We start from the raw sequence: 57,671 nt of genomic DNA on the forward strand, positions 1-57,671 counted from the left end.
AGTAGTCGGCCTCCCGAGCGAGCCATTCGGAGACGAGGTCGCCCGTCCGCCGGGCCACCTCCGCCATCTCGTCGATGACCGCCTGCCGATCGGCGTGCGTGGCGACGCCCCGCGACAGGATCTCCTGCGCGCTGAGCCCGCGCAGGAGGGACCGGTCGTCGCCCCTGTCCCTGGCCTCCCGTACGGCCTCCGCCGCGAGCGCGACGCTGTCCCCGACCGGCCGGGTGAAGGAGCCGGTGACGGCGGCGGCGGCGAGAAGCTGGGGGCGCCACGGCGAGTCCGCCCCGGCATGCGCGCGCAGGGCCCTCTCGATACGCCCGGCGAGCGCGTCTCCCGCCACCCACTCCTCGTACATCGCCCAGGCCAGCGGATCGGAGAAGCCGAGCACGGCGCGGGCCAGCCGCTCGTCGTCGCCCAGCGACTCGGCGATCTCGGCGGCCTCGTCCAGGGAGGCGCGTACCCGGATGCTCATTCCGGCCGCCGACTGCGCCTCGGCCAGGTCGAGCAGCAGGTCGCACTTCAGCGCGAGATCGGTGACCGGCAGCTGCCCGGTCAGCAGGACGGCGTGGCGCAGGTGCTCGGCGGCGTCCTCGTACGCGAACTGGGCCGTGGCGTGCGCCGCCGCCTGACGCGCGTACTCGATGGCCTTGCCCGCCATCCCGGCGATGACCAGGCCCTCCCGGTAGTGGTGCGCGAGCTCCGCCAGGTGGGTGCCCCGCCGTTCGAGCACGGCGGCCACGCGGGCGTGCAGGCGCCGGCGGCGAAGCGGCGCGAGCCCGTCCCTGAGCACGTCGCGGACGATGTCGTGGGCGAAGCGGTAGACCAGCCCGCGTTCGGTCAGCAGGCGTGCCTGGACGGCCGCGTCCAGCACGTCGAGCACCTGGTCGTGGGGCGTGTCGACCACGTCGAGCAGGACCCCGACCTCGGCCTCACGACCCAACAGCGCCGCGGCGGAGAGCACGTCGGGTGTGCCCGGCGGCATCGCCGCCATCCTGCCGCGCAGCACGTCCGCGATCGCACCCGGCGCGTCCTCGCCGAGATGGACCACCTCGCCCAGGAAGAAGGGGTTGCCGCCGGTCTTCCTGGCCACGTCGGCGGCCCTGCCCGCGTCGACTCCGGCGCGTTCGAGGTATTCGGCGATGGCGTCCTCCCGCAGGCCCCCGAGGGTGACGCGTTCGACATGCGGAAGCCGTATGAGGGTGGACAGGGCTCTGGCCAGCGGCTCCGCCACCTCGGTGTCACGATAGGTGGCCACCACGGTCAGTTCCGGGCACGACCGGGTGGCGGCGAGGAACTCCAGCAGGCGAAGCGACGAGGCGTCGGCCCACTGAAGGTCGTCAAGGATGATCAGCACCGCCCCGTGGCCGCCGACCAGCCGGGCGAACGCCTCGTACAAGGCGAACTCGCCGGTCGCTCCGGTGATCTCGGCCAGTTCTCCGCTCCTGCCGGTCAGCTCACGTACGGCCTGCGCCCACGGCCAGTACGGCGGGGCGCCGGTGCCGTCCCAGCAGCGCCCGAAGACGACCGTGCGGACGTGTCGCGCGGCGTCCTCGGCGAGGCTGGTCTTGCCGATGCCCGGCTCTCCCGCGATGAGGACGATCCGGTGGCCGCCGGAGGTGATGGCCCGGCGCAGCACGTCCGCCTCCGCCGCCCGCCCGATCAGCCGCGTCGGCGGCACGGCCCCGGTGCGCGCGGTGCCGGACTCCGTCCCCGCCACCTGCTCCGCCGAGCCGTTCGCCCCCGGCCGTGTCGCGTCGATCGCCGGAGCGACGGACGTGGAATCCGGGATGAGCGTGGGGCCCCGCATCGCCGCAGGGTCCGGCATGAGCGCGGGGTCCTGCGAGAGGATCCGCCGTTCCAGTTCCCGCGAGCGGGGGTCGGGGTCGAGACCGAGCTCGTCGACGAGCATCCGGCGCCCGTCGGCGAGCAGGGCGAGCGCGTCCACCTGCCGTCCCGCCTGATAGAGGGCGTGCGCCGTGATCCTGCGCAGCCGTTCGCGCAGTGGTTGGTCGGACAGCAGCCGGGCCAGTCCCGGCGCGAGTTCCGGCCCCATGCCGAGAACGAGTTCGGCCTCGGACGCGTCCTCGATGACCGTGAGCCTGAGCTCGGTCAGATGGTTGATGTCGTCTCGCGCCCAGGGTTCTTCCTCGAAGCCGGAGAGAGGGGCACCGCGCCATTCGGCGAGCGCGCGCCGCAGCTCTCCGGCTCCCTCGGCGTACTCGCCTGTGCTGAGCAGCCGCCGTCCCGTGGTGATCCGCTCCTTGGCCCTGCCCAGGTCGTACGCGCCGTCGGGCATGGCGAGCGCGTATCCGCCCGGCCTGCTGACCAGCACGGACGGGCTGTCCCTGCGCGGACGGCCGGGTTCGAAGACACGGCGCAGCTTGGAGATGTACGCCTGGACCGTGTTGACGGCCCGCGGAGGCGGCTCCTCGGGCCACAGCGCGCCGATGATCCCGGCGACGTTGACCGGCCGGGGTGCGGCCAGCATGCAGAGTGCGAGCACGGCCCGCTGCTGGGACGGGCCCGTGTCGAGAACCATCCCGTCGTCCCCGATAACGGACACCGGGCCGAGCAGCCGGAACTCCACTCAGTCACTCCCCTGGTCGTACTGCGCCCGACTTTATCCAGATATCACCGGATCCCGCGGCGCCGGGCGGCCGGTGAGTGGACGGTGGCAGGCCGGTGGTCGGGTGATGGCCGGGCCCGTGACGGCGGACCGAGCGGGTGATGGTCGAGCCGCGTCGGGAAAGCGCCCAGAGTGGACATCCCGGGCCAGATGCCCCGTCAGGAGCGGGGCATGCCCGCGGAGTCCTCGTTCTGTCGGAGCCGCTCGGCATGATCTGGGTGCATGACATGGTGGCAGGATTTCGAGAACGAGGCGCCCGAATTCGCCGCGCGGGTGCGCGCACGGTTCGAGAGCGCGAAACACTGCACGCTGGCGACGCTCCGCAAGGACGGCTCTCCTCGGATCAGCGGCACCGAAGTCGGCTTCTCCGGTGGTGATCTGCGGCTCGGCAGCATGCCCGGATCACTGAAGGCCCTCGATCTCCGCCGTGATCCGCGCTTGGCGCTCCACGGCCCCATGAGCGACATGCCTGAGGAGAATCCCAGCGCCTATCCGGGCGATGTCAAGATCGCCGGAATCGCGCACGAACTGGGTGATCCGGCGCAGTTGACGGAGTCCCACTTCTTCCGAATCGAGATCACCGAGGTGGTGCTGGTCCGGGTCGCCGAGACCAATGACCATCTGGTGATCGAGAGCTGGCATCCCGGTCGCGGCCACGAAACACGGACGCGTCGCTGAGATCACACCGGCCGCGCCGGGGCCACGCCGGGGCCACGCCGGACGCGCTGTTTAAGATCACGCAGACCGCGCTGGGGCCACGCCGGACGCACTGTTTGAGATCACACCGGCCTTCCTGGGGGTCACGCCAGACGCGGAAGCGGATGCGCGTAGTTGGTTCTCCGTTTCATTTGGATGTGGATGGTCGGTGTTCAAGCGCTCGGTTCGTTTTTGGTGGATCACCGCGATCCTCGTCTCCGCACTGCCGTACGCTCTGCCGGCTCTGGGAGGCACCGGCATCGGCCTGTGCCCGATTCAGGGAGGCGAGGAGCGGTACGTGGGCTTCGATCTGCCGATCTTCGGGCTGGTGTACGCGGGCATCGGGTCGGTTCTGCCGCTGCTGCTGCTCGTGTCGGCTCTGGCCACGCTCAAGGCGAGTCCTGCCATGCACCGCATCCTGGCCTGGCTGGGGGCGGGCAGCGCTCTGATCGCGGTTGCCGCCTACGCGCTTCACTCCGCGCTGTTCATTACCTATTGCCCGTCCAACGTGGCCGGGCCGTGGCTCCCGCCGCTGCTCTTCGTCGCAGTCGCCGGGTGCCTCGTCATCGCGGACCTGGCCAGGCGTCGAGGCATGCCCGCAAATGATGCCTGAGCACCGCCTCTGAGAACGGCCCGAGCCTGTCGTGGAGCCGGCGTGGGAGGCAGGGGTACGCCGCATCGTCGTGCTGTCGCCCGTCACTGTCAGCCGATGACGGTCATCGCGTGATCGTTCGTTCGGGGTCTCGTCTGAGGACGAGTTTGGTGGTCTTGGCGGTGTAGGCGGCGGGGCGTCGTCCCAGTCGGCGAGCAGGGTGGTGACGTGTTCGGCGGGGAAGGCGGTGCGTCGGAGGAAGTGCAGCGTCGTCCCCGTCCCACCCGATGTCGGCGACGCATTCGTGGCCGATCGTGAACGGCCCACGGAAAGGCACGTCTCCGCAGATCGACCGGACGACCGGGTCGACGAGTCCGAGCCTCATCCCGGCCTGCAGCGCGCGGGACACCGGCCGATGGAGCGGAAGGATGTCCCCGTCACAGCGGCCGGCCAGGAACGGGCGGACGATCGCGTCACCGGGTCCGGTCAGGACGGGGGCGTCGCGTTCCCGCCAGGAGAGCGTGCCACTGCGCAGGAAGACCAGTTCCCTCACGCGGCGCCCTTCGCTGGCGCAGCCAGATCCGCGTAGCGGATCTGGCTGCGCCGGCCGCGCGCCGCCCCCGCCGAGCGACCGGGTCCAGGTCGAGCTCTCCTCCTTCGCCCCTGCCGCGCTGATCCTTGACGGTGCCTACGGAGACACGGCCGGGATGGTCCGGCCCGAACGCAGGAACTACCGGGCAGAATCCCGACATGTCGGGCCAGGCATCCGTCGGTAGGATGGGAGATGTCCCGGTGCCGCGCGCGGCCGTCTAAGCCATACGTTCGTGCCCGGCATATACATGTGCTAACTTGGGGCCTGTTGCAGTTGTGGTACCCATAAACTCTGTGTGCACCTGACGGGATGTGACCTTCAGGTGCATTTTTGTTTTCTCTGGGATCTCCGGATGGGTTCATCACAGCGACGCCGGGTCCGTGCAGTGCGGTTTCCGGCTCTGCACCTGTTCAAAGGGAGATCGACATGGCAACTGGAACCGTGAAGTGGTTCAACTCGGAAAAGGGCTTCGGCTTCATCGAGCAGGACGGCGGCGGCCCCGACGTCTTCGCTCACTACTCCAACATCGCCGCCCAGGGCTACCGGGAGCTGCAGGAGGGCCAGAAGGTGTCCTTCGACATCACGCAGGGCCAGAAGGGCCCGCAGGCCGAGAACATCGTTCCCGCCTGAACCATGGCGCCCGCCACGAGCCGGGCCCTCACCTTCAACGGTCGAGGGACCCGGCTCGTGGTGTCTGTGGTCCGGGGTCGCGCATCCCCACACTCCCCCACGGTCGAGAAGCAGCGCTCTGACCACCGGAGGGACGGGTGCCGAATCACCGGGACCGCCGGCCCTTCTTCCTGAACCTCCGGTGAGGGAGATTTCGGATCCGGCGACCCGGCGCCTACCCGGTCACTTCAGCTTGGCGAGGTACGCCTTCATTTCCTTGATCTCGGCGGCCTGCGTGGTGACGATCGTGTCGGCCAGGGCCGTGGCCTCCGCGAACGCGCCCGACGCCCGCTCCTCCTCGGCCATCTTGATCGCGCCCTGGTGATGCTTGATCATCATCGTGACGAAGAGGCGGTCGAACGCGGACCCGTCGGCCTTGGCGAGCTTGCCGATCTCGGCCTCGGACAACATTCCCGGCATCGCGTGGTCGCGCGGGTGGGGCTCCTCACCCCAGCCGTCCAGCCATCCCTTGATGGTCCGGATCTCCGGATCCTGCGCCTCGACGATCTTCGCGGCGAGATCCCTGATCCACTGGTCGCCGGCCTGGGTCCGGGCGAGCCCCGCCATGTCGATGGCCTGGAGGTGGTGGGGGATCATCATCTTCGCGAAGGAGACGTCCGCGTCGTTGTGTCCCGGCGCCTCGGTGGCCTCCGGGGAGGCGGAAGGCTCCTCCGGAGTGGTGGGCGTCTCCGACGGAGCGGCGGACGCGGTGCCGGCTTCGGAGGCGGACGCGGTCACGGGGGCCGAGGGTGAAGGACCCGCGGAATCCGTGCCGGAGGTGGAACACCCGGCGAGCAAGGTCAGCACGACCGTACCCGTGGCGACGGGCAGGACGATCCGGCTAAAGCTGGTCACTCAGGAGAAACCTTTCTCAGCGGGGCCACTATGTGGAGGACCGAAAGATGGGCAAGTGTCCATCCGTGATCCCTTTGTCAAGGACCCTACCGCGACCAGCGATCAGCGCTTCGTCACTCAGTTCGATCATGGCGGTCAAATTTCCGGTTAACCCGCTTTGGCCTCGGGATTCACCGGAACACGTTCGCTTAGTCCACGACAGAATCCCTCATTAACCGCCATAGGGAGTAGGTGGACACCTAACCTCTGACCATACCGAACGTGTGCGGAATACTCCGAAAGGTTTCATCCCGACGAAACCTCTGTTGACACGCACGAAACAGTGATACGTTCCGTTGGGAGCGCTCCCAAGCCGTAACACTTCGGGCCGAGGAGACCGGAATGGCCGATCTTCCCACCCTCGCAGAGGTAGCCGCCGCAGCCGGCGTCTCCCCGGCGACCGCGTCCCGGGTCCTGACCGGCTCGGTCCGCGTGACGACGTCCACCCGCCGCCAGGTGCATGATGCCATGTCCCGCCTCGGCTACGTACGGCGTCGCGCGCCTCGTGGTTCCGGGGGCAGGCGTACCGACCAGATCATCGCAGCAGTCGTCTGCGAACAGACACCGCGGCTCTTCAGCGAGCCCTTCTACGCACGACTGCTCGCGGGCTGCGAGGAGGTGCTCGCCGCGCATGGTGTACCGATGGTCGTGATGACCGCCACGCCCGCGACCTCGGCGATCGCCGCCCCGCCGCTCGTCGCGGGAGCCGTCGACGGAGTGCTCCTCGTGAGCGCGAGAGCACGCCATCCCCTCGCGGTCACCCTCGCGGCGTCCGGCATCCCCGTACGCTGCGCGGGCCGTCCCCCGGACGGCGTCGAGCTGCCGTACGTCGACATGGACAACAGGGATGGCGGCCGGCAGGCGGCGGAACACCTGCTGCTGAGCAACCGCCGGGCCATCGCCACCATCGCCGGCCCGCCCACGCTGCCCGCGGCCAGAGATCGCCTGGAGGGATTCCGCCAGACGCTCCGCGACGCCGGCATCTTCGACATGCCGGTGGCGTACGGCGACTTCAGCCACGCCTCCGGCGCGCACGCGATGCAGTGGCTGCTGCAACGGGCACCACATCTCGACGCCGTCTTCGCGGCGTCCGACGTGATGGCGGCCGGGGCGATGCAGACGCTGCGCCGTTCCGGCAGGAAGGTGCCCGACGACGTCGCCGTGGTCGGGTTCGACGACGCGCCGATCGCCCGGCACACGTCCCCGACCCTGACCACCGTCCGCCAGCCCGTCGAGGAACTCGCCTCGCTCGCCGCCAAACTGCTCCTCGTCTCGGTGGCCGAGGAAGGGGCATCCGAGGGCAATCCGGTACTGCCCACGGAACTGGTGGTTCGTGAATCGTCCTGAGCTCCGTGAGGGCGACGTCCTGACCCGTCGTTATCAGTTACAGGAGCGGATAGCGACGGGCGGGATGTCGGTCATCTGGCGCGCCTTCGACCAGTCCCTGCAGCGCACTGTCGCGATCAAGGTGCTGGACGGCACGCTCGACGGAGATCATCCCGGCCGCGAGCTGATCCGCCGCGAGGCCAGGGCGACCGCACGGTTGATCCACCCCGACGCCATCGAGGTCTACGACTACGGCGAGACCGTGACGAACGGCGGCAGGCTCGCCGCGTACGTGGTCATGCGCCTGCTGGAGGGGCGCTCACTGGCCGACCGGATCGTGGAGGGACCGCTGCCGTGGGCGGAGGCGGCCGCCATCGCCACCCGGCTCGCACGGGTACTCGCCGCGGCGCACGAGCGCGGCATCGTGCACCGCGACGTCACGCCGGAGAACGTGCTGCTCACCCCGGACGGTGCCAAGCTGCTCGACTTCGGCATCGCCGCGTTCACCGGCGAGGCCGACGACCACCTCGTGGCCGACTTCGGCACGCCGCCCTACGTCGCGCCCGAGCGGTTGCGCGGCATGACCGCCGATCCGGCGGTCGACGTGTACGCCCTGGGCGTGCTGCTGTTCGAAATGATCACCGGGGCTCCGCCGTACCCGGAGACGACCTGGGAGGGCATCGAGGCGGCCCGGCGCGAGAACCCGCCCCCGATCCCCGACGTGGCCGGCCTCCCCGCCGAGGTGGCCGAGCTCTGCCACCGCTGCCTCTCCCCCGATCCCCAGGTACGGCCCAGCGCCCGCGAGATGGCCGACCTGCTGACGCCGTCGCAGGGTCCGCGTGGGCGGCAGTGGCGGGGTTGGGGGGCCGCGACCGGCGCGGTGGCCATCGGTGTCCTGGTGTGGTCGCAGTACGGCGGGACGCCCGGTGGCGTGACCGCCCGGCCGCCGTCGAGCGCGTCGATCCAGGCCGCGTCGCCGTCCGGCGCTCCCGGCACCGCGGCGCCCGCGGCGGAGGATCAGGTGGAGCGCCCGCACGCCACGCCGGTCCCGGATCCGTCGGAACAGCCTGTCGCCGATCCGGTCGGTGACGCGTCGGACGATCCCGCGGGTGATTCGGCCGGCGAGCCCGTGGCCCACCCGTCGCGGGAACCCGGGACCGAGCCGAGCGGGAAACCCAGCCCCGGGGCCCGCGGGAAACCGAGGCCGACCCCGGAGGATCCTCGCCCGCAGCCCGCCCGTACGCGCCAGGCGGACACGACGTCAGGCGGCGACCCCAGCGTGTCCACACTGCCGCTCGCGACGCCGAAACCGGTGTCCCTGGACAGGGCGCTCTCCCGCTTCGACCTGATCCTGGTCGACGGCCTCTCCGGGAACGAGATCAGCGCGGACGCGGCGCTGGACCTCAAACAGGTGCTGCACAACTCCATCGACGGCCACAACCTCGAAGGCATAGCGAACGTCCGGACCAAGCTCCGCGACCGGCTGCGCGAGGGCAAGCTGACGATCGCGCTCATGCGAAAGCTCGGCACCGCCCTCGACGACGTCCACGTCGCCCTGACCCGATCCCTCGGCACGTGATCACCGCCGCGAAGGCGCCACGAGCCCGCCCCGCCGGAGGCGGGACAAGGGGTGGCGCGGCGGTGACCTGAGCGGGAGCGAGCCCGCCCCACCGGAGGCGGGACGGGCTCGGCGCAGTGGAATCGCGGCGGGGGTCAGGGCAGCCAGTAGTTGCCGGTGACGACGATCATCACCTGGAGCTGGATGCTGGTCGAGTAGTAGTCGTTCGACGTGAACGAGGTGTTGAGCATCTTCGTCCACAGGGCGTCGAGCCATGCCTGGCTGCCCGAGTCGGTCATCGCGGCCACCGCGAACGGAGCGAAGAAGGCGGGTTCGCTGCCGCTGCTGATCTGCGAACCGCTGAGCGAGTACCCGACCGCGACGTTGTTCGCGTTGCCGCCGGTCTTGCTCTTGATCCACGTGTTGATCTTCCGCGCCGAGGCGAGGGAGGCGCTGTCGCCGCTGGTCACGGCGTCGGTGCCGATACGCCACGGGTCACGGCAGGCGTTCCACCAGTACTTGCCGTCGTTCGCGTCCTCCAGCACCTCGCCGGGCGCCGGCTTGGGGGTGGTGTTGGTGTTGACCACGAAGTCCGCGAGCAGTCCGGTGCTCGACGCGTAGTTAGCCTGCTGTGAAGTGATCAGATTCTGGTGGGCCGTCCTGATCGTGTCCCACGCGGTGTCGCCGGTGGCCTTCTTGAACGCGCGGAAGTGGTCGATCAGCCAGTCGGACGAGCGCGAGGTGTAGTACAGCGAGTCGCCGGAGCTGCTCCAGTCGCCCAGCAGCATCAGCTTGGTCGTCGGGTTCACCTCGCTCTGCTTGATCGCGTTGATGTGCTTGACCGCCAGGTCCTTGTAGTTGTACGTCCCGGTGCTGCCCCACTGCTTGTCGGCCAGCAGCAGGCCGAGGGCGACGTCCAGGTCCCCGTCCGTGGCCGAGTCGGAGCCGTTGACACTCTTACAGGAGGTGTCCTGCTCGGCGGCGAGGAGGTTGGCGTTGTTCACCGACGGGTGGGCCAGCATGTACTTGACCATCCCGTCGAAGATGGTCTTCGCGTTCGGGTCGGCCCCGGCCATGGTGGCGACGATGACCATGCCGTAGCCCTGCGCCTCGGCGACGTACGGGTGGTCGGCGTCCGGCGAGATCACCTCGTACCAGCCGTTGCCGCAGTTCTGCCTGACGAAGGCGGCCTTCCACTTGGTGTAGTAGTCGATCACCTTCTGGTCGAGCGTCGCCTGCGTCCCCGTGGGCCGCAGCATCCCGGCGGCGTACGCGAACTGGTGGCTGCCGAACGGCACGGCGGGGCCGCCGCCGCTGCCGCCGTCCTGGCTGACGACGGTGAGCTTGTCCACGTTCGGCCCGCCGCCGGTGCTGGTGGCGGTGGCCCTGATCGTGTTGGAGCCGGCGTTGAGGGCGACCGTGACCGAGGTGTCGGCCCAGGTGGCCCAGTCGCCGGTGCCGTTGAACGCCTTGCCGGTCGACACCGTGGTCCCGTTGACCGCGATGTCCATCGGCCGGTTGGCGGTCGTGCCGTTGGCGTACCGGAACGTCAGCGTCGCCGATCCCGCCGCCGCGGCGGAGACCGACCACTGCACGTAGCCGCCGGTCACGTTGACGTAGTCCACGAACCCCGACCCGGTGTAGCCGGTGTGGTTGGTCGCCACCGACGCCTGCGACAGCGTCGCGTCCTCGGCCTGGTAGACGGTGGTGGCCGCCGCCGCCGGATGGACCGCGGCCAGGGGCAGCAGCAGTCCGGCGGCGATGATCAGTGATCTCATGCGCATGTCATCTCACCCTGTGTACTGGACGAAAATCTTGGTGTAGGCGTATGCGGACTGGGAGACGCCGCTGCAGGAGTCGGCGTCGGAGCCGGACCCGCAGGCCCGGTCCCGGTTGATCGACCAGAACGTCAGCCGGCCGATGTGGTGCTGCTGCGCGTACGACAACATGGTCTGGAAGTCGGCCGTCGTGACCGTCTCGTCCGCCTCGTCGGTCTTGCCGTTCATCGAGGAGAGCCCGATGCGGGTGTAGGCGACCGCGTCGCTGTAGCCGTACGCGCTCTTGACCTTGGCCTTCAGGCCCTCCATGGCGCTGACCGTCGCGGCGCCCATCGTGCCGGTGTGGCCGCCGAAGTCGAACGGCATGATCGTCCAGACGTCGTTGTCCAGCCCGGCCGCCGCGCCGCGGTTGATGAGGTCGGCTCCGGTCGAGTCGGGCCCGCTCGGCGTGGTGCCCATCGTGATGATCGTCTTTATTCCGGGGTTGTTCGTCTTGACGATCTTGAGGGCGTCCACGACGCGCTGCCGCACGCTCGCGGTGGAGAACTCGGTGTCCTCGATGTCGATGTCGATGACCTTCAGGTTGTACGCGTTGATCACCTTCTGGTACGCGCCCGCGAGTGCGGAGGCGCTGGAGCACTTCTCCCCGAGCTTGTTGCCGCTCCAGCCGCCGAACGAGATGACGACGTCGCCGCCGGCGGCGCGGATGGAGTTGATCGCCGCCTGGTCGGACCCTCCGGTGAGGGCGCGGTCACCGTCCCACTTGGGGTTGCAGGTGCCGTCGGAGAGCATGAAGGCGAGGGTGAACCACTTGACGCCGGTCGCGGTCATGACGCTGGTGGGCGACTGCGGGTTGCCCCACCCGAGGTACTCGTACGGAGCGACCGCCATGGAGGGGCCGCCCGGGTCCGGCGTGACGACGGTGAGCTTGTCGACGTTCGGGCCGCCGGTCGTCGTCGTGGCGGTGGCGCGGATCGTGTTGGCGCCGGCGGTGAGGGTGACCGGGACGGAGGCGTCGGCCCAGGTGTCCCAGTTCGCCGTGGCCGGGTAGGACGTCGACCCCACCGAGGTCCCGTTGACCGTGATGGTCATCGGGCGGTCGGCGGTCGTGCCGTTGGCGTACCTGAAGGTCAGCGTCGCCGGCCCGGCGGAGGCCGCGTCGACCGTCCACTGGATGTAGCCGCCGGTGGTGTTGACGTAGTCGACGAACCCGGTGCCGGTGTACCCGGTGTGGTTGGTCGCCACCGACGCCTGCGACAGCGTCGCGTTCTCCGCCTGGTACACGGCCGACGCCGCCTGCGCGGGCGACGCCATGGAGCCGAGTGCCCCGGCCAGGGCGACGCCGAGGACGCATGCGAATAACTTGCGCACGTGACACTCCTGCTGGTTGGGGGGTGACCCGGGCCCCGTACGCGTTCCGTACGGGACCGGGGCCGGTTGTCAGCTGATGGTGATCCGGAAGATCTTGTCCGCGCCGTTGGCGGCGCCGCCGTTGTTGTCGGCGTTGGTGGTGGTCAGCCAGAGCTGGTCGGCTCCGGGAACCTTGACCACGGTGCGCAGCCGGCCGTACGCGCCGACGTAGTAGGCGGTCGGGGTGCCGACGTTCTCCGTGTCACCGGTGATCGGGATCCGCCAGAGCCGCTCTCCGCGCAGCGCGGCCATGTAGATGACGTTGCGGACGATCGCGATGCCGCTCGGCGACGCCGTGCTCACCGACCAGGTCTTCTTCGGGTTGGTCGTGCCGGAGACGCTGCACGTGCCCTCGCAGGTCGGCCAGCCGTAGTTGCCGCCCGGCTTGATCAGGTTGAGCTCGTCGACCGAGCTGTTGCCGAACTCGGCCTCCCACAGCCTGCCGTTGCGGTCGAAGGCCAGGCCCTGCGGGTTGCGGTGGCCGTAGCTGTAGACGAGCGTCCCGAAGGGGTTTCCCGGAGCGGGGGTGCCGTCGGTTTTCATCCGCAGGATCTTGCCGTTGAGCGAGGTCGTGTCCTGGGCGAGGCTCGACGTCTGCGCGTCGCCGGTGCTCGCGTAGAGGTAGCCGTCGGGGCCGAAGGCCAGCCGGCCGCCGTTGTGGTACTTGTTCTTCTTGATCCCCTGGACCAGGATCGTGTAGCCGCTCAGCGAGGTGCCGTTGTAGGTCATCCGGACGATCCGGTTGCCCTCGGACGCGGTGTGGAAGAAGTACACATAGTGGTTGGACGCCCAGTTCGGGTCGACCGCCACACCGAGCAGGCCGCCCTCGCCGCCGGTCGTCTGCACGTTCGGCACGGTGCCGACCTGGGTCCTCGCCCCGGCCAGGGTGACCTTGAAGACCTTGAACTGGCCGGAGGTCACCTTGTCGTCCCGCTCGGTGGCGAGCGCCGTCTGCCCGTCGGGCATCCAGTGGAGGCCCCACGGGATCGTCCAGCCGGAGGAGACGGTGGTGACGGCGGACGGCACGCCGCCGTCCGCGGCGCCGCAGGCCAGGGTCGTGAAGCTCACCGCGTTACTCGCGGTGGAGGCGTTGCCCGCCGCGTCCAGGGCGACCACGGTGAGCGAGTACGGCGTGTCGCAGGCCAGGCCGGTGACGGTGGTGGAGGTGGCCGGCGGGTTGCCGGTGACGGTCTTGTACACCGAGGTCCCGCTGCGCACCTCGTACGAGGTGACTCCGACATCGTCCGTGGACGCGGTCCAGGCGAGGTCGGCGCTGGTGGCGGTGACGTTCGACCGGGTCAGCCCGGCGGGCGCGGTGGGCGGCTGCGTGTCGGTGCTCGCCAGGGTGGTGCAGGCCACCGTCTGGCTGCCGATCGACACGTTGCCGGCCGCGTCCCTGCCGAACACGGACAGGCGGTACTGCGTGTTCGGGGTGAGGCCGGTCAGGCTCGTCGAGGTCTGGCTGCCCGGCGCCTCGGCCAGCTTGTTGCCGTCGTTGTAGATGTCGTACGCGACGACGCCGACGTTGTCGGTGGAGGCGCCCCAGCTCAGGGTCAGTCCGGTGGTGCCGATGCCGCCGCAGGTCGGGGTGCCGGGCGTGGTGGGCGGCTGGATGTCGCCGCCGGACGTGGCCGCGACGGTGAGCTTGTCCACGTTCGGTCCGCCGCCCGCCGTGGTGGCCGTGGCGCGGATCGTGTTCGCGCCCGCGTTCAGGTTCGCGGTGACGGTGTCGTCGGCCCAGGTGTCCCAGTTCGCCGTGGCGGGATACGACCTCGCCCCCGCGGAGGTCCCGTTGACCGTGATGTCCATCGGCCGGTCGGTGGTCGTGCCGTTGGCGTACCGGAACGTCAGCGTCGCCGGCCCGGCGGAGGCCACCTCGACCGTCCACTGGATGTAGCCGCCGACGGCGTTCACGTAGTCGACGAACCCGGTGCCGGTGTACCCGGTGTGGTTGGTCGCCACCGACGCCTGCGACAGCGTCGCGTCCTCGGCCTGGTGGACCGATGAAGGAACGGCGACCGTCACGTCCAGATAGTCCAGGTTGGGGTTGCCACCCGCCGATGTCGCGGTCACCCGCAGCGTGTTGGCGCCGGCGTTCACGTTGGCCGTCACGGTGGAGTTCGCCCAGGTGTCCCAGTCGGTGGTCGCGCCGAACGACCGGTTGGCCGACACCGCGGCGCCGTTCACCGCGACGTCGGCCGTGCGTGCGGCGCCCGTCCCGTTGGAGTACCGCAGCACCAGCGTCGCGGTACCCGCCGCGGACGCGTTGAAGGTGAACTGGGTGTAGCTGCCGGCGACGTTGTCGCCGTTGACGAACCCGGTCCCGGAGTATCCGGTGTGGTTCGCCTCCACGGCCCCCTGCGAGATCGAGGCGTTCTCCGCCTCGTAGCGGGTCGCGGCGGAGGCGGGCCACGAGACGACGAGCTGTAAGCCGGCCACAGTGGCCAGCGAGGCTAAGAGGATCAACGGACGACGGAGGCTTCGGGGGAACACCGTGACGGCCCTCTCCGCCGGACCACGCGCCCCGGCTCCCCCGAGCGGACGCGGGCCCAGCTGATCATGACGGGACACACAAAGGTTAGGAAAGGTTCCTAACTTTGTGACTGCTATGGGAACAGCGCGGACCGTTCGCAGTCAAGGCCCAAATTTGTCGCGCCTTGACTGACCAGGTCAGGGCATACCACGCTTTGACACGCTCTTGCACACGATCAGTGACCTGGGATAAGTCGTAGCGCTATGAGTGGATTCAAGAAATTCCTGATGCGAGGGAACCTCGTCGAGCTAGCGGTCGCCGTCGTCGTCGGCGCCACCTTCAGCGGCCTCATCCAGGCCCTCGTCGCCGACCTCATCACGCCGCTGATCGGCGCGGTGACCGGCGGGAAACAGCCCGACTTCTCCGCGTACTCGTTCACGATCAACGGGAGCGAGTTCAAATACGGCGACTTCGTCAACCATGTGCTGACGTTCCTCATCATCGCCGCGGTGATCTACTGGCTGGTCGTCATGCCGATGAACCGGCTGATCAGCCTGTTCGACCGGAACAAGGAGACCACCGAGAAGGAATGCCCCGAGTGCCTGAGCACGATCCCCGTCAGGGCCCGCAGGTGCGCCTTCTGCACCGCCGAGCTCACCCCCGCCCCCGAGTCCTCCCCCGCCTGATCGCGCGTACGGCCGCCGCACCGGCAGCACCGGTGCGGCAGCGTCCTTCCCCGTCCTCCGCCATACTTTTCCGTCCCCCCAGCCCGTCTCCCGTCGTCCCTTGTCGTCCTTCGGCGTCCCCAGCCGTCCTTTCGGTGGCCGGGGTCGTCGCTCGGGACGGCGTACGAGGCCGTGTCCGGTTTGACTTGGAGCGCACTCCAAGGGCGAACCTGGAGACATGACGATCCAGGAGGCCGCACGCAGATGCGGGCTGAGCGCGGACACGCTGCGCTACTACGAGCGGATCGGGCTCATCCACGCCGTGGGCAGGAACGGCAGCGGGCACCGCGACTACGCGGAGCACGACCTGGAGTGGCTCGACTTCCTCACCAAGTTGCGCTCCACCGGTATGTCGATCGCGGACATGTGCCGCTACGCCGAACTGCGCCGTGCGGGCGCGCACACCGCCGGCGAGCGGCGCCTGATGCTGGAACGGCATCGCGAGAAGGTCGCGGCCAGGATCGCCGAGCTCACCCAGGACCTGTCGGCCCTGGACTACAAGATCAAAGCTTATCGGGAGACGACATGATCAAGCGCACGCTCGGAAACAGCGGCCTGGAGGTCTCGGCCCTCGGCCTCGGTTGCATGGGCATGTCCGAGTTCTACGGCCCGGCCGATGAGATGGAGTCGATCGCCGTCATCCACCGCGCGCTCGACCTGGGCATGAACTTCCTGGACACGGCCAACATGTACGGCAGCGGCCACAACGAGCAGCTCGTCGGCCGGGCCGTCAAGGACCGCAGGGACGAGGTCGTGCTGGCCACCAAGTTCGGCATCAGGCGCGAGGGTGGCGTCCGCTCCGTCGACAACACCCCGGAGTACATCAGGGCCGCCTGTGACGCCTCCCTCCAGCGGCTCGGCGTCGACCACATCGACCTCTACTACATGCACCGCCGCAACACCGACGTGCCGATCGAGGAGTCCGTCGGCGCGATGTCCGAACTCGTACGGCAGGGCAAGGTCAGGCACCTCGGCCTGTCCGAGGTGAGCGCGGAGACCCTGCGCGCGGCGAACGGCGTCCACCCGATCGCCGCCCTGCAGAGCGAGTACTCGCTGTTCACCCGCGGTCTGGAAGCGGAGATCCTTCCCACCGCCCGCGAGCTGGGCGTCGGGCTGGTCGCCTACTCCCCGATCAGCCGCGGCATCCTCACCGGCACCGTCCCACCGGCCGAGCAGCTTCCCGACGACGACTTCCGCAAGTGGGCACCGCGCAACCAGGGCGAGAACGCCGCGCACAACGCCGCCCTGGTCACCGAGGTCAGGAAGATCGCCGAGTCGGCCGGGATCACCCCGGCCCAGCTCTCCCTGGCCTGGCTGCTCGCACAGGGCGAGGACATCGTGCCGATTCCGGGCACCAAGCGGCTGAGCTACCTGGAGGAGAACGCCGCGGCCGCCGGCATTCCGCTGACGTCGGCCCAGTTGGCCGCGCTGGAGTCTGCCGTACCCGCTGACGCGGTGCGCGGCGCGCGCTACCCGGACATGAGCCGCATCGAGTCCTGAGCGCGTCGGCGTTCACGCCGACTCGCGGGCGCTTCCGGCGGGCGTGAATCATGGTCGCTGCATACCGTGTCGACTCGCACCGTGTCGACTCGCAGCATGCCGACTCGCATTCGTTGATTCATGTCGCGCCGGAAGCACTCGCTTGTTCCAGGCCGTCACGGGGATGTCGCCGGTCGTGCTCCACCCCGCCGTACGGCCATGATCGGTACGGCTAGACCAGCCAGGCGGTGGTGTCGGCGGGGAGCAGGTCACCGTCGAGGGGGCCGCTGGCGAGCAGGACGGACTCGTGCGGCGGCAGCCGTACGGGATCGGGGCCGAGGTTGACGACGCAGGTCACGCCGGAGTCGCGGGTGAAGGCCAGCACGCCGTCGCCCGAGGGAAGCCACGTCAGCGTGCCGTCGCCGAGCCGCTCGCGGCGCACGCGCAACGCGGCCCGGTAGAGCGACAACATCGACCCGGGATCGGCCTGCTGCGCCTCGACCGTGAGGTCCTTCCATCCGGCGGGCTGCGGCAGCCACGGCTCGCCGGTGCTGTACCCGAACGGTGGCTCGGCGCCCGACCACGGCAGTGGGACCCGGCAGCCGTCCCTGCCGGGAACGGTGTGCCCCGAGCGATGCCACATCGGGTCCTCGCGCAGGTCACCGGGGATGTCCTCGACCTCGGGCAGCCCCAGCTCCTCGCCCTGGTAGACGTAGACGCCGCCGGGCAACGCCATGGCGAGCAGCGCCGCCGCCCGCGCCCTGCGCCGGCCGAGTTCGAGGTCGGACGGAGCGCCGTCCTTGCGGTCGCCGTTGTCCCACGAGGTGTCGGCCCTGCCGTACCGGGTGACGGGGCGGGCGACGTCGTGGTTCGACAACACCCACGTCGCGGGCGCGCCCAGCGGCACGTGCGTGGCGAGGGTCATGTCGATCGCCCGGCGCAGCGCGCCGGCCTCCCACGCGGAGGACATGAAGTCGAAGTTGAATGCGGTGTGCAGCTCGTCGGGCCGCAGGTACCTGGCGAAGCGTTCCTGGTCGGGAAGCCACACCTCTCCGATGAGGATCCGCGCCGAGTAGGTGTCGCAGACCCGGCGCCACTCCCGGTAGATCTCGTGCACCCCGTCGTGGTCGGTGTACGACTCCTCGACGCTGTCGAGATCCTTGACGAGCACGGCGGCCGAGTCGATGCGGATGCCGTCCACTCCCCGGTCGAACCAGAAGCGCAGGACGTCGAGGAACTCCTCCCGTACGGCGGGGCTGGTCCAGTTGAAGTCGGGCTGCTCCGGCGCGAAGAGGTGCAGATACCACTCCCCGTCGGGGACCCGGGTCCACGCCGGACCACCGAAGATCGACTGCCAGCCGTTGGGCGGAGCGTCGCCGTTCCCCCGGCGGAACCAGAACCGCTCCCGGGCCTCCGAACCGGGACCGGCGGCCAGCGCCTCCTGGAACCAGGCGTGATGGTCAGAACCGTGGTTCGGCACCACGTCGACGATGATCCGGATGCCCAGGGCATGGGCCTCCTCGATCAGTTTCTCCGCCTCGGCCAGCGTGCCGAAGACCGGTTCGATGTTCCGATAGTCGGCGACGTCGTACCCGCCGTCCGCCATCGGCGAGGGATACCAGGGGTTGAGCCAGATCGCGTTCACGCCCAGATCGGCGAGGTACGGCAGGCGTCCCCGCAATCCGGCCAGGTCACCGGTGCCGTCGCCGTTCCCGTCGGCGAAGCTGCGCAGGTACACCTGGTAGATCGCGGCGCCACGCCACCATTCTTCGGATTGTGGAGTCGTCCCCCGAGAGGCACTGCCGGACATGCTGAATACAACTCCTCACACAGAGAGATACCTGGCCGACGCGCGAGGGCGCGTCAGCCCTTGAGGCTTCCGGCGGTGAGACCGGCCATGATGCTGCGCTGGAAGAAGAGGAAGACCACGATGGCCGGGATGCTCGCGATGACGAGCGCGGCCATGAGCACGTTCTGCGGCATCTGCGCCGATAGGGAGGCGATGCCGACGCTGATCGGCATCTTGTCGGAGTCCGGCTGCACGAGCAGCGGCCAGACGAAGTCCTTCCAGACGTTCATCACCGACAGGATGGACACCACGCCGATGATCGGCCGGGACACCGGCAGCACGATCGACCACAGGATCCGCGCGGGAGTGGCGCCGTCCATCTCGGCGGCCTCCAGCAGTTCCCGGGGGATCGAGTCGAAGAACCGCTTGAGCAGGAAGATGAAGAACCCGTTGGCGGCGGCGGGCAGCCAGATCGCCCAGGGCGTGTTCAGCAGGTTCCAGCCCAGGATCGGCAGATCCTTGACCGTCAGATACGCGGGCAGCAGGATCACCATCGGCGGGATCATCAGCGTGGTCAGCATGAGGCCGAGGACCGCCTTGCCGAGCACCGGCCGCAGCTTCGACAGGGCGTAGGCCGCCGACACGTCGACGGCCAGCGTGAACAGCCAGGCGCCGGCCGCGTAGACGACCGTGTTGCGAAGGAACAGCCCCAGGTCGAGCTGGTCCCACGCCTCCTTGTACACGTCGAAGTTGATCGACTCGGGGAAGAGCGACGGCGGGATCTGGGCCAGATCCTCCGGTGACTTCAACGCCCCGGTGACCATCCAGTACAACGGGAACAGGAAGATCACGGTGAAGCTCACCACGACGGTGACGAGGACGATCCAGTAGATCACCCGCCCGCGGGTGGTGTTCAGCGTGTGCGGCGAGATCAGGCCGCGGAATTCGCGTTCCGGCTTCCTGCCCGACCGGCGGGATCGGCGTGCCGCCTTCCTCTGGCCGGAGGCCGGCGGCGGGACGAGCCGAGCCGGTCGGCCCGACCGGACACCAGTGCCTGACGACTGAGCTGTGCTGTTCGACATCGGTGCCACTCCCTCCTAGTTCTGGTTGTCCCGCGAGACGCGCAGGTAGACGGCCGAGAACACCATCAACACGATCATGAGCATGAACCCCAGCGCGCCGCCGCCGCCGAAGTTCCCGAAGCTGAAGGCGTACTGGTACATGAGGTAGGCGACGGTGACCGTCGCGTTCTCCGGCCCGCCTCCGGTGAGCAGGTACGGCTCGATGAACACCTGCATGGTCGCGACGATCTGGAGCAGCAGCATCACCAGCAAAATGAGCTTGGTCTGCGGGATCGTGACGTGCCACACCCGCCGGAACAGTCCGGCGCCGTCCAGCTCCGCCGCCTCGTACAGGTCACTGGGGATGCTCTGCAGCGCCGCGAGATAGATCAGCGTGCCGGTGCCGAGGTTCATCCAGGTGGAGACGATGACCAGGGAGATCAGCGCGGTGTCCGTGGAGTCCAGCCAGCTCAGGCCGGGCAGGTGCACCAGGTCCAGGATCTGGTTGAACAGCCCGGGGCCCGGGTCGTAGAACCACTTGAACAGCAGGACCGCGACGGCCGGAGGCAACATCACCGGCAGGTAGACGACGAACCTGAGGTACGCCTTGGCGTGCCGCAGCTCGTTGAGCACCAGGGCGATCACGAACGGAACGGCATACCCGACGATCAGCGCCAGCAGGGTGAACATGGCGGTGTTGATCCAGGCCGGACCGAACGCCGAGTCCTCCATCACGGTGCGGAAGTTGTCGAGCCCGACCCATTCCGGCGAGGAGACGAAGTTCGTCTTCTGGAAGCTGAGCAGGAACTCCCGGACCATCGGGTACCAGGAGAAGAACGCGAAGCAGATCAGCGCCCCGCTGAGGAACCCGTACGCCGTCAGGTTGCGGCGCACGCCACGCCGCACCGCCCCCGGCGTGCGGCGCCGTGATCCCCTCACGGTCATTGTGGTCATGGGTTGAACTCCTGATCTCGACGTGACCGGCGGGGTGCCGGCTGTGTGGGCCGGCACCCCGGAGGCAGGAAGTGTCCTGTGGATCTTCGCCGTGGCGAGGAGCGGTCAGAGGGACCCGACGCCGCCGCGAGGCGCCATCTGGGCGACCGCGGTAGGCCGGGAAGGCCCACGGGACACGACCTGATCTCAGCTGGACTTCGCCAGGATGTTGTTGACCTTCTTCTCCGCGTCGGAGAGCAGCTGGTCGATGTTGGCGTCCTGCCTGGTCAGCACCGCGGACATCGCCGTGTCCAGCACCGCGTAGATCTCCTGGGCCTTGGGCGGCTCCAGCTTGAACTGGACGTTCGCGGCACCGTCGACGTAGGGCTGGAAGTGATCCACCGGAACCGTCGCGAACTGCCTGCGCTGCTCGTTGATCTTCGCTCCGGGCGCGGCCGAGCCGTACAGGTCCGTCTCAGGAAGGCCCACCGGCAGGCCGTCGGCCTTGGCCCGCTCATAGTTGAACTGGCCCTGGCCGGGCGTCAGGAACCTGTACTCCAGCCACTGCAGGCCGGCCTTGATCTGCTCGGGCGTGGCCTTCGGATTGAACATGTAGCCGTCGCCACCGCTGAGCGACGACGTCGCCTCCGGCAGCGAGGTCACGCCGTAGTCGTCGAACTTGCCCTTGAAGTCGTTGTTGACGGCCTTCACGACGTCGGGGGCGCCGATCATCATGCCGAGCTTGCCGCTGCCCATCATCCGCATGAGGTCTTCCCAGCGGAGCAACTGCTTGGTGCCCATGCTGTTGTCGGTCCAGCGCATCTGCTTCAGGTTCTCGAGGACGGCCTTGCCCTCGGGGCTGTTGAAGGCCGCCTGCTTGCCGTCGGCGGTGACCACCTCGCCGCCGCGGCCGTACAGGGAGGAGGTGAAGTGCCAGCCTCCGGTGTTGCCGGCGCTGTACTCGCCGTACCCGACGTAACCGGCGCCCAGCGCGGCGATCTTCTTGGCCGCCTCCTGCACCTCGGCCCAGGTCTTGGGCGGGTTGTCAGGGTTTAGACCCGCCTGGGTGAAGAGCTTGCGGTTGTAGACGAGCCCCGTCGAGTAGTTGGTCCTCGGGATGCCGTAGATCTTCTCGCCGCTCTTGAAGACGCCGAGGACGTCGGGACGCATGTCCTTCAGTGTGGTGACGGTGTCGACGTACGGCGAGATGTCGGCCGCCTGACCGTTGGCGATGATCTTCTGGACGTCGGTGTAGTAGACGTAGAAGAGGTCCTCCATCTCCCCGCCGGCCAGCTTGGCCTGGAACGTCTCGGGGACGATGCAGGGGAAGGCGTCCTTGCTTTCGATCGTGATGTTCGGGTGCAGCTTCTGGAACGCCGCGACGTCGGCGTCCCACTGGCTGCGCTCCTTCGGGTTGCTCTTCGGCGGCTGACAGCCGACCGTGATCGTCACGGGGGCGTCGGCGGCGGGAGCCGCGGAGCCCTGCGACGACGCGGCCTTCGGGGTGTCGCCGGCGTCGCTTCCGCACGCGGCGACGCTGAGGGTGATGCCTGCGGCCAGCAGTATCGAGAGGTTGCGGGTTTTCATGAATGTTCCTTCCTGGAACGGCGCGCCACGACCCGAGCCGGACAGTTGCGAGAAACATACAGAGGCATACAGAACCCAGCAAGACTCATGCGTTCATGATGCAAAAAAGTGACAGTGCACCTCACGCCATCGTCGGGAAACATCCGTCCAGGGCATACGGCACGGCTTGGGACGAGGCCGAAGCTCAGCAACGCGGCACGGGGCGCGGCGGGAGAACGGCCTGGGCCCCGGCGACCCGGAACCAGAGGGGTCCGGCCCGAGAGGCCAACCCCTGGAGGGCTGCGCGAAAGGCTGATCAGGAAGGGCGGCCCGAGAGGCTAACCCGGGAGGGCGGCCTCGCGGGGCGCGGGCGCGCTGGAGGAACGCACCACGAGCTCGGGCTCGAAGAGCAGCTCGTCCGCCGGGACGGCGACGGCGTCTATCTGCGCCACGAGCAGGTCGACGGCGGCGCGGCCCATCGCGTCGATCGGCTGCCGCACGGTCGTGAGCGGCGGATCCGTGCAGTTCATCAGGGCCGAGTCGTCATATCCCACGACGGAGACGTCCTCGGGGACCGACAGCCCGGCCCGCCGGGCGGCGCGGACCGCCCCGAGGGCGAGCACGTCGCTGGCGCAGATGATGCCCGTGATCCCACGGCGTACCAGACGGGCCGCCGACGCGTGACCTCCCTCGATGGAGAACATGGCGTGCTCGATGTCCTCGGGGGCCACGTCCAGGCCGTTCGCGGCGGCGAAGGCACGGAACGCGGCCAGCTTGCGCCGCGAGGGGACGTGATCAGGCGAACCGAGCAACATGCCGATGCGGCGGTGCCCCAGGGCCAGCAGGTGGCCGAGCGCCATCTCGGCCGCCGCCACGTCGTCGCACGAGACCTGGGGGAAGCGCAGGTGGTCGACCGCGGCGTTGACCAGCACGATCGGGAGCCTGCGCTCCAGCACCCGCGCGTAGTGCTCGTGCGATGCGTTGCCCTGGGCGTACTGCCCGCCGGCGAAGACGATGCCGGAGACGTGCTGCTGGAAGAGCAGATCGACGTAGTCGGCCTCGGACACGCCGCCGACGGTGCGGGTGCACAGGACCGAGGTGAACCCCTGCTGCGCCAGCGCACCCCCGACCACCTCGGCGAACGCCGGGAAGATCGGGTTCTGCAACTCCGGGAGGACCAGGCCGACGAGGCGGCCGCGGTCGCCGCGCAGTTGCGTCGGCCGCTCGTAACCGAGCACGTCGAGCGCGGTCAGGACCGCCTCCCGCGTGGCGTCGGAGACGCCCGGCTTGCCGTTGAGGACGCGGCTCACCGTCGCCTCGCTGACGCCGACCTTCTTGGCCACTTCCGCAAGCCGTCGTGTCATGGGCGCAAGCATACGACAAATCGCGTAAATACTTGCAACCGCTTGCGCTGCCCGGCCGCTCGGCTCGTACGGCATGGCCGGGAGGGGGGCCTGCGGCGGTCCCCCTACGCGCCCGGACAGCCGGGCACGCGGTCACGGCGGACACGCACGAGAGGGAGCGCGGGAACCGGGAGCCGGGAGAGGGGCGAGTACGCGGACGGCGTGAGCGCGCGAAGCAGCGATCCGGGCGGAGAGTGGTGGCCGACGTCTGGGCGCCGACCGCACACGTGAGAGCAGGCGCGAACCGGGGGCGAACCGGGCGCGGACCCGGAGCGTTCCCGGCATGACAAGCGCCACGAGCATCGCGGTCCGTCACATGCGCGCGATATTGCGAATAGTCGTCGAAATATTGCGAAGTACTGTAGACGACCTTATGGTGTGGGTGACCTTGGAGGTGCGCCGGTTCCAGCGTCCACGGCGCCTCTCCCGGATCTCCGAGCAGAAAGGGCTTTGATCCAAAGAAACAGCGGGTCCAGGGAACGACCAGGTCAGCGGGGGCGGGCCGTCGACGAGCGGACCACGAGCTCGGGCTCGAAGAGCAGCTCGCCGGCGGCGACGGCGGTCCCGTCGATCTGGCTGACCAGCAGCTCGACCACGGCCCGGCCCATCGCCTCGATCGGCTGCCGGATGGTCGTGAGCGGCGGGTCCACACAGTTCATCAGCGCCGAGTCGTCGTACCCGATGACGGACAGGTCGTCCGGCACCCGCAGGCCGCGCCGCCGCGCCGCGCGGACCACGCCGAGAGCCAGCGGGTCGCTGCCGCAGACGATGCCGGTGACCTCGCGGCCGAGCAGCTTGAGCGCGGCGGCGTGGCCGCCCTCCAGCGAGTGCATCGTGTGCTCGACCAACTCGCCGCCGGACGCCCGGAACGCCTCCAGCTTGCGTACGGACGGCATGTGGTCCGGCGGACCGACGACCAGGCCGATGCGCTCGTGCCCGAGGGCCCTCAGGTGGCCGACCGACTGCTCCACGGCGATCGTGTCGTCACAGGAGACGCGGGGGAACTCCCAGTGGTCGGCCGCCGCGTTCACCAGGACCGTGGGCAGGCGGCGGTCGATCAGCCTGAGGTAGTGCTCGTGCACCATCCCCGCCTGCGTGTACAGGCCACCCGCGAACACCACGCCGGACACCTGCTGCTGCAGCAGGAGATCCACGTAGTCCGCTTCGGAGATCCCTCCGACCGTACGGGTGCACAGGACGGGCGTGAACCCCTGTTGGGCGAGCGATCCGCCGACGACCTCGGCGAACGCGGGGAAGATGGGGTTCTGCAGCTCCGGGAGCACGAGGCCGACCAAGCGGGCGCGCTCGCCGCGCAACTGGGTGGGCCGCTCGTATCCGAGCACGTCGAGCGCGGTCAGGACCGCCTCCCGCGTGGCGTCGGAGACTCCTGCCTTGCCATTGAGGACACGACTCACCGTCGCCTCGCTCACCCCCACTTTTTTGGCAACTTCGGCAAGTCGTCGCGTCATGGGCGCAAGCATAGGACGGGCAAAGCCGATACTTTACGATCTTCGCGTTTGTAAGCGCGTTGTAAGGGATCCGCAAGGGGGCGTTCCTAATGTCGCTCCTCGTCAAAGATCACTAGGAAGGCACGTAATGAGCATCGTCAGGAACTCCCTCGCCGTCGTCGCGGCGTCTACCCTTCTCGCCCTGACCTCGGCCTGCGGCGGCGCCGACAAGGTGGCCACCTGCACGGAGGCGACCAAGGCGATGACCGACTACCAGACCGCCGCGGCCGCGGCCGGCGCGAACTTCGACAATCTCAACAAGGCGACCGCGGACTTCTCCTCCAAGCTCAAGGAACTCGCGGGCAAGGCCGACGGCGACCTGCAGAGCGCCCTGCAGAAGGTCGGCGACTCCTTCGCCGAGCTCAAGATCGACCCGTCGGACCCCGCCGCGGCGACCAAGGTGACCGAGTTCGCCAAGAAGGCGTCCGAGGGCGCCCAGTCGTTCGCCGCCGCCTGCGCCTGACGTTCCGGGCCCAGAACGCCGGACCGGACACTTCCGGGTTCGACGCCGGGCCGGACACTCCGGGGTTGGACATCCCGAGAAGCCGCCGCGCCCCCGTGGTGCGGCGGCTTCGCCATGCCGGGCCCCGCGCTACGCCGCCAGAGCCCCGCGCGTGCGGCCGGCGCGACACCGGGACCACCGACACCGGACCACCGACACCGGGACCACCGACACCGGGACCACCGGCGCCGGGAGCCGTGGAGCACGGGTCAGTACTCCAGGCCCCAGTCGTGCGGCCCGACCAGGTAGGCGCCCCGTCGCCGCAGCAGCCACCCGTCGGCGACCAGGACGTCCAGGCTGTGCCGTACGAACTCCTCGGGGAGATCGGCCAGCCGCGCGATCTCGGCGACGGTGGCCGCGCGCCGGTCGACGTTCAGTGCGGCCACCGTCTCGTACACGCGCATGTCGTCGTCGTGCACGCTCTGGACGTCGGCGAGCGGCCGGACGGCGCCGGTGTCCTGGCCGGAGACGTCACCGGCCAGCTCACGCGGCGTCCTTCTCGTGGCGATCTTCCCCATGGTGGTCACCTCTCGCGGGCTCCACTGCGCAGGCGCCCAGGGTCCACGTCCCGTTCGGGATAACGCTTGAGGTACTCCCCCTCCAGTTCCCGCGTGCGGGACGTGTGGCGCTCCAGCGCGTCGTCTGATCCGTGCAACAGGGCGTCGGTCCGGGTCTCGTGGAGATGCCGCATCTCGCGGAAGAGATCCTCGTCGTCGAGATCCCGGGGGTCGACACCCATCATTCCGGTCGTCATCACATCTCCCTCAGACCTCGGTCGGCTTGTCCCAGCGCTCATCCGGCATGCCGTCGGAGGCGCGGGCGTTCGCCGGATCGGTTTCCGACGGTGTGTGCTCCTCGGCGAAATCCGGCTCGTAGTCGATCTCGGTGTCCCGCCAGAACCCGTTCACGAGGTGCTGCTCACGGTCGTTTTCGCGTCGCATGCCGCCCCCCTGCCCGGCGTGGCGGCACCCATGCGTACAGCGCGGATCCGTGTCCTCGCGCACCGGCGCCGCCCGCGCTCCCCCGATCGCTGAACGAGCCTTCTCAGCAAACCCCGTCACCGGGTGACAAATAACTGGATTGGGTATCAACCGCTTGATGCGTACATGGGCTCGCATCATCGCTCAAACGGGGGAATTATGGCTGAAACACCCAAGAAGAAGGCCGCGAAGTCGACGGGCAAGGCCAAGAAGTCGGCTATCAAGCAGGCACGGTCGGCCAAGCAGTCCAAGAAGTCGACGGGTTCGACGGGCTCCATGGAACAGCGGCCGACGACCGAGAACGAATAGCTCACCGAAGGGCCGGGCACCTCATCCGGGCCCGGCCCCGGACGCGCCACGCCGTGGGCGTCCCGGCGCGACTCCGGCGCGAACCCCCCGGCCGCCCGGCGACGCCGCCGCCGACGTCCCAGCGTGACCATCCCGGACACCGGGCGAGGCGTCATGTCTGGATATTTCCGCTTTCCTACGATCTTCCGCGACGTGATCGTCTTCGCGTGCGAAGACGATCTGTGGATGGTGCACGCGGACGGTGGCCGGGCCTTCCGCCTCACGGCGGGTGTGGCGGAGGCGGCGTATCCCCGGTTCTCCCCCGACGGGACCCGGATCGCCTTCGTCGGCCGGGAGGAGGGACCGGAGGAGGTCTACGTCATGCCGTCGGACGGAGGGGCGACGCGACGGGTCACCTTCCACGGCGCCACGTCCGTCGTGACCGGCTGGGACCCCGCCGACGCGATCGTGTACGCGAGCGACGAGTGCCAGCCGTTCGACGGATACCGCTGGCTGCACCGCGTCCATCCCGGCCACGTCCCCGAGCGCCTGCCGTACGGCCCGGCCGGCACGATCTCGTACGGGATGCCGCTGCCGGGGCAGGCGCGGTACGGCATGGTGCTGGGCCGCAACACGGCCGATCCCGCGCGCTGGAAGCGCTACCGGGGCGGGACGGTCGGCGACCTGTGGGTGGACCTGTCCGGGAGGGGCGCCTTCCAGCGGCTCATCCGGCTCCCCGGGAACCTCGCGTCACCGTGCTGGGTCGGCGACCGGATCTACTTCCTCTCCGATCACGAGGGGATCGGCAACGTCTACTCCTGCACACCCGAGGGCGAGGACCTGCGGCGGCACACCGATCATGACGACTACTACGCGCGCAACCTGTCCTCCGACGGGCGTCGGCTGGTCTATCACGCCCATGCCGCCGTCTACCTGCTCGATCCCGCCACGGGCGAGTCCCGGCAGGTCGAGGTGCAGCTCGGCAGCTCGCGCACCCAGCGGAACCGCAGGTTCGTCCCGGCCGCCGAGTACCTGGACACCGCGACGCTCAGCCCCGACGGCAGCGGGCTGGCCGTCACCGCCCGGGGCAAGGCGTTCTCCTTCGCGAACTGGGAGGGCCCGGTCCGCCGGCACGGCGAGCAGGACGGCGTCCGGTACCGCTTCCTGACCTGGCTGAACGACAGGCGGCGGCTGATCGCGGCGGCCAGCGACGACGGCGACCGCGAGGTGCTGGTCATCCTCACAGCGGACGGGAAGACGGAACCGGTCCGGCTCGACTCCGCCGACACCGGACGGGTGAGCGGCCTCGTGGTCTGCCCCACCGGCGACCGGGTGGCGGTCACCAACCACCGCAACGAGCTGCTCGTCGTCGATCTCGACGACGAGCCCGGCGTACGCGTGACCGAGGTGGAGGCGAGCCTGTTCGGGGCGATCGAGGATCCCGAGTGGTCGCCGGACGGATCATGGCTGGCCTACGCCTGCCCCGTCTCCCCCCAGGCGACCGCGATCAAGCTGTTCCACGTCGAAACCGGCGAGACGTTCCCGGCGACGATCCCCCTGCTGGTCGACCACCGGCCCTCGTTCGACCCCGACGGGCGCTACCTCTACTTCATCGGGCAGCGGGCGTTCAGCCCCGTCTACGACGAGCTCCAGTTCGATCTCGGCTTCCCGCTCGGCACCCGCCCGTACGCGATCACGCTGCGGCCCGACGTGCACTCGCCCTTCGTGCCCGAGCCCCGGCCGCTCGGCGAGACCCCGGCGGAGACGGGCGGTGAGACCCCGGCGGAGACGGGCGGTGAGACCGGGGAGGGCTCCGAGCCGCTGGTCATCGAGACCTCGGGCCTGACCGACCGGATCATCTCCTTCCCTGTCCCCGAGGGCCGCTACAACCGGATCGCGGGACTCCACGGCAAGGTGATCTACACGACGTCCCCGATGCTCGGCGGCCCGGCCGTCCTGCGCTGCTACGACTTCGCCAAGCAGAAGGCGGAGGTCCTCGTCACCGGGCTGACCGACTTCCGGCTCGGCCGTGACCGGACCACGCTGCTCTACCGGGCGGGCGACCGGCTGCGGGTCGTCAAGGCGGGCGAGGAGACGCCGGACGACGACACGCCGAGCCGTACGAGCGGGTGGATCGACCTGAACCGGGCCAAGGTGTCGGTGGCCCCGGACGCGGAGTGGCGGCAGATGTTCCGCGAGGCGTGGCGGTTGCAGCGGGAGCACTTCTGGGACGAGGACATGGCCGGGATCGACTGGGAGGCGGTCTATGACCGCTATCTCCCCCTCGTGGACCGGGTGACCACCCGTGGCGAGTTCTCCGACCTGCTGTGGGAGCTGCTCGGCGAGCTCGGCACCTCGCACGCGTACGAGACCGGAGGCGAGTACCGCGAGCGGCCGCACTACTGGCAGGGGAAGCTCGGGGTCGACTGGGCCTACCGCGACGGCCGATACGTCATCGCGCGGATCGTGTGCGGCGACCGCTGGGACCCCGACACGACCTCGTCGCTCAACCGTCCCGGCGTCGACGTACGGCCGGGCGACGCGGTCATCGCGATCAACGGGCAGCCGCTCGGCGCGCAGACCACTCCGAACCAGCTCCTGGTCAACCTCGCCGACGAGGAGGTGGAGCTGACCGTCGAGCGCGACGGCGAGACCCGCACCGTGATCGTGCGGGCCCTCGCGGACGAGACGCCCGGCCGGTATCGCGACTGGGTCGCCGCCAACCGGCTCCTCGTGCACGAACGGACCCGGGGCAGGATCGGCTACATCCACATCCCGGACATGGGCCCGCACGGCTTCGCCGAGTTCCACCGGGGATTCCTGGCCGAGTACGACCGCGAGGGCCTGATCATCGACGTCCGTTTCAACGGCGGCGGCAACGTCTCCGCGCTGCTGCTGGAGAAGCTCTCCCGCAGGCGGCTCGGCTACGACTTCCCGCGCTGGGGCGTGCCCGAGCCGTACCCGCCGGAGTCGCCGCGCGGGCCGCTGGTCGCGGTGACGAACGAGTGGGCGGGATCGGACGGCGACATCTTCTGCCACACGTTCAAGCTGCTCAAGCTCGGGACGTTGGTGGGCAAGCGGACCTGGGGCGGGGTCGTCGGCATCTGGCCGCGGCACCACCTGGCGGACGGCACGGTGACCACGCAGCCGGAGTTCTCCTTCGCGTTCGACGACGTCGGCTGGCGGATCGAGAACTACGGCACGGACCCGGACATCGAGGTGGACATCACTCCCCAGGAGTACGCGCTGGGCGTGGACAGCCAGCTGGAGGTGGCCATCGACGTCGCGCTCGAACGCCTCGCCATGTCGCCGCCGCACACCGCGAATCCGGCCGACCGTCCCCGGCCGGTGACGCCGACGTTGCCGCCCCGCGCATGACATTTGTCCTATAAAAGCCAGGATCAGTCGCAGGGAGAGGCAGATGGGCTGATCTGGCAGAGTAATGGACGTGCAAACCCCCTCCTTGCGCCCTCCTCTGCATCGCGTGAGCCGTACCGCGATCCGGTACTGGACCGTTCGTGCGTCTCTGGGCTGGCTGATCGTCATCGGCGCCCAGATCGCCTGGATGGTGCTCGCCGACGGCGACCACCGCGCCGTCCGGATCCCGGCGCTGGCCGTCACCGCCGTGTTCGCGGCCGCGCATCTGATCGTCATGCCCCAGTGGCGGTACCGGGTGCATCGGTGGGAGACCACGCCGGAGGCGGTGTACACGCTGTCGGGGTGGTTCAAGCAGGAATGGCGCATCGCCCCCGTCTCGCGCATCCAGACGGTGGACAGCGAGCGGGGGCCGCTGGAGCAGCTCTTCGGGTTGGCCAACGTCACCGTGACCACGGCCTCGGCGGCCGGCCCCCTCAAGATCAGCGGCCTCGACCGCGGTACGGCCGACCGGATCGTGCACGAACTCACCGCGAGCGCGCAGGCCACCGCGGGTGACGCCACGTGAACGGCCCGGCCGATCTGCCCCCGGGTGACGTGCCCGCCGACGTACCCCCGGCTGACGCGTCACCGACCGGTACGTCGGGCGGCACGTCACCGGGCGCCACGTCGGGCGGCGCGTCACCGGCCGACGAGTGGCGGCGGCTCAACTCGCGGATGCTGTTCGTGCACCCGTTCCAGGTGGCCGTACGGGCCGTGCCCGCGCTGCTCGGGCTGCTCGTGGCCGGGTCGAGCAGGGGCGGAAGCGGCCACCTGTGGAGCCTCGGCGGCCTGGTGGTGATGATCGTTCTCGGCACGCTCCAGTGGTTCACCACCACATTCCGGATCACCGACGAGCACGTCCAGGTGCGCAAGGGACTGTTCCGCAGGCAGGTGATGACGGTTCCCCGTGACCGGGTTCGCACCGTGGACGTCACCTCGCACATCCTCCACCGCGTTCTCGGCCTGGCCCGGGTCGAGATCGGCACCGGCCGCTCGGACCAGAAGGGCGGCGGGGCCTTGAAGCTCGACGCGCTCGGCACGGCCGAGGCCGCCCACCTGCGGGAGGAGCTGCTGCACCGCCAGCTCGCCCCGAACTCCCCGACCGGCGCCGCGGCCCCGGGAGCCGACCCGTCAGGTGCGGGTGGCGACGCCGCCGGTGCGGGGGACGGCTGGGTGGGTGCAGGGGGCGGTGCCGGCGGTACGCTCCCGGTTCCGGTACCGCTCCCAGGCAGCGGCCCGATCACCGGTGTCCGCCCGGTCGCCGCTGTCCGCCCGGTCACGGCGGCCTTCGCGCCGGAACAGGAGACGGAGCTCGCTCGCCTCCAGCCCCGGTGGATCAGGTACGCCCCGTTCACGCTGTCGGGCATCGTCGCGGTCGGCGTCATCGCCGGATTCCTGTCCCGGCTGACCAACGAGGGCGGCGTGGACCTCCGCAAGATCGCGGCACTCCGCGAGGGCTGGGAGTGGTTCACCCGCGTCCCGGTGTGGACCGGGGTCGCCGCGGCCGTCCTCGCCCTGGTCGTCTTCGTGGCGGTCGCCTCGACGTTCGGCTACATCCTGTCGTTCTGGGGCTTCCGGCTCACCCGGCACACCGGCGGGACACTGCACGTCACCCGTGGCCTCATCACGACCCGGGCGACCACCATCGAGGAGAGGCGGTTGCGCGGCGTCGAGGTCAGCGAGCCGCTGCTGCTGCGTGCCGTACGGGGAGCCCGGTTGATCGCGGTGACGACCGGCCTGCGGGTCGGCCGTGGAGCGCAGCGCGGCGGTTCGATGCTCCTGCCGCCCGCCCCCGTCGCCGAGGTGGAGGCGCTCGCCGAACGCGTGCTCACCCCCGGCACGCCGGATGGGCCGGATACGCGGGATACGCGGGATACGCGGGATACGCGGGATACGCGGGATACGCGGGATACGCGGGATAGACCGGATACCCCGGACGGCACGTCGCCCGTCGTCGCGCCGCTCGTCGCGCACGGTGCCACCGCGATGCGCCGCCGGTTCACCCGCGCCCTCGGCGCGAACGCCCTCGCCGTGGTGGCCCTGCTGGCGCTGTGGGAGTGGGCGGGCCTGCCGGAGTGGACCTGGATCACGGCCCTCGGGTTCATCCCGTTCGCGGCGCTGCTCGCGGCCGACCGCTACCGGAACCTCGGGCACGCGATGACCACGGAGTACCTGGTCACCCGCTGGGGATCGCTGGTGCGCAGGCGGGTCGTCCTGGAATGTGACGGGATCATCGGCTGGAACGTCACGCGGTCGTTCTTCCAGCGCCGGGCGGGACTGGCCACGCTGACCGCGACCACGGCAGCCGGACGGCAAGGCTACCGTGTGTCGGACGTGGCGATGGGTGAGGCGCTCGGCATCGCGGCGGCGGGCATCCCCGGCCTGCTCGACCCGTTCCTCACCGTCCCCGGACAGCACGCTTCAGAACCGGAGGGATCACAGTGACCCGCTACGGCCAGATGTTCGGCCCCGACATCACCTTCCTCGGCGTCGACCGTTGCGACCTGAACGATCCCGGTTCGTACGCGGGAGCCGACGTGGTCATCCTGGGCGCGCCCTTCGACGGCGGCACCTCGCACCGGCCCGGAGCCCGGTTCGGCCCCAATGCCATCCGGCAGACCTGCTACCTGCCCCACGACGGTTCACGGCCCAGCCTCGCGATGCGCGTCGACGCGCTCCAGGACGTACGCGTCCTGGACGCGGGCGACGTCGAGACGTACGCCGGGGACATCGAGGGCAGCCTGCGCGCCATCGAGGACGCCGTCGCCCGGATCTCGGCCTCCGGGGCGATCCCGATCGTCCTCGGCGGCGACCACACCATCGCGCTTCCCGACGCGACGGGTGTGGCACGCCACCACGGTTTCGGCCGGATCTCCATGCTGCACTTCGACGCGCACGCCGACACCGGGCACATGGAGTTCGGCCACCTGCACGGTCACGGACAGCCGATGCGCCGGCTCATCGAGTCGGGCGCGATCCGGGGCGACCGGTTCCTGCAGATCGGCCTGCGCGGCTACTGGCCGGGGCCCGACATCCTCGACTGGATGGCGGACCAGCGGATGCGCTCGTACGAGATGACCGAGATCGTGCACAGAGGTCTCGACACATGCCTCACCGAGGCGTACGACATCGCGCTCGACGAATGTGACGGCGTCTACCTGTCGGTCGACGTCGACGTGTGCGACCCGGGCCACGCCCCCGGCACCGGAACGCCCGAGCCCGGCGGGCTGACCTCCAGGCAGCTGCTCGACGCGGTACGGCGGACCTGCTACGAACTGCCCGTCGTCGGGGTGGAGATCGTCGAGGTGGCTCCGCCGTACGACCATGCGGACATCACGGCGTACCTGGGCAACCGCGTGGTGCTCGAAGCGTTGTCCGGCATCGCGCGCCGCCGCAGGGACGCCGCCGAGGGCACCCGCTGGGACCCCTCCCAGCCCCTGCTCGACGGCCGCCGACCGGAGTGATCACGGTCGTGTCCCGTGCGTCACGGGGCACGACCCGGACGTACGGGCCGCTCGACCCGCCCCGGCGGCCGCGCACGAGGAGAGACCGTTCCCCCGGAGCGGCCGCGCTCAAGGAGATCTGATGAAGCGTTTCACCCCGGTCGCCGTCTCCCTGGCCGTCCCGCTGGCGGCCGCGCAGCTCATCGCGGGCTGCGCGGCGCCCGCCTCGACGTCTCAGGCGGCTCGGTCCGGCGGGGGTGACGCGGCTTCCCCTGCATCTCAGGCGACCGCTCAGCCCTCTCCCGCCTCCCCGGCGGCCGCTCAGCCCTCCCCCGCGTCCCCCGCGTCCCCTGTGTCCCCGGCGACCGGCACCTCGGCGTCGCCTCCCACGGATACCACGGATACCGCGGGGGCCGCCGGGGCGGCCAGGGCCGCGAGCCGGGCTCCCTCCACGACCCCGCGACCGGTACGGGTGCCCTCCGGCGTGACGGCGGGCTACGTCGTGTTCGACCGGCAGGCGGGCAAGGTGATCGCGAACCGTCAGGTCCATCACCGGTTCAGATCCGCCTCCGTCGTCAAGATCCTCATCGCGATCGACTATCTCGAACGGCGGAAGGGCGCGATCCCGGCCGGCGACGCCGCGTTGCTCAAGCCCATGCTGCGCGGGAGCGACGACGACGCGGCGACCGCGCTGTGGCGGCGCGGCGGCCAGGGGAAGATCGTCCAGCGGATGGTCAAGAAAATCGGCCTGACGGACACGGCACCGCCGCCCGCCGCCAAACCGGGTTTCTGGGGCTATACGGCCATCAGTGCCCTCGACATCGCCCGGGTCTACCAGTACCTCCTCGCCAAGGCCGAGCCAGGCGTACGCGACGTCGTGATGGGCCACCTCCGCCAGGCGCAGCAGTGCGCGACCGATGGGTTCGACCAGTACTTCGGCATTCCCCGTGGCGTGCCCCGCCGCTGGGCCGTCAAGCAGGGCTGGTCGGGATACGGCTCGGTGCCGCCGGTGAAGTGCGTCCGCGCCACGACCACGTCATCCGATCTCACCCGCGACCTCACGGCCGCCACCACAGTCACCACAGCCGGCTTCACCAAGGTCGGCACCGCCGTGGCCGGCCGCACGCACAACAACCCGGTGGACTTCGGCCGTCCGGTGCTCCACACGACCGGTGTGATCGGTGACCGGTTCATCATGGTGGTGCTGACCACCCAACCGGCGGGCGCGTCCTTCGGCTCGTCCTCGACCCGGCTGACGGCCCTGGCCAGAGACCTCTACCGCAGCGTGCTCTGAGGGCGGCCCGCGGCTTCGCGCCGCATCGAGGGACGACCGGCCGGGACGCTGTGCGGTACGGGCCCGGGATGCGGCACCCTTGTCCGGTGGGAAACGACGGCGTGACAGGGAGCAGGCTGGCCGGGCGGGTGGCCCAGACGGCGAAGGAGGCGCTGGCCCTGCGGGGGCACGTGACCGCGGTCGACGTGATCACGGGCTTGCGCTGGTCGTACCTCAGGAACATCGACACCTGGCGGCAGGGGCGCACCGACAGCCTTGAGCGGGTGACCGCCGTGGACGCGGCGAAGATGGCCGACGCCATGGCGATCCTCCGTGAGTGGGCGCTGGCTCGCGGGTTGACCCCGGGCGAGTCCGCTTACGTGTCGGGTGGCCGGGACCGGCGCCCGCTCCGGTTCACCATCGACGGCGACGAGGAACTGGAGCGTGTGTTCCGGGTCCACTGGTTCTCGCCTGAGCTGAGCGAGGCCAGGCGCAGACAGCTCACCGAGAAGGAGACCCGCCCGCCGGACCTCACCGTCGTCGTGCCCCTCGAACCGTGGGCCTGCGCGGGCTGCGGGGAGACGGGGCCGCACCACATCATGGAGGACGACCAGCCGCACTGCCTGACCTGCGCGGACATGGACCATCTCGTCTTCCTGCCGGCCGGGAACGCCGCGCTGAGCCGCCGGGCCAAGAAGGAGAGCGTGCTGTCGGCGGTGGTCGTCCAGTACAACCGCCGGCGGAAGCGGTTCGAGCGCCGGGGCATCCTCGTCGAGGACGAGGCCCTGGCCCGAGCCGAGGAGCAGTGCCTGGCCGACGAGGAGGTACGGCTCCGCCGCCGTGAAAGGGACCGGCTGCGGCGCGAGGTGGGCGATGTCGAGTTCCAGGCGGCGCTGGCCGAGGAGATCCGGCGGTTGTTCCCCGGCTGTCCGGAGGAACGCGCCGAGGCCATAGCGCTGCACGCGGGACTGCGCGGCAGCGGGCGGGTGGGCCGGACGGCGGCGGCCCGCGTGTTCGACGAGCGGGCCGTCACGCTGGCCGTCGTCGCCTCCGTACGCCACCTGGACACGGACTACGACCGCCTGCTCATGGCGGGCGTGCCCCGCAGGGAGGCACGGGACCGCATCCGCGACCGGATCGACCAGGTGCTCACCCGCTGGCGCGACTGAAGGCGAGCTCGACCGCCATCGCGATCGGACCCGGCAACGCGGTGAACGACCTACTCGATACCACCGTCACGATCGGACTCGGTGGCACGGTGGATGGCCTGCTCGATACCGCCCACACGGTCGGCCAGGAGGCCGATGGCGCCGACGGCCCGGACCACCGGGTTGTCCTCCTCACCGCCGAGGGCCTGGGCCCGGAGGTATCCGGCCTTCACCTCGGCCCAGCGCCGTTGCTGCTCGGTCGTCATCCTGCCGCGCAGTTCGGTCAGTTTGAGCAGGTTCGCCTCGGCTTCGGAGGTCAGCGTCTGGGCCTCGCCCACGTAATGGTCGTCGATCAACGCCTCGATCTCGGCGTCGTTCATGACGGGGACGATCCGCTCGGCCAGCTTGTTCATGTTCCGATAGGACCCCTGCAGCCGGAACGGCGGTTCCGTACGCGAACTGTCGGCCTGGGCCGCCGAGGCGATGTACGCCTGGTTGGCGGCGAGCACGACCTGCTGGACCCGTGACAACCTGCGCAGGACCGCCACGATCTGGTCGAGTTCCACCTTCGGGTACGGATGCGTGAGCTGGTCGGCCCGCACGTCCGCGTCGCCGCGTGCCAGCCGTACGAGCAGTTCCACGTCCGCCCGGTCACGCGTGGACAGCGGCGCGAGGACGGGGTTCGAGGTGAGGGCGTTCTCGATGTAGCTCAGGGAGAACAGGTCGTCCCTGCCCGACAGCACGTCACCGAGGTTCCACACGTCGGCCCGGTTGGCCAGCATGTCCGGAACGCGGAACCGCCGCCCCGACTCGGTGTACGGGTTGCCCGCCATACACACCGCGAAGCGCTTGCCACGCAGGTCGTACGTACGGGTCCCGCCGTTCCACACGCCCTCCATCCGGCGTTGCGCGTCGCAGAGGGAGATGAACTTCTGGAGCAGCTCGGGCGAGGTGTGCTGGATGTCGTCGAGATAGAGCAGCACGTTGTTCCCGCATTCGAGCGCGAACGACACCTTCTCGATTTCCTGCCGCGCGGTGGCGTTCGGCGCGTCGGCCGGGTCGAGCGAGGTGACGGCGTGCCCCAGCGCCGGGCCGTTGATCTTGACGAACACCAGGCCGAGCCGGCTCGCGACGTACTCCATCAGGGTGGTCTTGCCGTACCCCGGCGGCGAGATCAGCAGCAACAGTCCCATCTGGTCGGTGCGCTTGCCCTCCCCCGCCGCGCCGAGCTGCTTGGCCAGGTTGTCTCCCACCAGCGGCAGGTACACCTCGTCGAGCAGCCGGTTGCGCACGAACGCGCTCATCACCTTCGGCCGGTACTCCTCCAGCCGAAGCCGTGCCCGTTCGCGGTCGAGCAACTCGCCGCGCTGCCTCTGGTAGGCCCGGTAGGCGGGCACCCGCTCGGTGCGGAACCTCCTGGTGCGCGCCAGCACCTCGTCCAACCGCAGCGTGAGGCTCCTCCCGGCCAGCCGGGGATGCGCGCCGAGCAGCCCGTCCACGGTGACCGTGAGGGCCGCCGACGGCTCATGTCGCGGCAGGTCGCAGAGCTGGACGGCCACGGCCTCGGCGAGGTCTCCCGCTCTCACGTCCGCCGCCGCGAACGTCACCGCGCGCCCCGTCCGTACGGCACCGCCCGTGACGGGCGCGGCCGGGGAGCCGGCCAGGGCGGAACGCGGCGAGAGATCGGGAGACGTCCCGAGAAAGGCGGTCAGCCAGGCCACGACGAGCTGGTGCCTGGCGGCCAGATCGTCGCCCAGCGCCCGAATTTCGTCGTCGAAGTCCTCGGCCGAACCGCCGAGCGCCTCGCGGAACCGCTCCAGCAGGAGCCGGGCGAGCGGCCCGGTGGTGAACCCCAGATGAGCGCCGGCCGCGGAACCCGCGTGTCCGCCGACCGCGGAACCCGGCCGGTCACTGGTCGCGGAGGTGGGTGAACCAGACGCGGAACCTGGCCGAGGCGCCGAGCCGGGGTGTGATCCGGCCAGTTCCTCGAAGAGATAGTCGCCGGCGAGCTCCGCGTCCTCCAGCCGCAGTCCCCGGTCGCGCAGGAATGCCGCCGTCGCCGATCCGAGTTCGGTGCGGAGCGCTCCGATCGCCCCATCACGGCCCACCTCGACACGGCCCACCTCGACACCGCCGCCACCGCCACCGCCGTCGCCTTCGGCGGTCGTGCGGGCGTCCGGTGTGGCCGTGCGGTACCCGAACAGGGAGCGCGCCCGCGCGAGGGAGCGGGCGCGCGTGGTCCACGCCTCCCGCTGGGCTTCGTCCGTACCGAACGTCCAGAAGAGCTGGGCCGCGGCCCGGGCGGCGGGCGGGAAGCGCAGCAGCCCGGCGCCCGCGTGCAGGGGGAGCAGCGCGCCGAGGATCGCCGCGGCGTCGTGGTCGTGAACGCCGCGCTCGTACCCCTCGTCGTAGCGCGTCTCCGCGACGCGGCGAACGATGTCGAGCAGGCCGCCGTCGGCGAGAGCGGCGTGCAGCGCGTCCAGCGTCAGGCCGTCCCCAGAGGACGACTCCGCCAGGTCGAGGATCGACGTGGCGAGATGCTCGGCCCGGTAGACCTCGGGCGACTCGGAGACGAGAACCTGGTCCCAGAAGGTCCTGGTCCGGTGGAACGACTCCTCCTCGACGGGAGACCGGTAGTCGGTCCCGGTGATCGCGAACGCCATCCGCCCCTCCATCGGGACCAGCGTGAGATCGATCTGCTGGGTGTTGACCGCGAACCGGTGGCGGCCGAGCCTGATCGTCTCACCGCCGTCCGCGTACAGGTCGAGGCGGTCGCGCAGCGCCCGTCCCGCGTCGAGGCGGGCCGCCTTGACGCGCCCGTCGAGCTCGTCCGCGCGTACCTGGTCGCCGAGGGACCGCAGTTCCTCCGCGACCGAGCGCAGCTTGGCCACCATCGGATCCGAGGCGAAGTAGGTGTTCACCTCGTCGATCGAGCCCAGGCTCGCCGCCCGCCTGTGCACGCTCTCCAGGATGCGACCGGCCGAGGTGACCAGCCGTTCGGCTCGGCGTGCCCGCACGTCCAGCAACGTCTGCCTGCGCGAGGAGAACGCCTCGTAGACGTCTCCACGCCTGGCCGAGAGCTTCTCCACGAAGTCGTCGAAGTCCCCGAACCGGGACTCCAGGTCCTCCAGCCGGAGCAGCAGCCTCCCCATCTGCTCGTCACAGCTCTCAGGCGTGTCGGCGAGCGCGAGCGCGGCGGTGACGGCCTGGCCGAGGAGGGCGAACTCCGCGGCGAACTCGGCTCTGCCCTCGGCCGCGAGCAGCTCACGCCGCCGCGCGGCGAGCGTCGCCCGCGCCCGGTTGATCCCGGCGAGCACCTCGGCGACGCGCTCCAGGATGCCGGTACGGACCGTCGCGTCGGCGATGTCGAGCCCGCCGACGACCTCGGTGAGGACCTCCAGGCCCTCGGTCTGTCCGGCCAGACGCTCGCCGACGGGTCCGGCCTCCGCGACGGTGCCGATCATCTGGGCGTCGGCGACGAGCCGGTCCACCTCGGCGTGGTATCCGGTGAACGCGTCGGCTCCCTGGAGGAAGTCGACCGCCCTCCGCGCGGCCGCACCGATCTCGGCCTCGAACTCTGCGGCCAGCGCGTCCACCCGCTGGACGTCGACGTAGCGGACCTCCCGCAGGGTCGCGAGGCGGCCCTGCTCGCGCCGGAGCTCGGCCAGCTGCCCGACCCATTCGCCGGCGGCCCTCGGCGCCTCACCCCGCACCTGCCGTACCAGGACGGCGATCCGCTCCGCGGCCTCGTCCAGCGCCGCCGCGGCCTGGCCGGTGAGCGACTCGACCCGCTCGAACTCGTCGAGCACCTGCTCGGCGGTCCCCCGGACGGCTCCCACCGCGGACCGCAGATCGTGCTCGTCCAGCCAGTGGTACTGGTCGGTGATCCGTACGCAGGCGGCGATGAGCCCCTCGAACACCGGCACCGACGGCGCCATCGCGTCGGCCATCCGGACGACGGACAGGCAGTCGGAGATCCCCCGCACCAGGTCGGCGTTGCCGATCCGCTCCAGCGGTCCCGTGCCCACCGGCCGGCCCGCCGCGTAGACGTCCGACACGTACGGCGTCTGCCAGATCTGCATGAGGTGGACCCGGGTCGGCTCCTCGGGAACCGCCCGGCCCTGCTCGCCCGAGACCGGCGCCGGCATCCGGAAGTACACGAGCGTGCCGTCCTCGAAGAGCGAGTACCCGTGGCACGTGATCGGGTTGCTCACCTCCTTGCGGATCACGTTGTACGGCAGCAGCAGCGACCGGCCCTCGGCCCGCGCGTGGAAGACGTACAGCACGTCCTCCCCGTTGGGGGAGCGGATGACGCGCTCGAACTCCAGGTCGGCGACGTCGAGGTCGAACGTCTTCACGACGCCGGTGGTCAGGTGGTATCCGCCGGGGAAGATGATCCCCTGGTCCTCGGGAAGCCGCTGGCAGGCCTGCCCGATGCCGTCGAGGCGCTCCACGTTCCTGGTCCTGGTGTTGAACACCAGGTACCGCCATTCCTTCTCGTTGTACGGCCGTACGCGCAGCAGGATCAGCGGCCCGACCCTGGCGTGGTGGACGTCCGCGTCGGCCAGGCTCTGCAGCGGTTCCGCGACGGGCTCCCGGTAGATGCCCTCACCGGTCTCGGTGTTGTTCTCGATCTTGATGGTGAGGTCGCCGCCGACGGTCTCGACGAACAGCTCGTCGGCGATCGAGATGTGCGGGTGCCGGCCGAGAACGTGATCGTCCCGCGTGGTCTCGATCCACTCGAAGTCGTGCGACGGCGGGAACACGTGGTCGCGTTCGCCGCGATTATCCAGGTACTGGATCGTGCCGTCGTTCTCGACGCTCCACCGCAGGACCCGGACGTCCTGCGGTCCGGTCTGGAAGACGGCCAGCAGCCGCCCCTCCAGCTTCCGGAGCTGCAGCAGCCTGGTGTCGCTGTAGTAGCGGTACAGCTCGCCGAAGTCCCGTTCGAACTGCGGATCGTCGAACAACCCCGGGACCTCGTCGAACCGGAAGGTGTCACCTTCGCGGGTGAACCGGTGGAACGAGAACACGTCGCGGACGGTCGTCGCCGACTTCAGCCCGATGAACACGTTGTAGCCGAACAGCATGACCTCGCCCAGCGAGACGATGTCACGCGGCACGCAGTTGTTCTCGGTACGGACGCGGGCCGTGCCGAGCAGGCGGAAATCGGCGCCGCCGAAGACCTTCAGGCGCTGCGCGTTCAACTCCTCGGCCCGGTGGAGCAGCTCCCTGGCCTGCTCGGTAAGCCGGGCCCGCAGCACCTCGTACGTACTGGAGTCGAGCTCGGGCGGCGTACCCGCGACCTCGGCGGCCGAGCCGGCCGCGGGCCCGGTCACGGATGCCACCCGCCCGGCCGCCGCGTCGGTCGCGGGTCCGGTCGCCGCGTGTCCGGTCGGAGGTACGGGTCCGGTCGCAGGTACGGGTCCGGTCACGGGTCCGGCCGCCGTATCGGTCGCGGGTCCGGTCACGGATTCAGTCACAACGGGGTCGGTCACAGGGTTCCTCGGTGCCTCGTCTCAGCGTTCCGTCCCACCGCGCCTCACGCGCCTCGCGTCAGTGTTCGACCGAGTTGAGCGCCGCCACCGGCCGCTCCGCGACGCCGAGGCGCTGGGCCGTACTCAGCAGGTCCTGGAGCTTGTCCGTGTCCGGACCGCCCGCATTGATCAGCTTGAGCAGCAGCGCCGACAGCGTGAGATTCCGTACGTCGGCGGTGTCCAGCGAGCCGACGAGTCGCGCCAGGTCGGCGGGCAGGCTCGCCGACCCGTCCAGGTACGGTCCGGCCAGCGCCCGCGTCACGGCGGAGTTCTCGACGAAGCCGTCCACGCTCCTGCCCGCCGTGATCGCGTTCATCAGCCGGTCGAAGAAGACGGTGTCGCCGCCGACGATGTCGATGTCGGCCTTCTCCAGACCGGCCGCCAGCACGGTCGCCTGCGCGTCCGCGATCTCCCTCTGGACGTCGATGTTCCTGAGACGGATCTCCTTCTCGGCCTCCAGCCGGAGCCGGTACTCCTCGTGCCCGCGGCTCGCCTCGTCCAGGGCCGCCATGGCCTCGGCCTTCTCCTTGAGACCCTCCGCCTCCGCCTTCAACTTCTCGCCCACGGCGGCGGCAGCGGCGACGGCCTTCGCCTGCTCGCCCTCGGCCTCCGCCTTGAGCCGCTCCCCCACGGCCAGCGCGGCGGCCAGCCCCTTCTCGCGCTCCACGACGGCCTCGGCGCGGCCGACCTTCTCGATCGCCTCGGCGTCCCGCTCGCGTACCTGGACCTCGGCGAGGCCGACGGCGGCCGCCTCGGCCCGCAGTCCCTCGGCGAGGCGGATCTTGGCCTGGCTGTCGAGATCGGCCGCCTTCTGGCGAGCCTCGGCCAGGACGAGCTCCTCGCGCGCCTTGAACGCGGCGGCCTGCTCGGCGGCCTCGGCGGCCTTGATGTCCTTGACCAGGTTCTCCTGCGCCTCGGCCTCGGCCTGGATGATCAGCGCCTGGCGGACTCGCTCGGCCTCCTCCACGACGCGCAGGCGCTTGATGCTCTCCTCCTGCTCGGCGACCGTCTTCTCCACGGCGATCCGCTCCCGCGTCACCTCGGCGATCGCCCGCTTCTCGCCCTCGAGTTCCTTGTCCTTGGCGATGCGCGACAGCTCGGTCTCCCGCTCGCGCGCGATGACCTCCAGCAGGCGGTCCTTCTCGATCCGCTCGTTCTCGATGGCGATGACCCGCTCGCGGTTCTTCGTCGCCACCGCGATCTCCCGCTCGCGGTTCTGGCGCTGGATGCCGAGCTGCTCCTCGGTCCGGATGTTGGCCCCTTCGGACTTGAGCCGCTCCTCCGCCTGCACGCGGGCGGTCTCGGCCTCCTCCCGTGCCCGTACGGTGTCGACCTCGCGCCGCTGCTTGGCCTCGGCGTCGGCCTGCCGCCGCTCCAGTTCGAGGATCGCCTCCCGCGCGTCCACGTTCTGGCGGGTGATCTCCTTCTCCTCGTTGCGCTGGTACTCGTTGGTACGGACGTGCTCGATCGCCGTCAGCTCGGTGATCTTGCGGATGCCCTGGGCGTCGAGGATGTTGGCGGGATCGAGCTGAGCCAGCGGCGTCTGCTCCAGGAAGTCGATGGCGGCGTCCTCCAGGCTGTAGCCGTTGAGGTCGGTGCCGATCACCTGGATGATCTGGTCGCGGAACTCGTCACGCTTGGTGTAGAGATCGACGAAGTCGAGCTGCTTTCCGACGGTCTTGAGCGCCTCGGAGAACTTGGCGTTGAACAGCTCCTGCAGCGTCGCCTCGTCGCTGGCGCGCACCGTGCCGATGGCCTGGGCCACCTTGATGACGTCCTCGACGGTCTTGTTCACCCGCACGAAGAACGTGATCCGGATGTCGGCCCGGATGTTGTCGCGGCAGATCAGCCCTTCGTGGCCGGTCCGCGTGATCTCGATGGTCTTCACCGAGATGTCCATCACCTCGGCCTTGTGCAGAACGGGCAGTACGACGGCACCGGTGAAGGTCACGTCGACGCGCCGCATCTTGGAGACGATCAACGCCATGCCCTGCTCGACCTTGCGGTAAAGGCGGCTGACGATGACGACCGCGCTGATGACGACAAGGAGGAGAACGGCGAGAAGCACGCCCGTCCCGGTGCTGATCACGTCCATCGGAGATCCCCTGCTAGTGAAGGTCGTACGGCATGACCCAGAAGAACTCGCCCTCGGGGTCGTAATCGAAGATGAGAGCGGAGCTGCCGGCGCGGAGATCCTCGTCTCCGGTCTGGCGCACCTGGACGAGGGCAGAAGAGCCGTCGTCGGCGGTGACCTCGGCCTGGCCGAAGTCGGTCCCCACCCGCCCGGTGCGTATGACGCACATCCGGCCGACGAAATCGGCCCTGGACGGCGGCGCCGCGGCGGGGAACATCGCGCGGCTCGCCCGCGCCACCAGCCCGGCGCACAACCACCCGGCGAGCAGCGCGACCACGAGAACGGCGGCCCGTGCCGGCGTGCCCTCGACGAGCACCACACCGACCAGGCTGACGAACCAGGCCACCACGAGCAGCAGCGAAAGCGCGACCGCGCCCGGCACTCCGCGCAGGCCGAGGCTGGTCAGGAAGTCATCCGACAGCTCCATGCCGAGGCCGCCGAGCAGAACGAGAACCCAGTAGACGATGACGACGACCAGCATGAAGCTGAACAGCACCGTCGGGAACTCCAGCACCGCATCGACGAAGCGCCCCATTGACTCCCACCGTTTATCTCGCCCCCTGAGACACATGCAGTATGGCGTAAAGTCGCAATAAAAGTCAGCATAAAGTCGATGCGAATAATGGGCACTTTCTGGGGTTTTGAGGCGTTGTTACAACGGATCTCCAGAGGTCCCCGTGTGCCCCGGCCGCGAGTCACCGGCCCGCGAGCTCGTCGCCGATGAGGCACGCTCGATGCCTTGACTCACCACCCGAGATCACTCCGCTGCTCCTTTGGGGCTCGCCTTGCCCCGGACCCTGGACGAGGACGGCCAGGCGCCCGAAGTGCCCGCGGCTCCGGACCAGTCCCGGCTCAGCGGCGGGCACTCGCCAGCAATGCGGCGTGCGGAAGGACCAGCCGACCGTCCGCACCGAGGAATTCCTGGGACAGCACGTCGAAGTGCCGCCTGATCTCCACGCGGGTCTCTTCGGGCTGGCTCAGCAGGAGTTGGCCGATGAAGGCCACCCCGGCGGCGGCCCCGCTCCACCACTCCTCGGCGCCGGCCCGATGCTCCCAGCGCAGCGTTTCGCACGTCGCCTCGCGCAGTCTCGCCGAGGCCAGCAGTCCGGCCATGCCCTCGGGGTCGCGTGGGAAATCATCCTCGGCAGCGAGCGGAGGCAGATGTGCCGGCCGGGTTGCCCCTGCGGCCTCCACCGCCCGCCCGAGCAGTGCCTGGCCGGGAGGCGCGGGCACTGCCCAGATCGTCAGCGCGATCCGCCCTCCGGGCCGGACCACCCGGCGGAGTTCCGCCAAGGCGTCCTTTGGCCGTCCAACGTGATTGATCACGAAGTTGCCGACCACCGCGTCGAACACACCGTCCTCAAAGGGAAGGTCAGGCAGTACAGCCGACAGGACCTCGGCGGAGGGGACAGCCCGTCCCGCCAACTCCACCATGCTCGGCTCGGCATCGACCGCGGTCACCTTCGCGCCCCGCTCGCACGCCGCCGCGGCCACCGTCCCCGTCCCAGTCCCAACATCGAGGACCCGGACGCCCTCCCGGACCGCCGCGGCGTCAAGCAACTGCGGCACGGGATGCGCACAGAGCTTCGCGAAGCTCCCCGCGAACGCGGCCGCTCGACCGGCCCATGCCCTGCGCTCATACTCATCGAAGGCCGTCACCTACGCTGATTTCCCTCCCGGACCAGCCGCAGTGATCAAGAACGTGGCCGGGTCAGGACCCTGGCGCACGGAACAGTTAGGCGGTCACGAGAGCTGCGGCCTGAGACTCATCGCTTCACGATCATCCCACGGCCCCTTTTGTACGTACCTTGGCCATGGACCGCTCGACCGGCCATAAAGCGCTACCCGCTCGAAGAGGCGTGCGAACCGTGACGCCGATATCCACCCCTGGCCGATCTCCAGGTCGGCCACCAGTTCGACGTAGATGTCCGCCGCACCCACAGCCGATTCACGGACATGAATAAATAGGTCAATTGACCAGATACCTCCATCGAATCGCCTGTGGATAACTCGTCAGGCTCGCGGTTGTCCTATGCAATGATTCGCGTAGGCGTTCGAAACTCGATCGGGAGGTGGCGTGAACGGAGCATTCGGGTCTTTCGAGTTTTCCACGGAAAATCGGTCACGCCGTCCTCGTAAAGGACCGTTTGATGCGGAGTGGTGGGCACAGGTGGCGGCGCTCAGAGCGGCCCGCGCATCGCGGGGCAGTTCGGCGACCGCTCTCGATGAGGCATTCGACGACGCTCTCGCTGCCTTCGAACGCGCCTCCAACAATGGCGGCGCCTCCGACAATGCACGCATCGAACCCCAGGACAACGCCCGCGACAACGTCTGTGGAAATGCTCGCGACAGCGCTCAGGGGCGAGATCGGACGCCGCGGCGAGACCAGGGTCAGGGGCGAGATTTGGGTCAGGGGCGAGACCAGGACCAAGAGTCGGTTCAGGAGCCGGGCCAGCGGCGGGATCGCAATCAGGACCCGGATCGGGGTCGGGCTTCGTGGCCGGTGGTGGCGGCGGTGGCTGAGGCGGCCTCCGCGCTGGCGGCGGCGATGCTGCCTGAGTCGGCGGGGGTGTGTCTGGCCGAGGCGCAGGATCTGCTGTACGCGCGGGATCGGTTGACGTCGGCGATCGCGGCGCGGGTGGAACGGGTGCACGCCGCTGGTGAGGCCCGGGCGTACGGACATGCGTCGACGAGGTCATGGTTGCGGGGCGCGGCAGGGATGACGACGTCGGCGGCGGGCCGCTTGCTCGGATTGGCTGTGGAGTTGGCGCGGCTGCCGGCTGTGCGTGAGCGGTTCGCTGCGGGGAGCCTTTCCGAGGGGCAGGTGACCGCGATCTGCGCTGCCACGGGGCGGTTGTCTGATGAGCAAGCGGCTTTGGCGGAGCCGATTTTGGTGGGGTTGGCGGATCGGGCGACTCCTGCGGAGGTGGCTCGGGCAGGTCGTTACCTGCATGAGGTGCTCAACCCTGACGGCGCTGAGGATGACGCTGATGCCGATTATGAGCGGCGGTTTCTGCTGGTTCGGGAGAGTGCCTCTGGTGGAGTGGAAGGGGAGTTCCGGCTTCCACGTGAGGCGGGGGCGCGACTGCGGGCGTTGCTGGACGCGTATGCCAAGCCTCGCGCTCAAGGGGATGATCGTCCGCTTCGGGTGCGGAACGCGGATACGTTGATCGCGATGTTGGAGCAGCAGGTCAGCACCGAGCTTCTTGTGTTGGTGAACGCCGCCTCACTGCCCGACGATCCTCGGCCGGACGACGCCCGATCGGCTGGTACCCGGACAACCAACCCCGAGCCCGCCGACCAGCACCCCACCACCCGCCACCCCGCCGCCTCTGGTCCCCAATCCACCAGCCGCCGCCCGGTCGACCACCCCGTTGCCTCTCAAGCTGCCGACCCGCCCTTCGGCGCATCCTCACGCGAGACACCGCCGGGCAAGTCTGACCAGGCTGAGGCACCGATGGGCGAGTGCCAGCAAGAGAGGAAGGCCCCACTGGGCCGACCGTCCACAGGCCGGGCTGAGCCGGGCGCCTCGCCATTGGGTGGATCCCCTTCAGGTGGATCACCGCTGACTGGTTCAACGCCAGGCGAGTCGCGGCGGGATGGATCACGGCCGGCCGGGTCGCGACAGAGTGGATCACAGCCGGCTGGATCACACGAGAGTGAATCATTGCTGGGCGAGGCGCCGCCAGGTCAAACACCGCCAGGTGAGTCGCCGTGGGATGAACAGGTAGCCGCGTGGGCGCTGCCGGCTGGGTTGATGTCTGGCCCCAGGCTGCCCGGACTGCTGCTGGCCACCGGGCAGTTCCTCCCGGTCTCCGATGTCCACCGCCTGGCCAACACCTCCACCCTCACCCGCCTGGTCATGAACGCCGACGGCGAGGTCCTCGACATGGGCCGCAAAGTCCGGCGCGCAACGGCCCCGCAACGCAGGGCCATCCTTACCCGCTACGCCACCTGCATGGTCGATGGCTGCCACCTGCCCGCTCACCTGTGCCAGATCGACCACATCGACAACTGGAGCGACGGCGGCGCCACCGACCTGGACAAACTCGGACCTACCTGCCAGTTCCACAACCGCGACCGCTACCGCAATCCCGACCGCTACCGGCTCTATCGGGCCAGCAAGAACCGCTGGGCCTTCGCCTACATCGGCCCCCGGCCCTCCCCCCGCTTCCACCGACGCGAGCGCCGGCCTCGCTCAGCCAGCTGACCCCCGAGAGGGCCGCGGCCGCCGCGGAGGCGTCCAACGCGACGCTGGAGCGGGAGACGCTTCAGGGCGCCAAGTGCTGGCCCTCAGCCCGCGCGGCCACCGCTTAACAGTCGGTCGCCACATTGATCGGTTGGCGCTCCCTTCTCACCTCGGCTCCGACCGAACGACACGAACGCAGTTGGAAACGTGTGGTGGGATGCGTCCGCCGCGTAGGCGTGGCAAGCGAGGTTCAGAGAACCCGACCGACCATCCTGGCGTACATGCGACCGGGGCTCGGCACTGCCGGCGGGTGCAGAAAGCCGGGCAGCATCGGCAGTTCGACGGCGAAGGGCTGCAGCCGCTCGTAGAGAGCACTGGCGTCGGCCGGGCGATTCTCCGGATCCTTCTCGAGCAGCTCAGCGACCAGCCGGGCGAGCTCGGCCGGAACGTCGGGCACCGACGGCGGCCGTTCCTTCACCTGCTTGTCGAACACCGCGTACTCGGTCGGACCGGTGAACAACGGCTTGCCCGTCAACATCTCATGCAAGACGCAGCCGAGAGCGTAGAGATCGCTCTTCGGCCCGGCCACACCGCGCTGGATCTGCTCAGGCGACATGTACGCGGGAGTGCCCAGGATCTGCCCAACCCGGGTGAACTGGGCACCATCCGACTCGCGCAGCATGGCAAGGCCGAAATCGAGGACCTTGACGCTGCCGTCCGGGCAGAGCATCAGGTTCGTCGGCTTGAGGTCGCGATGGCAGATGGACAGCGCGTGGGCAGCGGTCAGCACCGCGCACGCCTGCGCGGCGATCACAGCGGCCCACGGGACCGGAAGCGGACCGTACTCGCTGACCAGGTCGGCGACCGTCACGCCTTCGATGAACTGCATCACCTGGAAGAGTCGCTGATCGTAGGTGCCGAAGTCGTAGAGCACGGGTGCCCCCGGATGCTCCAGCCGGGCGAGGATGCGCGCCTCACGGATGAACCGGCGCTCCAGTTCCTCATCATGGCCGCCAGGGAAGCGGAGGAACTTCACCGCAACCTTACGGTCGAGACGCCTGTCGTGCCCGCCGTAGACGGCCCCCATCCCGCCCTGGCCGAGGGGAAGGTCGTCCAGCTCATACCGGTCGCCGATGACCATCCGCCCCTCCCGTCGATCTTTCGGGAAAAGCTACACCTTCACACGCGCGGGCGTAGACGGCCGTCAACGAGCCCCTCCAACCCCAGCCGGATCAATGCGTCGCCCGCCTCTGCCGCCTCCCTGATGGCGTCTTCCAAGGCCGCGAGCCGCTGGAACACCAGGCCATATGCCTGCTGCTCTACGAGCGGAAGCCGCGGGATGCGCGCCCGGCGGATATCGACGCGGCTGGCTCCCGGATGGCCCCGGGCAGCGGCGTATTTCAGGAAACCGGTGAGGAACTCCGGGTCCAGCCGAGAGAGATCCACGCGATAGAGCGAGAGTTGTGGGCCGAGGACCGCCCCCGACTGGCCCATCACCCGCGCGGTCGTCGCCGATGCCACGATGTCTCTGGCCGTCACCGTGACGAGGCCGGGCACCGAGGTGGTGCGGCCGGACGGCGGACCGCCTCGCGCCAGGTCGTCCGCTGTCAGCACGCTCAGGTCACCCGCGTCGGCCGCCTTGAGAACCGAGTGCCTGACCGCGACCATCCCGGCCTTGACCAGGTCGGTGATGGCTGTCGCGGGAAGATCGGCCCGCTTGGAGAGCACCTCCAGATCGGGCAGCGTGGCCGCCGCCTCCGCCATCGCCTCGGTGAGATCCCGGAGTCTGCGACCGGCTGCGGGATAGCGTCGGGGATCGCTACGCGGCGAGAGGTGCCGGGCCGGGCTGACGTCCACCTCGTCATCGAGCAGGTCGATGATCCGTACGATCCGGGCCGCGCGCGGCAACGCGCCGGCCCCCGCCACTGTCTCAGCCAGTCCTCCGCCCGCCACTGTCCCAGCCAGTCCTCCGCTCGCCGCTGTCCCAGTCAGTGCTTCAGCGAAGGTCCGCCACGCCGGTTCCACGATCGAGAGGTCGTCGGAGGCGTCGGCGAGCAGGATCGACGTCGGCGAGCGCTCCCCCGTCTCCGGACGGCGAAGCAGCCAGAGATCGGGACCCGCGGCCGACAACGTGATGACCGCCCGGAGGGCACCGGCCCTGAGCAGGTTGGCCCGGATCCGCCGTCCGGGACGACGCGCCGCCGCGGCGGCGGGCATCAGGATCGCCACCAGACCACCGGGGCGCACATGGGCGAGGCAGTGCTGGACCCAGGCCAGCTCAGGCTCACCTCTGGGCGGCACTCCGTAGTCCCAGCGCGGGTCGCCGATCAGCTCCTCATGGCCCCACGCTCGCTCGTTGAACGGCGGATCGCACAGCACGACATCCGCACGCTCGCCCGCGAAGCCATCTCGCCGCAACGAATCTCCCGCGACGATCCGCGTGTTCGCGCCACGCAGCAGCAACCGCAGCGAGGCGAGTAGCGCGGCCGTCTCGTTGATCTCCTGGCCGAGCAGGCGGATCGGCGGCACGGCACCGGCTATCTCCATGGCGCCGGCGCGCCTACCCGCACGAGGGACCGTGCCGCCGAGGGCTGCGGCGGCGTCGGAGACGGCGAGAAGGAGCGTTCCGACCCCGACCGCCGGATCGAGCACGCTGCCGCCCTCGGGGCACGCCTGCCACGCGAGCCGTCCCATCAGCGCGGCCACCTCGGCGCGCGTGACCGCGAGGCGACGGGTGTGGGCCTCGACATAGCGCTCGCAGATGAACTCGAACGCGGTCGTGGGCCCGTGCAGCGCGGACAAGTCAGCGATCAACCGGACCAGTCGCGCGTCTTCCAGGGCGCTTCCCGGACGGATCGGCAGGTCGGCCGTCGCCGCCGCGACCTCGCTGGAAAGCCGTACGACGAGATCGGAACGGGCGGCGAGTCGCCGCCAGCCGTCGGGATCGCGCAGCACGTAGAGAAGGAACGCTCCCGCGAATCCGGCCAGCTCGCCGAGCCGGAGGTCGTCCACGGCGGCCCTGAGCCCCTGCCAGACGCGGTCGCCCAGCGAGACCTCGAAGGCCTTGCCGTTGGCACGCAGCCACTCCTCGATCTCCGGCAAGGAGAACAGCGGACTGGAGGCCGTGCCCCCGACGGGCTGCGGAAAGTCCTCGTACCGTCGGCGCCAGTTGCTCACCGCGGCTCTCCCGACGTCGGCTAGGCGGGCGATGTCGCCCGCGTTCACTGTGGCGTCGTGGCTCATGGCGCCCAGCTTAGCTTGAGCTTGTGAAGTCATTCAACCAGTGCTTTACTCAAAACCATGACGCACAACCGACTTCGCTACGCCGCGGGATCCGACGTCGGCCGTTCCCGGAAGAAGAACGAGGACTCGCTCCATGCCGGGGCGCGACTGCTCGCGATAGCCGACGGAATGGGTGGTCACGGCCATGGAGAGGTGGCCAGTGCGGCGGCTATCGCCGCCCTGGCGGTCCTGGAGGAAGGCCCCTTCCCCGACGACGCCGTCGCCGCCCTCGATGACGCGGTGCAGGAGGCCAGCCGCCGGTTGCGGGACCTGGCGGAACGTGACCCCGCCCTGGAGCGGATGGGCACGACGATCACCGCGATGCTCTGGGACGGCTCGCGCTTCGCGCTGGCGCATGTGGGCGACTCGCGGGCGTACATGCTGCGCGATGGCGCCCTCTACCAGATCACCCGTGATCACACGCTTGTCCAGTCGCTGGTGGACGACGGCCGGATGAGCCCCGACCAGGCCGCCAAGCACCCCAACCGGTCCCTCCTGTTGCGCGCGGTGGAGACGAGTGGTCTGGCCGACCCCGATCTGTCCCTCCGCGGCGCCCACGCCGGTGACCGCTACCTGCTCTGCTCGGACGGCCTGACCGCGGTGCTGGACCCCGAGACCCTCCATCGCGTGCTCACCACCGTGGCCGACCGGGACGACGCGGTCCGCCACTTCATCGAGTTGGCCAATGAGGCCGGCGGTCCGGACAACATCAGCGTCATCGTCGCCGACGTCGAGGCGGACCCCGCCTGACTTCTTGGGTCTGGCCGGGCCGGCGCGTGGTGACCTCCGGCCTCACCCGCGCTGGGATCCCGCCTCACCCGGGAGGCAAGATCCACCCGAAGCCCGGCAGGCCGTTTCACCCCGCTCCACGTACAGCCCCGGTGCCGCTCCGTGTCCGGTCACGGCCCTGCTCCGTGTCCCGACCCTGCACTCGCTGCTTCACACCCAAGCCCGGGGCTGTTCCGCGTCCAGATCCGGCGCCACTTCGTGTCCGGCCCTATCACTTGCCCACCGTCCAGATCCGGCGCCGCTCGTGTCCGGTTTCAGCGCGGCCCTGTGTCCCTCTGTACGCGCTGGTTGGGGACACAGTGAGTCATCCGCAGCCCGGTCACGTCACGTGGGCCGTTCTTGCCGAGATTGGCCAGCCGCTCGCGGTCCTGCTCGGTGAGTTCCTGCCCGGCCAGCGGTTCCAGGTGGGCGACGTCTCCGGGGTTGATCCCCAGGCCGGTCCCGACGCGTACGCCGAGGTCGTCCTCAACGAGGAGGAAATGCCAGACCATGCGCTCCTGGATCGGCCGGTCGCACTCCGAGAGCAGGGTGACGAAGTTCTCCACGAGGTCGTCCCGCTCCCACTGCTCCATCAGCAGGTAGCGTTCCCCCGCCTGCTGGTAGTCGTTGGTCCTCGGGATCCGCTTGCGGGTCAGCCGTCCGCTGATGACCGGTCCCTGCTCGTCGGTGGTGGGATACCTCGCCTCGCGCAGACCGCCGCTGATGGACGGCTCGTAGTTGACATGCGGGCTCTCCCCCTCACCGTCGACGTAGAAGGTCATCTGCCCGTCGCGCTGGTTGGTGCGGATGTCGGCGTTCCTGGCCTGGTTCACCGGCAGTTGGAGATAGTTGGGGCCGACCCGATAGCGCTGCGTGTCGCTGTAGGAGAACGTCCGGCCGACCAGCATCTTGTCGTCGGAGAAGTCGAGGCCGTCGACCAGGACGCCGGTGCCGAAGGCGATCTGCTCGTTCTCCGCGAAGTTGTTGCGCACGGTGGCGTCGAGCACCAGCCGGCCGACCGGCCTGGGCGGGAAACGGTCCTCCGGCCACGTCTTGGTGTCGTCGAGCGGGTCGAAGTCCAGCTCGGGATGCTCGTCGTCGGTCATCGTCTGGACCAGCAGTTCCCACTCGGGGTACTCGCCCCGGTTGATCGCCTCGTGCAGGTCCTTGGTGGCATGCCCAAGCTCGTGTGCCTGTACGGCCGCCGCGTCGGCGGCGGTCATGCTGCGCACTCCCTGTCGCGGCATCCAGTGATATTTCACCAGATGGGTTTCGCCGGCCTCGTTCGCCCACTTGTAGGTGTTCACCCCGAACCCCTGCATATGCCGGTAATCAGCGGGGATCCCACGCGGGCTGAAGAGGTTGATGAGCATGTGCATCGACTCGGGCGTCTGCGACATGAAGTCGAAGATCCGGTTCGGTTCCTGCCGGAAGGTCACCGGGTCCGGCTTGAGAGAGTGGATCACATCCGGGAACTTGATGGCGTCCCTGATGAAGAACACCGCCAGGTTGTTTCCGACGAGGTCCCAGTTTCCGTCCTCGGTGTAGAACTTCACCGCGAACCCTCGCGGGTCCCGAGCGGCCTCGGACGAGTCCCTCCCGCCGATCACGGTGGAGAACCGTACGGCGACGTCGGTCCGCTTGCCCTTCTCCTGGAACAGCTTGGCGCGGGTGTAACGGCTGACCGGCTCGTCCCCCAGCGCCCCGTACGCCTCGAAGAAGCCGAACGTCGTCGTCCCACGCGCGTGCACGACCCTTTCGGGGATGCGCTCGCGGTCGAAGTGGCTGATCTTCTCCAGGAACTGGTAGTTCTCCAGAGTGGCCGGGCCTCGCGCCCCCACCGTCCGCTGGTTCTGGTTGTCGTAGACGGGGTGTCCCTGCCTGTTGGTCAGCACCGGCTGGTCGTCACCCTGTCGTGGTCCCCTGTTCGCCCCGTCCGTCATGACAACGGGTCCTTCCGTGTGTTGTCTGTGCGGCGGCATTCCGCCACGAACGGGACGCCCCCGACCCGTCCCCTCTCCCCTTTCCAGGAAATCGCCACCTAAAGCCCCCAGGTCTACACCGGTAACCACTTGGGTCCCATCGGTATCCGCCCAGGTCCGCAGCGGTAGCTGGGCCGAATCGCTATCCAGATCCGTATCGGTGACCACCTGCATCCGCATCGGTCACCGCGCAGGTCCGCATCGGTGACCGCGACACCGGTACAGGTCCACGCCTGAAGCCGCCCCTGCGCGGCCGCCGGACGTCGGCGAGGACTCAGGGCCGGAAGCGATATCCCATGCCGGGTTCGGTGATCAGATGCACCGGGCGGGCGGGATCCCGCTCCAGCTTGCGACGCAACTGGGCCATGTACTGCCGGAGGTAGTGCGTCGCCGTCACATATGTGGCGCCCCACACTTCGGTGAGCATCTGACGCTGGCTGACCAGTTTCTCCGGATTGCGCAGCAGCATCTCCAGCAGGTGCCACTCCGTCGGCGTGAGCCGTACGCCTCCGGTGATCGTCTTGTCGGCCAGGTTCACCGTGTGGTCGCCGATCCGTACGACCGCGGTCTCCGGCTGGTGCGCCGCCGCGCGGCGGGTGGCGGCGCGGACCCGGGCGAGCAGCTCGTCCAGGCCGAACGGCTTGGTGACGTAGTCGTCGGCCCCGGCGTCCAGGGCGCTGACCGCGTCGGCGCTGCCGACCCGACCGGTGAGCACGATGATCGGGACCTGGCTCCAGCCGCGCAGGCCGTGGATCACCTCGATGCCCTCGATGTCGGGCAGGCCGAGGTCGAGCAGGACGAGATCGGGATGCCAGTCGGCGGCCTGGCGGAGCGCCGAGCCGCCGTCGGCGGCGACGGCCACCTCGTAGTGCCTGGCGGCGAAGTTGATGCGCAGCGCCCGCAGGATCTGCGGCTCGTCGTCGACGATAAGGATCTTGGTCATCGGAGTTCCGGTGCGGAGACCCCGCCGTCAGGCGTGGGGAAGGCACCGCCCTCCCTTCGTTCTCCGTCGTGCCCCGGACCGTAGTCGGCGGCCGTATCCCAGGAGATGGGCAGGGTGACGGTCATGGTGAGCCCTCCTCCTGGGGTCTCCTCAGGCACCAGCGTGCCGCCCATGGCCTCGGTCAGCCCCCGTGAGAGCGCCAGCCCGAGTCCCACTCCGGTGTGGTTGTCCCGGTCGCCGAGGCGCTGGAACGGCAGGAAGACCCGGTCGTGCGCCTCCGGCGGGATGCCGGGGCCGCGGTCGACGACCCTGATCTCCACGAGGCTACCGTGCCTGCTCGCGGTGATCAGCACCTTCTCCTCCGGGGGGCTGTAGCGAACCGCGTTGGCCATCAGGTTGGCCAGTACACGTTCCAGCAGGGCCGGATCGGCGAGGACCTCGGGAATTTCGACCGAGATGTCCCCATCGACGCGGTCCCAGAGCGGCCCGAGGTCGTCGATCGCCCGAGGGACGACGTCCTCCAGCGCGGTCGGCCCCAATGCCAGCCCGAGTGCCCCGGCCTGGAGGCGGCTCATGTCGAGCAGGTTGGCGACCAGCCGGTCCAGCTTGAGCAGCGACTCGTCCGCGGTGGCCAGCAGCTCCGCGCGGTCCTCGTCGGTCCAGTCGATCTCGGTGTTGCGCAGGCTCTCGACCGCGGCCCTGGCCGAGGCGAGCGGGGTACGCAGGTCGTGGCTGACCGCGGCGAGCAGGGCGGTCCGCATCTTGTCGGCCTCGGCGAGCGGCCGGGCCTGCTCGGCCTCCTCCTCCAGCCGCTGCTGGCGCAGCGCGATCGCCGCCTCCGCCGCGAACGCCTCCAGGACCCTGCGGTCGGAGGCGTCCAGCAACCGGCCGCGCGCGGCGAGCACCAGATCGTCGTCGATCACCACGTCGGTGTCGGCCGCACCGGGGCAGGCGCACGGCGGGCCTCCGGTGGTCGCGACGATGCGCCAGGCGTCCGGGTCCGCCTGGTCTCCGGGACTCGGCGGGGTGCCGGCCCGGCGTTCGAGGAGCGTGACCGCGGCCAGACCGAAGGTCTCCCTGAGGCGGCCGAGCAGCGACGGCAACGCCGCCTCCCCGCGCAGCACGTGGCCCGCGAGCGTCGACAGCACCTCGGCGTCCGCGCTGGCTCTGGCCGCCTCTCTCGTACGGCGGGCCGCGACGTCCACGACGGCGCTCACCATGACCGCGACCAGCACGTAGATCGCCAGCGCGAGCAGGTTCTCCGGGCTGTAGATGGTCCAGGTGTAGAGGGGCGGCGTGAAATACCAGTTGAGCAGCGCGAACCCGACCACCGCCGCGGTGATGGCCGGCCACATGCCGCCGACCAGCGCCACGACGACCACCATGAGGAGGAAGAGCAGGATCTCACTCGGCAGGGTCGCTTCCTCTCGGAACGCGACCAGCATGGCGGTCAACACGGGGATGCCGAGCCCGGCGAGCCCCCAGCCGGCCAGGCGGCGCCTGCGGGTGAGGGCGGCCCTCGACCGGGAGCCGCGGGTCCTGCCTCTGCTGATCTCACCGTGAGTGACCATGTGGACGTCGATGGAACCCGACAGTGCCGTGGTCGTGACGCCGACGCCGCGCGAGAACAGCTGCGCGAGCCTGCCGCGCCGGGAGGCGCCCAGCACGAGCTGGGTGGCGTTGACGCCGCGCGCGAAGTCGAGCAGGGCGCGCGGGATGTCGTCGCCGACCACCTGGTGGTAGGTGCCGCCGACGCTCTCGACCAGCGTGCGCTGCCTGGCCAGGCTCGCCGGGTCCTGTCCGGCCAGCCCGTCGGCCCTGGTGACGTGTACGGCGAGCAGGTCGGCGCCCTTGCTCCGGTCCGCGATGCGCGTCGCCCGGCGTACCAGGGTGTCGCCCTCGGGTCCGCCGGTCAGCGCGACCACGACCCGCTCACGCGCCTCCCAGGTCCCGGCGATGCCGTGCTCGGCCCGGTAGCGGTCGAGCTGCTCGTCGACCTTCCCCGCGACCCAGAGGAGGGCCAGCTCCCGCAGGGCGGTCAGGTTGCCGACGCGGAAGTAGTTCGACAGCGCGGCGTCGACCTTCTCCGGCGGGTAGACGTTGCCGTGCGCCATCCGGCGGCGCAGCGCCTCCGGCGACATGTCGACCAGCTCGATCTGGTCGGCCCGCCGTACGACCTCGTCGGGGACGGTCTCGCGCTGGGGGACGCCGGTGATCTCCTGGACCACGTCGTTGAGCGACTCCAGGTGCTGGATGTTGACCGTGGAGACGACGTCGATCCCGGCATCGAGGATCTGCTCGATGTCCTCCCAGCGCTTGGCGTGGCGCGATCCGGGCACGTTGGTGTGCGCCAGCTCGTCGATCAGGACCACCCTGGGACCGCGCGCGATGACCGCGTCCACGTCGAGCTCGGTGAGGTGCACCCCCCGGTAGACGAGCTCCTTCCTCGGCACTATCTCCATGCCTTCGAGCAGTTCGGCCGTACGGGCGCGGCCGTGGGTCTCGACGAGCCCCACGACGACGTCACGCCCCCGCTCCTGCGCCCTCCGGCCCTCGCCCAGCATCGCGAAGGTCTTCCCCACGCCGGGAGCGGCGCCCAGGTAGATCCGGAGCCGCCCGCGCGCCATGTCTCTCATCTCCTCATACCGTCCAGATCCAGGTTAAGTTGCAGCACGTTGACGGCGGGTTCTCCCATGAAGCCGAGGGC

General features: G+C 69.7%; 43 protein-coding genes and 1 pseudogene (2 of these 44 only partly in view). 19 read left to right on the forward strand and 25 right to left on the reverse strand.

Annotated elements, in window-relative coordinates; genetic code table 11:
• On the reverse strand, window positions 1–2,587 hold the 5' portion of the coding sequence (locus AB0I59_RS14315) for an ATP-binding protein (protein ID WP_358132812.1). Its footprint begins 713 nt before the window's first position; the window shows 2,587 of its 3,300 coding nt (coding positions 1–2,587); the start codon lies at window positions 2,585–2,587; the stop codon falls past the left edge of the window.
• Between the two features lie 261 nt (window positions 2,588–2,848).
• Here AB0I59_RS14315 and AB0I59_RS14320 point away from each other — a divergent pair, with 261 nt between their 5' ends.
• Both AB0I59_RS14320 and AB0I59_RS14325 read left to right on the forward strand, forming a co-directional pair.
• Window positions 2,849–3,304 carry a pyridoxamine 5'-phosphate oxidase family protein gene (locus AB0I59_RS14320; protein ID WP_358132814.1) on the forward strand — a complete coding sequence of 152 codons (456 nt, stop codon included), beginning with the start codon at window positions 2,849–2,851 and terminating at the stop codon, window positions 3,302–3,304.
• Between the two features lie 187 nt (window positions 3,305–3,491).
• Entirely contained in the window at window positions 3,492–3,935 is a 444-nt protein-coding gene (locus AB0I59_RS14325) for a hypothetical protein (protein ID WP_061254944.1), read from the forward strand.
• Between the two features lie 103 nt (window positions 3,936–4,038).
• On the opposite strand, the gene AB0I59_RS14330 is transcribed toward AB0I59_RS14325, so the two are convergent.
• On the reverse strand, window positions 4,039–4,467 hold the full coding sequence (locus AB0I59_RS14330) for a hypothetical protein (RefSeq protein ID WP_358132816.1): 429 nt from the start codon (window positions 4,465–4,467) through the stop codon (window positions 4,039–4,041).
• A gap of 465 nt (window positions 4,468–4,932) precedes the next feature.
• On the opposite strand from AB0I59_RS14330, the gene AB0I59_RS14335 reads away from it, so the two are divergent.
• Window positions 4,933–5,136: a cold-shock protein gene (locus AB0I59_RS14335; protein ID WP_061254946.1), complete on the forward strand. Its 204-nt coding sequence runs from the start codon at window positions 4,933–4,935 to the stop codon at window positions 5,134–5,136.
• A gap of 222 nt (window positions 5,137–5,358) precedes the next feature.
• Here AB0I59_RS14335 and AB0I59_RS14340 read toward each other — a convergent pair whose 3' ends face one another.
• Window positions 5,359–6,030, reverse strand: a complete 672-nt coding sequence (locus AB0I59_RS14340) for a DUF305 domain-containing protein (protein ID WP_061254947.1) — start codon at window positions 6,028–6,030, stop codon at window positions 5,359–5,361.
• 381 nt (window positions 6,031–6,411) lie between these two features.
• On the opposite strand from AB0I59_RS14340, the gene AB0I59_RS14345 reads away from it, so the two are divergent.
• On the forward strand, window positions 6,412–7,416 hold the full coding sequence (locus tag AB0I59_RS14345; RefSeq protein WP_061254948.1) for a LacI family DNA-binding transcriptional regulator: 1,005 nt from the start codon (window positions 6,412–6,414) through the stop codon (window positions 7,414–7,416).
• The gene (locus tag AB0I59_RS14350; protein ID WP_063818729.1) at window positions 7,403–8,974 is read left to right on the forward strand and encodes a serine/threonine-protein kinase; all 1,572 of its coding nucleotides are present in this window, start codon (window positions 7,403–7,405) and stop codon (window positions 8,972–8,974) included. The genes AB0I59_RS14345 and AB0I59_RS14350 overlap by 14 nt, the downstream gene beginning before the upstream one ends.
• A 134-nt stretch (window positions 8,975–9,108) precedes the next feature.
• On the opposite strand, the gene AB0I59_RS14355 is transcribed toward AB0I59_RS14350, so the two are convergent.
• From AB0I59_RS14355 to AB0I59_RS14365, 3 genes are all read right to left on the reverse strand, one after another.
• Window positions 9,109–10,737 carry a glycosyl hydrolase family 8 gene (locus AB0I59_RS14355; RefSeq protein WP_358132819.1) on the reverse strand — a complete coding sequence of 543 codons (1,629 nt, stop codon included), beginning with the start codon at window positions 10,735–10,737 and terminating at the stop codon, window positions 9,109–9,111.
• Window positions 10,738–10,743: 6 nt separating this feature from the next.
• A complete protein-coding gene (locus AB0I59_RS14360; protein WP_358132821.1) occupies window positions 10,744–12,102 on the reverse strand; it encodes a carbohydrate-binding protein in 1,359 nt (452 codons plus the stop codon).
• A gap of 69 nt (window positions 12,103–12,171) precedes the next feature.
• Window positions 12,172–14,580: a PQQ-dependent sugar dehydrogenase gene (locus AB0I59_RS14365; RefSeq protein WP_358132823.1), complete on the reverse strand. Its 2,409-nt coding sequence runs from the start codon at window positions 14,578–14,580 to the stop codon at window positions 12,172–12,174.
• A gap of 297 nt (window positions 14,581–14,877) precedes the next feature.
• Here AB0I59_RS14365 and mscL point away from each other — a divergent pair, with 297 nt between their 5' ends.
• The 3 genes from mscL to AB0I59_RS14380 all read left to right on the forward strand — a co-directional run bounded on the left by mscL (window position 14,878) and on the right by AB0I59_RS14380 (window position 16,839).
• The gene (mscL, locus tag AB0I59_RS14370; protein WP_061254950.1) at window positions 14,878–15,300 is read left to right on the forward strand and encodes a large conductance mechanosensitive channel protein MscL; all 423 of its coding nucleotides are present in this window, start codon (window positions 14,878–14,880) and stop codon (window positions 15,298–15,300) included.
• Between the two features lie 217 nt (window positions 15,301–15,517).
• Complete coding sequence (locus AB0I59_RS14375) at window positions 15,518–15,868, forward strand: MerR family transcriptional regulator (protein ID WP_061254951.1); 351 nt, start codon at window positions 15,518–15,520, stop codon at window positions 15,866–15,868.
• Entirely contained in the window at window positions 15,865–16,839 is a 975-nt protein-coding gene (locus AB0I59_RS14380) for an aldo/keto reductase (RefSeq protein ID WP_358132826.1), read from the forward strand. The genes AB0I59_RS14375 and AB0I59_RS14380 overlap by 4 nt, the downstream gene beginning before the upstream one ends.
• A gap of 211 nt (window positions 16,840–17,050) precedes the next feature.
• Here the strand turns inward: AB0I59_RS14380 and AB0I59_RS14385 are convergent, their stop codons facing one another.
• From AB0I59_RS14385 to AB0I59_RS14410, 6 genes are all read right to left on the reverse strand, one after another.
• Window positions 17,051–18,628, reverse strand: coding sequence for a glycoside hydrolase family 13 protein (locus tag AB0I59_RS14385; protein WP_061254953.1), 1,578 nt, complete (start codon window positions 18,626–18,628; stop codon window positions 17,051–17,053).
• Between the two features lie 53 nt (window positions 18,629–18,681).
• Window positions 18,682–19,689, reverse strand: coding sequence for a carbohydrate ABC transporter permease (locus AB0I59_RS14390; RefSeq protein WP_082776766.1), 1,008 nt, complete (start codon window positions 19,687–19,689; stop codon window positions 18,682–18,684).
• 15 nt (window positions 19,690–19,704) lie between these two features.
• The gene (locus AB0I59_RS14395; protein ID WP_358132828.1) at window positions 19,705–20,622 is read right to left on the reverse strand and encodes a carbohydrate ABC transporter permease; all 918 of its coding nucleotides are present in this window, start codon (window positions 20,620–20,622) and stop codon (window positions 19,705–19,707) included.
• Between the two features lie 186 nt (window positions 20,623–20,808).
• Window positions 20,809–22,188, reverse strand: a complete 1,380-nt coding sequence (locus AB0I59_RS14400) for an ABC transporter substrate-binding protein (RefSeq protein ID WP_061254955.1) — start codon at window positions 22,186–22,188, stop codon at window positions 20,809–20,811.
• 317 nt (window positions 22,189–22,505) lie between these two features.
• A complete protein-coding gene (locus AB0I59_RS14405) occupies window positions 22,506–23,531 on the reverse strand; it encodes a LacI family DNA-binding transcriptional regulator (RefSeq protein WP_082776767.1) in 1,026 nt (341 codons plus the stop codon).
• Window positions 23,532–24,058: 527 nt separating this feature from the next.
• A complete protein-coding gene (locus AB0I59_RS14410) occupies window positions 24,059–25,039 on the reverse strand; it encodes a LacI family DNA-binding transcriptional regulator (RefSeq protein WP_061254957.1) in 981 nt (326 codons plus the stop codon).
• Window positions 25,040–25,166: 127 nt separating this feature from the next.
• Between AB0I59_RS14410 and AB0I59_RS14415 the strand changes: the two genes are divergently transcribed.
• Window positions 25,167–25,541 carry a DUF8711 family protein gene (locus AB0I59_RS14415; RefSeq protein WP_061254958.1) on the forward strand — a complete coding sequence of 125 codons (375 nt, stop codon included), beginning with the start codon at window positions 25,167–25,169 and terminating at the stop codon, window positions 25,539–25,541.
• A 248-nt stretch (window positions 25,542–25,789) separates the two neighbouring features.
• Here AB0I59_RS14415 and AB0I59_RS14420 read toward each other — a convergent pair whose 3' ends face one another.
• The 3 genes from AB0I59_RS14420 to AB0I59_RS14430 are packed head-to-tail and all read right to left on the reverse strand — an operon-like array spanning window position 25,790 to window position 26,521.
• Window positions 25,790–26,098: a hypothetical protein gene (locus AB0I59_RS14420; RefSeq protein ID WP_358132831.1), complete on the reverse strand. Its 309-nt coding sequence runs from the start codon at window positions 26,096–26,098 to the stop codon at window positions 25,790–25,792.
• A 5-nt stretch (window positions 26,099–26,103) separates the two neighbouring features.
• On the reverse strand, window positions 26,104–26,334 hold the full coding sequence (locus AB0I59_RS14425; protein WP_061254960.1) for a DUF6158 family protein: 231 nt from the start codon (window positions 26,332–26,334) through the stop codon (window positions 26,104–26,106).
• 10 nt (window positions 26,335–26,344) lie between these two features.
• Window positions 26,345–26,521, reverse strand: coding sequence for a hypothetical protein (locus AB0I59_RS14430; RefSeq protein WP_358132833.1), 177 nt, complete (start codon window positions 26,519–26,521; stop codon window positions 26,345–26,347).
• Window positions 26,522–26,719: 198 nt separating this feature from the next.
• Here AB0I59_RS14430 and AB0I59_RS14435 point away from each other — a divergent pair, with 198 nt between their 5' ends.
• The 7 genes from AB0I59_RS14435 to AB0I59_RS14465 all read left to right on the forward strand — a co-directional run bounded on the left by AB0I59_RS14435 (window position 26,720) and on the right by AB0I59_RS14465 (window position 36,150).
• Entirely contained in the window at window positions 26,720–26,869 is a 150-nt protein-coding gene (locus AB0I59_RS14435) for a hypothetical protein (protein WP_358132835.1), read from the forward strand.
• Window positions 26,870–27,022: 153 nt separating this feature from the next.
• Window positions 27,023–30,226: a S41 family peptidase gene (locus AB0I59_RS14440; RefSeq protein WP_494410549.1), complete on the forward strand. Its 3,204-nt coding sequence runs from the start codon at window positions 27,023–27,025 to the stop codon at window positions 30,224–30,226.
• Between the two features lie 64 nt (window positions 30,227–30,290).
• Window positions 30,291–30,791: a PH domain-containing protein gene (locus AB0I59_RS14445; RefSeq protein WP_061254963.1), complete on the forward strand. Its 501-nt coding sequence runs from the start codon at window positions 30,291–30,293 to the stop codon at window positions 30,789–30,791.
• On the forward strand, window positions 30,788–32,710 hold the full coding sequence (locus AB0I59_RS14450) for a PH domain-containing protein (RefSeq protein ID WP_358132839.1): 1,923 nt from the start codon (window positions 30,788–30,790) through the stop codon (window positions 32,708–32,710). Before AB0I59_RS14445 ends, AB0I59_RS14450 begins: the two co-directional genes overlap by 4 nt.
• The gene (gene speB / locus AB0I59_RS14455; RefSeq protein WP_358132841.1) at window positions 32,707–33,729 is read left to right on the forward strand and encodes an agmatinase; all 1,023 of its coding nucleotides are present in this window, start codon (window positions 32,707–32,709) and stop codon (window positions 33,727–33,729) included. The genes AB0I59_RS14450 and speB overlap by 4 nt, the downstream gene beginning before the upstream one ends.
• A 121-nt stretch (window positions 33,730–33,850) precedes the next feature.
• Window positions 33,851–35,002 (forward strand): hypothetical protein, encoded by a 1,152-nt coding sequence (locus AB0I59_RS14460; RefSeq protein WP_358132843.1) that lies wholly within the window; start codon window positions 33,851–33,853, stop codon window positions 35,000–35,002.
• An 86-nt stretch (window positions 35,003–35,088) separates the two neighbouring features.
• Window positions 35,089–36,150, forward strand: a complete 1,062-nt coding sequence (locus tag AB0I59_RS14465; protein WP_358132844.1) for a DUF2293 domain-containing protein — start codon at window positions 35,089–35,091, stop codon at window positions 36,148–36,150.
• Between the two features lie 50 nt (window positions 36,151–36,200).
• Here the strand turns inward: AB0I59_RS14465 and AB0I59_RS14470 are convergent, their stop codons facing one another.
• The 4 genes from AB0I59_RS14470 to AB0I59_RS14485 all read right to left on the reverse strand — a co-directional run bounded on the left by AB0I59_RS14470 (window position 36,201) and on the right by AB0I59_RS14485 (window position 45,459).
• A complete protein-coding gene (locus AB0I59_RS14470; protein ID WP_358132846.1) occupies window positions 36,201–41,468 on the reverse strand; it encodes a DNA repair ATPase in 5,268 nt (1,755 codons plus the stop codon).
• 217 nt (window positions 41,469–41,685) lie between these two features.
• Window positions 41,686–43,761: a hypothetical protein gene (locus tag AB0I59_RS14475; RefSeq protein ID WP_061254967.1), complete on the reverse strand. Its 2,076-nt coding sequence runs from the start codon at window positions 43,759–43,761 to the stop codon at window positions 41,686–41,688.
• Window positions 43,762–43,774: 13 nt separating this feature from the next.
• A complete protein-coding gene (locus AB0I59_RS14480; protein ID WP_358132848.1) occupies window positions 43,775–44,335 on the reverse strand; it encodes a hypothetical protein in 561 nt (186 codons plus the stop codon).
• A 317-nt stretch (window positions 44,336–44,652) separates the two neighbouring features.
• Entirely contained in the window at window positions 44,653–45,459 is an 807-nt protein-coding gene (locus AB0I59_RS14485; protein WP_061254969.1) for a class I SAM-dependent methyltransferase, read from the reverse strand.
• Between the two features lie 889 nt (window positions 45,460–46,348).
• On the opposite strand from AB0I59_RS14485, the pseudogene AB0I59_RS14490 reads away from it, so the two are divergent.
• Window positions 46,349–46,984: pseudogene (locus AB0I59_RS14490) on the forward strand (DUF222 domain-containing protein); the annotation flags it as partial.
• Between the two features lie 573 nt (window positions 46,985–47,557).
• The gene (locus AB0I59_RS14495) at window positions 47,558–48,010 is read left to right on the forward strand and encodes an HNH endonuclease signature motif containing protein (RefSeq protein WP_358132865.1); all 453 of its coding nucleotides are present in this window, start codon (window positions 47,558–47,560) and stop codon (window positions 48,008–48,010) included.
• A gap of 229 nt (window positions 48,011–48,239) precedes the next feature.
• Here the strand turns inward: AB0I59_RS14495 and AB0I59_RS14500 are convergent, their stop codons facing one another.
• Window positions 48,240–49,130, reverse strand: coding sequence for a serine/threonine-protein kinase (locus AB0I59_RS14500; protein ID WP_061254972.1), 891 nt, complete (start codon window positions 49,128–49,130; stop codon window positions 48,240–48,242).
• 38 nt (window positions 49,131–49,168) lie between these two features.
• Entirely contained in the window at window positions 49,169–51,232 is a 2,064-nt protein-coding gene (locus tag AB0I59_RS14505; RefSeq protein ID WP_358132851.1) for an N-6 DNA methylase, read from the reverse strand.
• A gap of 57 nt (window positions 51,233–51,289) precedes the next feature.
• On the opposite strand from AB0I59_RS14505, the gene AB0I59_RS14510 reads away from it, so the two are divergent.
• On the forward strand, window positions 51,290–52,021 hold the full coding sequence (locus tag AB0I59_RS14510; RefSeq protein WP_061254974.1) for a PP2C family protein-serine/threonine phosphatase: 732 nt from the start codon (window positions 51,290–51,292) through the stop codon (window positions 52,019–52,021).
• Window positions 52,022–52,314: 293 nt separating this feature from the next.
• On the opposite strand, the gene AB0I59_RS14515 is transcribed toward AB0I59_RS14510, so the two are convergent.
• From AB0I59_RS14515 to AB0I59_RS14530, 4 genes are all read right to left on the reverse strand, one after another.
• Window positions 52,315–53,982, reverse strand: coding sequence for a catalase (locus tag AB0I59_RS14515; protein ID WP_061254975.1), 1,668 nt, complete (start codon window positions 53,980–53,982; stop codon window positions 52,315–52,317).
• A 313-nt stretch (window positions 53,983–54,295) separates the two neighbouring features.
• Window positions 54,296–54,964, reverse strand: coding sequence for a response regulator (locus tag AB0I59_RS14520; RefSeq protein ID WP_061254976.1), 669 nt, complete (start codon window positions 54,962–54,964; stop codon window positions 54,296–54,298).
• Window positions 54,961–57,591: a sensor histidine kinase gene (locus AB0I59_RS14525; protein WP_082776770.1), complete on the reverse strand. Its 2,631-nt coding sequence runs from the start codon at window positions 57,589–57,591 to the stop codon at window positions 54,961–54,963. Before AB0I59_RS14525 ends, AB0I59_RS14520 begins: the two co-directional genes overlap by 4 nt.
• A gap of 5 nt (window positions 57,592–57,596) precedes the next feature.
• On the reverse strand, window positions 57,597–57,671 hold the 3' end of the coding sequence (locus AB0I59_RS14530; protein ID WP_358132855.1) for a potassium-transporting ATPase subunit C. The gene runs 804 nt beyond the window's last position; only the last 75 of its 879 coding nucleotides appear in the window; the start codon falls outside the window, past its right edge; the stop codon is at window positions 57,597–57,599.

It is taken from the genome of Microtetraspora glauca (genome assembly GCF_040656155.1).
Classification (GTDB): Bacteria; Actinomycetota; Actinomycetes; order Streptosporangiales; family Streptosporangiaceae; genus Microtetraspora; species Microtetraspora glauca.

What these genes read in the sequence shown, in the direction of transcription:
- AB0I59_RS14405 (WP_082776767.1), bottom strand. Translation starts at nt 23,531, where the DNA reads ATGACACGACGGCTTGCGGAAGTGGCCAAGAAGGTCGGCGTCAGCGAG.
- AB0I59_RS14475 (WP_061254967.1), bottom strand. Translation starts at nt 43,761, where the DNA reads ATGGACGTGATCAGCACCGGGACGGGCGTGCTTCTCGCCGTTCTCCTC.
- AB0I59_RS14375 (WP_061254951.1), top strand. Translation starts at nt 15,518, where the DNA reads ATGACGATCCAGGAGGCCGCACGCAGATGCGGGCTGAGCGCGGACACG.
- AB0I59_RS14500 (WP_061254972.1), bottom strand. Translation starts at nt 49,130, where the DNA reads ATGGTCATCGGCGACCGGTATGAGCTGGACGACCTTCCCCTCGGCCAG.
- AB0I59_RS14480 (WP_358132848.1), bottom strand. Translation starts at nt 44,335, where the DNA reads ATGGGGCGCTTCGTCGATGCGGTGCTGGAGTTCCCGACGGTGCTGTTC.
- AB0I59_RS14335 (WP_061254946.1), top strand. Translation starts at nt 4,933, where the DNA reads ATGGCAACTGGAACCGTGAAGTGGTTCAACTCGGAAAAGGGCTTCGGC.
- AB0I59_RS14460 (WP_358132843.1), top strand. Translation starts at nt 33,851, where the DNA reads ATGAAGCGTTTCACCCCGGTCGCCGTCTCCCTGGCCGTCCCGCTGGCG.
- AB0I59_RS14525 (WP_082776770.1), bottom strand. Translation starts at nt 57,591, where the DNA reads ATGGCGCGCGGGCGGCTCCGGATCTACCTGGGCGCCGCTCCCGGCGTG.
- AB0I59_RS14410 (WP_061254957.1), bottom strand. Translation starts at nt 25,039, where the DNA reads ATGACGCGACGACTTGCCGAAGTTGCCAAAAAAGTGGGGGTGAGCGAG.
- AB0I59_RS14355 (WP_358132819.1), bottom strand. Translation starts at nt 10,737, where the DNA reads ATGCGCATGAGATCACTGATCATCGCCGCCGGACTGCTGCTGCCCCTG.
- AB0I59_RS14345 (WP_061254948.1), top strand. Translation starts at nt 6,412, where the DNA reads ATGGCCGATCTTCCCACCCTCGCAGAGGTAGCCGCCGCAGCCGGCGTC.
- mscL (WP_061254950.1), top strand. Translation starts at nt 14,878, where the DNA reads ATGAGTGGATTCAAGAAATTCCTGATGCGAGGGAACCTCGTCGAGCTA.
- AB0I59_RS14495 (WP_358132865.1), top strand. Translation starts at nt 47,558, where the DNA reads ATGTCTGGCCCCAGGCTGCCCGGACTGCTGCTGGCCACCGGGCAGTTC.
- AB0I59_RS14425 (WP_061254960.1), bottom strand. Translation starts at nt 26,334, where the DNA reads ATGACGACCGGAATGATGGGTGTCGACCCCCGGGATCTCGACGACGAG.
- AB0I59_RS14420 (WP_358132831.1), bottom strand. Translation starts at nt 26,098, where the DNA reads ATGGGGAAGATCGCCACGAGAAGGACGCCGCGTGAGCTGGCCGGTGAC.
- AB0I59_RS14430 (WP_358132833.1), bottom strand. Translation starts at nt 26,521, where the DNA reads ATGCGACGCGAAAACGACCGTGAGCAGCACCTCGTGAACGGGTTCTGG.
- AB0I59_RS14415 (WP_061254958.1), top strand. Translation starts at nt 25,167, where the DNA reads ATGAGCATCGTCAGGAACTCCCTCGCCGTCGTCGCGGCGTCTACCCTT.
- AB0I59_RS14505 (WP_358132851.1), bottom strand. Translation starts at nt 51,232, where the DNA reads ATGAGCCACGACGCCACAGTGAACGCGGGCGACATCGCCCGCCTAGCC.
- AB0I59_RS14390 (WP_082776766.1), bottom strand. Translation starts at nt 19,689, where the DNA reads ATGTCGAACAGCACAGCTCAGTCGTCAGGCACTGGTGTCCGGTCGGGC.
- AB0I59_RS14395 (WP_358132828.1), bottom strand. Translation starts at nt 20,622, where the DNA reads ATGACCACAATGACCGTGAGGGGATCACGGCGCCGCACGCCGGGGGCG.
- AB0I59_RS14510 (WP_061254974.1), top strand. Translation starts at nt 51,290, where the DNA reads ATGACGCACAACCGACTTCGCTACGCCGCGGGATCCGACGTCGGCCGT.
- AB0I59_RS14520 (WP_061254976.1), bottom strand. Translation starts at nt 54,964, where the DNA reads ATGACCAAGATCCTTATCGTCGACGACGAGCCGCAGATCCTGCGGGCG.
- AB0I59_RS14435 (WP_358132835.1), top strand. Translation starts at nt 26,720, where the DNA reads ATGGCTGAAACACCCAAGAAGAAGGCCGCGAAGTCGACGGGCAAGGCC.
- AB0I59_RS14445 (WP_061254963.1), top strand. Translation starts at nt 30,291, where the DNA reads ATGGACGTGCAAACCCCCTCCTTGCGCCCTCCTCTGCATCGCGTGAGC.
- AB0I59_RS14400 (WP_061254955.1), bottom strand. Translation starts at nt 22,188, where the DNA reads ATGAAAACCCGCAACCTCTCGATACTGCTGGCCGCAGGCATCACCCTC.
- AB0I59_RS14385 (WP_061254953.1), bottom strand. Translation starts at nt 18,628, where the DNA reads ATGTCCGGCAGTGCCTCTCGGGGGACGACTCCACAATCCGAAGAATGG.
- AB0I59_RS14380 (WP_358132826.1), top strand. Translation starts at nt 15,865, where the DNA reads ATGATCAAGCGCACGCTCGGAAACAGCGGCCTGGAGGTCTCGGCCCTC.
- AB0I59_RS14440 (WP_494410549.1), top strand. Translation starts at nt 27,023, where the DNA reads ATGTCTGGATATTTCCGCTTTCCTACGATCTTCCGCGACGTGATCGTC.
- AB0I59_RS14515 (WP_061254975.1), bottom strand. Translation starts at nt 53,982, where the DNA reads ATGACGGACGGGGCGAACAGGGGACCACGACAGGGTGACGACCAGCCG.
- AB0I59_RS14320 (WP_358132814.1), top strand. Translation starts at nt 2,849, where the DNA reads ATGACATGGTGGCAGGATTTCGAGAACGAGGCGCCCGAATTCGCCGCG.